The following is a 57,671-nucleotide window of genomic DNA, read 5'->3' on the forward strand; positions in this document are numbered from 1 at the left end:
AACCATTTTATCAGCTATAGCTGATAGGAGAAACAAGATTCCTAGAAAATCTCTAAATTATCAAACACCTTATCATGTTTTTCTGAGTCAGGTGAAACTGTCCAACTTAATTTGACAATTTAAGAATAAAAGTAAGGTTACCGTCGTTTTACTTATTTTATTTCTTGTTCTTATGGGCATAAAAGTATGTGTGAGTTTACAAAAAAGGACAGATATTATGGATCATCTTTTGGCCTTTGAATTCGTGTTTTTTATTTGTTTATTGATGGAATTTATTTTGACAAAAGCTTTTGAAATAAAATCTAGTCGTTTGTACGTCAGTCGCCTATCAGCACAAATTTATCTATCTGGCTTTATAGGATTTGCTATCATAAATTTTTTATTGTACAAGATAAAGCAGGAGTCTTTGATGAATACCTACCTTGTCTTAATGTTTTTGATGGCTATTGCTTCATTGTTAGACTGGACTATTGAGAAGTTGAAAAAGTAATTGTTAATAAAATTATCTTTTTATGTTAGTTTAACGAAGTTTTCCATAGGTGTAGCGTTAGCTGATTCTAAATGGTTTTATCTTATATATAATAACGTAATCATGATGATGTTTATTTTATTATTGCTAAAGAGGACAGGAAGGCTAAGTTCAGAAAAAATAATATTTGATAGCTTTAGTGCTGATCATGTATTTTACTAATTTTGTTGTTAAGCCTATTTTCCCCAGTTAATAATTTTATGAATCCTAATAGCAGCTCTTTTTTGGGTGAAAACGATTGTTTATTCAAAAGAAGTATGGAGAAAAATTATTATTACAATTAGTCTTCCATTATTTTCATATACAATCTTACTTTAAAAGATAATAAGGTGATGGCAACTTATAGGGAAATATTTATTCTTGTTGCGAATGGTAAAAAATCCGATTTTTCGAAAAAAAATTACCATTCAGGGTGAAAAAACGACTGTTCATGACATAGACGTGCACAGACCAAAATTTTGGGTATACTAAGGGTGTTGGTTGACTAACCAAATAAAACAAACAATCAAAGGAGGCATTCGCTATAAATATGACCGCTAAACTAAGATTATTTTTCGCTCTTTTCGTTACACTTTGGGGAGTTCATTTGTTATTTGATTCACCAGAATTATGGCGGAAAGTTCTAGGTGTGGTAGGAACTGGACTATTGCTATTTGGTATCTACTCTAAGGGTAGAAGAACGCTAAAAGATAAATAAGCCTATCGTAATGAAAGTAAAGTATGGTAGATTCTCTTTGAAAATTAGGAGTTTATCATAATTAAAATATTTGAACAGTTTGAAATAATGGACAACGAAGCTCTCGCTGCTGTTGAAGGTGGTCAAGTTGGACTGGGTGAATTCGCAAGAGCTACAGCAATTTGTACTGCTGCAGGGGCAGGTATTGGATCTGCATTTCCAGTCGTAGGAACTGCAGCGGGCGCTATTTTGGGAGCTCAATATTGTACCGGTGTTTGGGCTCTTGCTCGCGCTGCTCATTAATTAGAAAGGTAGGTAAAAAAATGAAACTTAATGAACATAAATTCGAAAATTTATCAGCAATAGAATTATCTAATACTTCTGGTGGTGGCAAGAGAGCTTCTGAAGCTGTTTTAGCAGGTGCTTACGGCGCAGCTCAAGGAGTGGCAGCATGTGCAAGTTCAGGTGCCTACGTACTTCCACAAACCCTCGTTGCTTGTGGGGCTGCCGGTGCTGTTTTAAATATCGCTTTTCCGCATTAATGTAGCATAAATAGGTATACTCAGGTAGTTTTAGTTGTAGAATTACTAATTGAGGATACCTTTTTACTATTTGTCTTAAAGGTATTGATATGAAATTGTCAAAACTTGATTCAAAATATTTAAGATTTATAAGACTTGGAGGAGTCCTGTTCGGTTTTAGTATTGCTAATTTTGTTTTTTATTTAGTTGATAACAAAGGTCCAGTATGGTTATGCATTGTGCTAGGAATTCTTGCCTTAGTATCATTTTCTTTAGCTTATCTCTCTTATAAAGAGTTAAATAAGCAGCCGGTTGAAGAACAACAGTTTACTCCTAAACAAACAACTATTACGGTGATAATCGTTTCCACCTTGGTTGTACTTATTGGTTTATATAAAGCTCTTACAGATACCGATGCAACTGAACGCACAGCTTTGTTTATTGCTAGTATGATATTAGTTCTGGCGATTATTTGGAATCTTTTATATTTAATTAAACTATATAAAAAAAGGTGAAAAACAAATTATTTATGAATTTTCATAAATCATTATTATTGTTCTCAGCGACAGTTTTTCATTAGTGAGAGGCATCGCTTATCTTGGTCCATATGCTTTTGGCATGGGACTCATTGGAGGCAGCTGCGCATGGTGGTTACGCTGCCTTGAGTTGTTAACTATTTTCTTAGCTAGAACTTAGTCAAGCTCTAGCTAAGATTTTTTAGGAAGTTAAAAAGAAAATTTGAAAATCCCAGTTCCACAAATAAACTGGTGTCAAAAATTTTAGGTATTGAATAAAAATTAAGGAGAGGCCTATGAAATCCTATCAACCATTATTAATATTTTCAGCTAGTATCTTGCTCTTTGCTGGGAGTGTCGTTTCTGCAGATGAAGCGACGGAAAGGTTTGCACTTTCTGAAGAAGGAGCAGAAAGAGTTGCTGTAGCAGCAGTTCGTGATCAGACAGCACAGGTGGCTGAAGCTGTGACACAGTCGGATAGTACTATAGCATCAAGCTCTGAGGCAGCGTCTGCGTCTGCTGCAGATCCTACTCAAGCGCATTCATCTGCCCCTTTAGAGGAAGCAATTCAAACGCCTGATACTCCCGAAGAATCGACTATAGTCCCACAATCTAGCCAAGAAAGGGCACCCGAGTCATCTTCGAACACTCAAGCCCCTGCCTCAGAAGCCGCTGAACCGATCTCTCTATCTGTAGAGGAATATGAGACAAATATGGCGGACTTTAACAAGGTCACCATGGCCGATGTCTACCAGATGTTTGATGACGAAGAAGGTGGTTATACCTTGTATATTGGCCGTCCCACCTGCCATTATTGCCGTGACTTCTCACCAGTTTTAAAAGAATTTAATCACTTAACTGGTGGCCAAGTGTATTACCTCAATACCGATGATCCTGACTTCACAATCGCTGCTAAAGAATTTTTGAGACAAAAAATAGGTGCCTACGCAACACCGACGATTCTTCACCTTGAAAAAGGACAAATTGTTTCTGGGCAAGTAGGAAGCGGAGGAACAGCTCAGGAGTTGTATGATAAAGTATTTCCAACAGCCAGCCCAAACATTGATCAGGTCCCTGAGCTTCAGTCACAAGAGATTTCACTTTCGGCGCTCGCAGAGCACCTCTCTGAGTCAGCAGCTCAACCGTCAGTCCCAGAACAGCCTGCGGTAGAAAATAAGGATAAACAGATGGTAAATAATGAAGGGGCAGGCCAAGAGAAACCTGCTAAAGGTGGAGTTCAACTTACAAAAGTCATCGCTAAGATTAAAGAATGGGCGAGAGGTTTCCTAGAAATCTTAAATTCTATTGATTGACAAAGCTTTTGAAACTAACACCATGGGTAATAAGAGTATTAATTTACTATTTAAAGTAAAATAAACAAAAAGTTGTCTTATAGTAATTCTACTTTTACTTTGTGGATAAACATATAAATAATTTGAAGTAACGGACGATCTAACACTTGCTACTGTTTCAGGCTTCTGCAGGTGCTGCTGGAGGATACCTAGATCCCCGCTACTTGTACTCGTTGGTGGTGAACTTTTTAGTAACAGAAGTGAGAGGAGCGAGTTATGAAGCAATTTACTCAGACTTCAGTAATGATAACATCTTTAGCAGGGTTCGCAGTAGGAATGGTTTTTGGATTGTGGGGCGAAAAAATTGGTTTTCTTTTTGGCCTAGTTTATATTCTGGCGGCCTTACTATATAAGTTTATTTCAAGAAAAAATAGACAGAATGGTTAAATCAAAAGCGCATCAAACTAAAAAGATTGAAGCTAAATGCCGTAGTGTCAACGAAATGTATTAATTTTTGATAAATTACTGAGCTAAGAGTTAAAAAATACTTGACTTCTGCTCAGATTGGTGTAAAATAATTTACAAATCAGAAAAGTACCTCTTGGCAGTTTTCAGAGAGCCTGTGGTGGTTGTGAACAGGTAGCTAATAGGAGCGAAATTGGGCTGATTATCTAGAATGGAAATAAACAATAATTTTCAGGTAGGCACTCCTTATCGTGCAGCTCCTTGTTGGAGGAGATAGAGACGGCAGAAGAAGTGTAGAGATTTTCTGCCAATTGAGGTGGCACCGCGTTATTGATATAATGCCCTCACACAGATGTTTTTTTCTGTGTGAGGTTTTTTATTACCATTTTAGCAGGTGAAGATAAAGCATAGTCTTCAGGCAGGCACTCCTTATCGTGCAGCTCCTTGTTGGAGGAGATAGAGATGGCAGAAAAAGTTTAAAGACTTTCTGCCAATTGAGGTGGCACCGTGTTATTGCTATAACGCCCTCATGCAGGATATTTTTGTCTGCGTGAGGGCGTTTTTGTATTACATGCCTTAGTCCCATTTAACAGTCTGGGCTACTAGCTGAAACATAGGTTCACCTCCTTCTCTATGACTCATTTAATTTTTCAGATATAGGTGATCGTTATGACAAATATCCAAGAACTCCGAAATCAGATTGATCAATTAGATCATCACTTATTAATCCTTTTAGCACAGCGTCAGCAGATAGTCGAGAGAATTGGGTGGCTAAAACCTGTCGGAAGCAAAAGAGCTGTCACTGCCTCTGAGCGAGTGAAGCAAGCCCTTCTAAGCAGGCAGCAGGAGGCAGAAGAATTAGGACTATCAGCAGATATTGCGCTTGCTATCTGGCAAGTTATGATTGAAGCCTTCACTGCTTTAGAGTCGCCAGTCAATAGCAACACCAATGAGATGGATAGAAAGTGAGATTAATCATGAAAAAGGTATTAAATGCTGATATTTTAACCCCAATTCTTGCTTACATGCGCGTGCAAGGTGAGCATAAGGTGATTTTGGAGTCCATTCCACGTGAAAAGGAGAATGCTCGTTTTTCAATTATTGCTTACAATCCGGTCTATAATGTTATCTACAATCACGGTCAGCTAACCTGCAATGATCAGCCGATTGCTCAAGACCCCTTTGACTACCTTCACGAGCTAACAGTGACAGGGCAAAGTAGTGATCTTCCTTTTGCTGGCGGTGCAATTGGATTTGTCGGCTATGATATGATTAGTCTCTATGAAAATATTGGGATGCTTCCTCAAGATACTATTGGAACACCGGATATGCAATTTTTTGTCTATGAATCTTACCTGATTTTCGACCATAAAAAAGAAAAGGTTTACGTCGTTGAGGATAACAACTATAGTCAACGCTCGCTTGATGAACAGCGTCTAGCCCTGACTAAGGTTATTGATGACTTACAGACAGCAGCACCCAATGAGTTTTCCCCCCAAGATTTGCAAGCTTTAAATTTTAAGAACCATATTCAAAAGGAGCATTTTGAAACAATGGTGGCTCAAGCCAAAGATTTGATTCGTCAAGGTGATATGTTCCAATGTGTGCTTAGCCAGCGTTTTTCAGCTGATTTTAGTGGTGATCCGCTTGATTACTATCGTCATTTAAGGGTGACTAGTCCTTCTAACTATCTTTACTTTTATGATTTTGGTCAGTATCAGGTGATTGGGGCCAGTCCGGAAAGTCTAGTTTCTGTTAGAAATGGCGTGGTTACAACTAATCCGATCGCTGGAACTAGGCCACGGGGGAAAAACGAACAAGAGGATATCTGTCTGGCTCAGGACTTGTCTAGTGACGCTAAGGAAACATCTGAGCACCGTATGTTAGTTGATCTGGGACGCAATGATATTGGCAAAATAGCTCAGGTAGGCAGTGTCTGTATTACCAAACTGATGGAGGTAGAGTATTTCCGCTATGTCATGCACCTAACCAGTGTTGTCAAGGGGAAGCTCCTGCCTAATTTGACAGCTATGGAGGCCCTTAAATCTACCCTACCAGCTGGTACTGTTTCAGGAGCCCCTAAGATCCGAGCCATGAAGCGAATTTACGAGCTGGAAGAAGAAAAGCGCGGCATTTACGCTGGAGCTATTGGCTATCTATCAGCAACGGGTGATATGGATTTTGCTATCGCTATCAGGACAATGATTCTTAAAGATCATAAAGCTTACGTTCAAGCTGGGGCAGGGATTGTCTATGACAGTCAACCGGAAAATGAATTTTATGAAACCATTAATAAAGCAAAGGCTATGACCAAAATAGGAGATCAGCTATGATTCTATTAATTGATAACTATGATTCCTTTACCTATAATTTAGCACAGTATCTAGGTGCATTTGCAGATATAGAAGTCGTGCGAAATGATGCTGATAGGCTGCTAGAAAAAGCAGAGCAAGCTCAAGCCTTGGTTTTTTCTCCTGGCCCCGGCTGGCCGGTAGAAGCAGGTGAGATGGAAGATATAATTAAGCGTTTTGCCGGATCTAAGCCCATGTTGGGGATCTGCTTGGGGCATCAGGCCCTAGCAGAGGCCTTTGGCGGACACTTGGGTCTTGCTAAACAGGTCATGCACGGTAAGCAAAGCGACATGGAGCTTATTGAGGACTCACCTCTTTTTACAGGTTTGAACCAAACTGTTCCCATCATGCGTTACCACTCAATTGTTATTGAAGATCTACCCAGAGATTTTGTCGTAACAGCTAAGACTAGAGATGACGATGAGATTATGGCTATACAGCATAAAAAGTGGCCAATTTACGGACTTCAATTTCACCCAGAAAGTATTGGGACACCAGACGGTTTGCGGATGATTGAAAATTTTGTCCGCTTAGTCAGCTAAGATAAATAAGGAGACAGCAATGGAATCATTAAAGCAGATATATCAAGAATTAAGCAGACAGGAAGATTTAACACAAGACGAAGTAAAAGGCCTCTTTGATGCTATTCTGCAGGATCAGCTGACTGAAAGTCAGATTGCCGCTTTTCTACTAGGACTGGCGGTTAAAGGAGAGACGGCAGATGAGATTACAGGGATTGTTCAGGCGCTTAAAGCACATGCCCTTGTACTGCCTGAGGTGTTCACAGATGCCATGTGCAATTGTGGGACAGGGGGCGATCAATCTTATAGCTTTAATATCTCAACGACGGTCTCATTCGTTTTAGCGGCAGGCGGCATTAGGGTTGCTAAGGCTGGAAATCGTTCGATTTCATCGAAATCAGGTTCAGCCGATGTGCTGGAAGCCTTAGGTATCAATATTGCCGCTAGTCCAGAGACTTTGGCAAAGGCCCTGGATCAGGTAGGGCTCGCTTTTATCTTTGCGCAAAGTATGCACCCTGCCATGCGCTTCATAGGTCCGGCTAGAAAAGCCTTGGGAATCCCAACAGTGATGAATCTTGTCGGTCCCTTGGCTAACCCACTTGACTTGGAGACACAATTGATGGGGATCTATCGTGAAGAATTACAGAAAATGGCTGTTCAAGTTATGCAAAAGCTAGGGCGTAAGCGTGCCATGGTTATAACGGGGCCTGATCACATGGATGAAGCAGCTCTCTACGGACAAAATACCTATACTTTATTGGAGAATGGCCAGATTAGTCAGGGTCAGTTCTCTTATCGAGATTTAGGAATGCCAAAAGTCGAATTAGCGGATATTCGCGGGGGTGATGCCAGAGAAAATGCTGAAATTTTGTTGAGTGTCCTTAAGGATGAAGACAGTCCTTATTTAGAAACAACAGTTCTCAATGCAGGCCTAGGTTTCTACGCCAATGGCAAAGTTGCTACTATTCAAAAGGGTATAGCCTTAGCACGCCAGCTTTTGGCTGATGGGTCAGCCTTGGCTAAATTACGTCAATTACAAGAGGTACAGGTATGAATCAGACATTTTTACCCCGCATTTTAAAGGAAAAAGAGCAAGAGGTCGCCCAGTTAGCGCTAGAAGATATAAAGCCTTTGCGCCAGACTTATTCGTTTTATGAGTTCTTACAAACTCATCAGGACAGGGTACAGATCATTGCTGAAGTAAAAAAAGCCAGTCCTAGCCTCGGAGATATCAATCCTGATGTAGATGTTCTGGCTCAGGCTAAGTCTTACGAAACAGCAGGAGCCAGCATGATATCGGTTCTGACTGATCCTCAATTTTTTAAGGGAGATATTAACTATCTGCGTCAGATTTCTAAGGCTGTCGGTATTCCGACCTTAGCCAAGGATTTCATTATTGATGAAAAACAGATTATTCGCAGTCGCAACGCTGGTGCCACTGTCATTTTGCTGATCGTGGCAGCCTTAGCAGAGGAACGCTTGAAAGAACTTTATGCTTTTGCTAATAAACTGGGACTTGAAGTGCTGGTGGAAACCCATAATGCCAAGGAGTTAGCGATTGCTCACCGTCTAGGGGCTAAAATTATCGGGGTTAACAACCGAGATTTGGTTAGCTTTAAAGTCAGTTTGGAGACAACACAAGTTTTGGCTGATCATTTTAAAACAGCTCCTGTTTATGTGTCCGAGTCAGGTTTCTTCACTGGTCAAGATGTTGAGCAGGTAGCCCCTTATGTCAATGCTGTCCTTGTTGGTACAGCCTTGATGACCTCAAATAATTTATCAGCAAAAGTAAAGGAGTTGCAAGTTGACAAAGGTTAAAATATGCGGACTGTCTACCGTAGAGGCTGTGGAGACAGCTGTGGGAGCAGGTGCGGATTTTATTGGTTTTGTTTTTGCCTCAAGCAGGCGTCAGATTAGTCTGGATAGAGCCAAACAACTAGCTCAAGTAATTCCAGATAGGGTGGGTAAAGTAGGAGTGTTTGTCAGTCCCAGCTTGACAGAATTAGAAAAGGCTATTGCGACAGTACCTCTGGATATGGTACAAATCCATGGACAGTTAGATGAGGCAATTGTGAATCAAGTTTCTCTTCCTATTATTAGAGCGCTGCCGGTTTCGGCAGAAAAAGGTAGAGCGGGAAAAACTAAAGGTAAGTGTAGGGACAGGATGCATCCTGGGTCAATTGACGATTATCAAATAAATGCGGACTTCCTTCTCTTTGATGCTCCAGTTTCTGGATCAGGGAAGACTTTTGATTGGCAGCAGTTGGATATCCATGGCATAGAGCTTCCCTACTTTATTGCTGGAGGATTGACAAGTGCGAATGTGAAGGATGCCATAGCGATTTTCCAGCCTTATGCAGTTGATGTTTCATCAGGTGTTGAAACAAATGGCATTAAGGATTTAGCAAAAATTAGACAGTTTATAGAAAGAGTGAAAGCATGACATATCAAGGACCAGATACCAAGGGATTTTTCGGAACTTATGGCGGTCAGTTTGTTCCGGAAACCCTGATGACAGCGATTATTGAGTTAGAGGAAGCTTATCGAGCTGCCCAAAAAGATCCAGCTTTCCAAGGAGAGTTGGATGCCCTTTTGAAAGATTATGTAGGTCGCGAGACTCCCCTGTATTATGCTGAGCGCCTGACTAAACACATTGGTGGCGCGAAGATTTACCTTAAACGTGAGGATTTAAATCATACAGGAGCTCATAAGATTAACAATGCCTTAGGACAAGTGCTGCTGGCAAAACGTATGGGCAAGCAAAAAATTATTGCCGAAACAGGTGCAGGTCAGCACGGAGTCGCTACAGCAACGGCTGCAGCCCTCTTTGATATGGAATGTACCATCTATATGGGAGAAGAAGATGTTAAGCGTCAGGCTTTGAATGTCTTTCGAATGGAACTTTTAGGAGCCAAGGTGCACGCTGTTACTGACGGTTCGCGTGTCCTGAAAGATGCCGTAAATGCAGCCCTTCGAGCTTGGGTTGCTAACATTGATGATACCCACTATGTTATGGGTTCGGCATTAGGGCCAGCTCCATTTCCAGAGATTGTCCGTGATTTTCAGTCGGTGATTGGTCGGGAAGCCAAGCGTCAGTACGCTGCTATCTCTGATGGCCGTTTGCCAGATGCGGTTCTTGCCTGTATTGGTGGTGGGTCAAATGCTATTGGACTTTTTCATCCTTTTGTCAATGACCAAGAAGTAGCTATGTATGGAGCAGAAGCGGCCGGTCTGGGATTAGATACGCAAAAGCATGCGGCTACCTTCGCAAAAGGTCGCCCTGGTATTTTACACGGAGCGCTTATCGATGTTCTTCAAGATGCTCACGGTCAAATTATGGAGGCCTTTTCGATCTCTGCTGGTTTAGACTATCCCGGTATTGGACCAGAGCATTCGCATTTCAAAGAGCTAGGCCGTGCCAGCTACTACGCTATCACTGATCAAGAAGCATTAGAAGCTTTCCAGCTCTTATCGCGTTTGGAAGGAATTATTCCCGCATTGGAGTCCAGCCATGCTATTGCTTTAACACAAAAGATTGCTAAAGATATGGATTCAGACCAATCTATTATCGTGTGTCTATCGGGTAGAGGTGACAAAGATGTCGTACAGGTTAAAGAGCGTTTGGAAGCACAGAAAGAAGGGGGCAGAAGATGAGTAAAACATTAACCAAGACGTTACAAACTGTTAAGGATCAAGGTAAGGGCATCTTTGTTCCTTATATCATGGCCGGTGATCATGATAAGGGGCTAGATGGTTTGTTTGAAACACTGGATTTTTTAAAAGCCAATGGGGCTTCGGCTATTGAAGTTGGGATTCCTTGGTCCGATCCGGTTGCGGATGGTCCAGTTATAGAATTAGCAGGTCAGCGTAGCTTGGCTAAGGGAACAACCCTGACAGCAGTTATTAACAAACTGCAGGAAGAAGCCACTGCAGTTCCTCTCATCATCATGACCTACCTTAACCCTGTCTACCAATATGGGATAAAAGCCTTTATTCAAGCGCTGGCGGATACATCTGTTAAAGGGCTGATTATTCCGGATTTGCCTCACGAAAATGAAAATCTGCTCAAGCCTTATCTAAAAGGAACAGATATTGCTTTAGTTCCCTTGGTCAGTCTGACTACAGGCCTAGAGCGCCAAGAACTCTTGATTGATGATGCAGAAGGTTTTATCTATGCTGTAGCAATCAATGGGGTGACTGGAAAATCTGGTTCCTACCGCAATGATTTAGACAGTCATCTGGCTCGTCTCCACCAAGCGGCTCAGATTCCTGTTTTAACTGGTTTTGGTGTATCTAGTAAAGATGATATTGTTCGCTTTAATCAGGTATCAGATGGTGTTATTGTTGGAACAAAAATCGTTAAAGGTCTGCATGAACATCAAAAGGAAGAATTGGCCGACTTTATCCGTTATGGTTCACAATTGAAAAAATAAAAGTTTTCCCACTATGGACTGACCCCCAAAAAGTTGGACAGTTAATTTATGCCAAGAAGCAAGTTTTGTATTGAGCTGAATGGCCTTCCAAAAGTTAGACAAAAGATCTACTAGATGGGGTGCAATTCACTATTATCCTTTGTCAGGAATTGATCTCGAAATAAATAAAAGCAGTGTCTAAAATTGCCTAGTCAGGGACTTAAATTTTTGAACCGTAATTTTAACTGTTGAGACCTACTCATTAAATAGGAAAAGACAAAAAATTCCAATATTTCAGAAAGTGCTTGCAATTGTTAAATTTTTCTTTATAATGTCTCTAAAGAAAGGGATTAAATTATGAAGAATGTTACACTATCATCTTGGCAATTTGCCAAAAAACACCTAGTCGAGTTATCATGCGTAACAGCCCTAGCGGCTGCCGCAACCTTTGCTGCAGATCCTGCTTCTGCAGATACCCTGTCATCGGATACCGATAAAGGGGCTGAAACAGTTGCCAATCTTAAAGAAGCAGCTCTTAGCGAAAAGGTACCGACAACTCAACCTCAAACGGAAGCCTCCAGCGCAGAGACTGCAGTGGCTCAGACCTCCCAGCCTGTAACACAGACAATATCCAGCGAAAATTTCGGCGATAGAGAAGCGGCCGAAAAAGCCAGTTCTAGTGAAGTTGCCAGTGATACCCCTTCTGCGTCTACTAGTGAAACGGCAGAACAGCAGGGAGTAGTTGTGGCTAAAACCGATACCAGTAGTCAAATAGCAACTGACGCTAATACTAAAGCAACTACCGAAAGAGATGCTTCTCCTTTGACAGCCACTAGTGAGCCTCTCCATCAAGGTTTTCACGGTGATGACCAAGGAAATTGGTATTATGTAGATGAAAAAGGCAATAATCTTACTGGTCTTCAAGTTATAGATGGTCACACTTATTATTTTGATGATAGAGGTGTCCAAGCTAAAGGTAAAGAAGTAGAACTTGATGGTAGTCTCTACTATTTTGATGAAGATAATGGTCAAAAATGGGCCGATCGTTTCCGCCAAGCTGGCAATAATGTTTGGGTATATTATGACAGTAATGGTGCACGTGTCACGGGTGCTCAAATTGTTAATCAGGCAAAGCTTTACTTTAACGATCAAGGTGAGCAAATCAAGGGTGATTTTGCAGTCGATGGTCACTATTATGATAAAAACAGCGGGGCTATGCTGACTAAGCGTTATGTAAAGCATGATGGAAACTGGTATTACGTAGATGAAAAGGGAGATAAGCTAACCGGAGCACAGACGATTGACGGTGTTAAGGTCTACTTCTTTGCGGATGGTCGGCAAGCTAAAGGAGAATTCTCCGGTTACGGCGATACCGGCCAGTACTATGATGCTGATACTGGTGCGCAAGTAACGGATGTGGCAGGGACTCCGAGGTTTATCCAAACGCGGGAAGGTTATCGTTACTATGTTAATGAGAAGGGACAAAGAGTAACAGATCTTCAGATTATTGATGGTAATATTTATTACTTTGGTTCACCAACCAGAAAGTACCACAGTGGAGCGCAAGTGCGAGGTGACCTAGCCTACGCTCTTGACTATAACGATCCGATTCCGGGCAGCAGCCATATTTATTATATGGATCCAGAAACAGGAATAGCTTGGAAAAACCGCTATGTTGAAAAGAATGGCAACACTTATTATTTCGGTACAGAGGGCTATGCCTTGACAGGCGAGCAGACCATTGACGGCTTATCTGTTTATTTCCGTCATGATGGCCGGCAAGTCAAGGGAGAGCTCGTTAAAGAAAATGGTGTAACTCGCTACTATGCACCTGACACTGGTGAACGTGTCCGCAATATGACCCTAACTATTGGCGGAGTAACCTACCATTTTGATGCGGAGGGCAATGGAACAATCGTCCCCCTTTAAGAGCAAGTCAGTTATCTATGTAGTAAAAAGCGAAACGAACTTTAAAAACAGACTTCTTCTGAAAAGAACTAGGAGAAGTCTGTTTTTACTTGTCTTATCCACAGGCATCTACTTTTATAGAACTTAGGATAAATTACTTTAATACCGAATACCGGCTTTTTTCTCTTAATTGTTTTCTTCGTGATCCCTAAATTCAGCCAAGCTCCTTTGGACTTGAGTGATGAAGGTATCGATAATAGCAGCATTTTTAGCTTTTTTTGGCCGGACGTAGCCCAGTGTATGCAAGGGGCTGTCTTTTAAAGGAATAAGCACAATCTGTTCACGCATAAAGCTATTAACGATACCAAGGCCAGAAGCGTAAGCCTCAGAAGCCCGCAGCAGATTCATGACAGTTCCGCGGTCATTGGAATAGATAATTTTTTGATAGTGGTTGATTTCTAAAGGATCCTCGTCAAAATGCATACCAGTTTTTTCCTGCTGAAAACGAATCTGTGGGTAGGTCGTCAAATCTTCCTCGCTGATGACCTCTTGGTCTGCCAGCGGATGATCCTTACCTAAAAAGATGCGTGTTTTGAAATCTCCCAGGGATGTGAACTCCAATCCCAAATCGGCTATATGGCGTGTAAGAAAACGTCGATTTTCATCATTGAGGTAGATAATGCCTAAATCACTTTCGTAGGAGGCAACACTTTCTAAAATTTGGCGAGTGGTTGTCTCAATTAATTGAAAATCCTGATAGTCATCTTCATAAACTTCCGAAACATAGGCCAATGGTTCTGACAGAAAGTCATAGTGGTGACTAGAGACGGTAAAACTTTTGAGATAATCTTTCTGGTAGCGTTCTTCCAGAAGTTTGACTTCACCTAGAATACGTTTGGCATACTTGAGAAAATCCTGTCCTTCTTCAGTTAGAACCATACCGCTATTAGTCCGCTCAAAAAGATGAATGTCCAGTTCTTTTTCAAGATTGCGAATAGCACCTGATAGATTGGGTTGCGTCATATAAAGGGCGATAGCAGCCTTGTTTAAGGATCCATGCTCAGCTACCGCGACCATGTAGCGCAGTTGCAAAAGGTTCATACACGACCTCCTCCTAAGATACTAAGTCATTAAATGATTCTAAAGATTGTTATGTTTGTCTTTTAGCAATAGACTTCAGAAGCCTCGTCTTCTAGACTGTCGGCTCTTACGAAAGGCGAACCCCTATCGTTTACAAGCAAGGCCCAGAGAGCTCAACAAGATAAGAAAATTAGTGATTACCATAAGCATTGCAGCCCAGCTAGGGCTTTTTTAATATGATAAATGCGAGCCAAACTTATATATGAAATACGGTGGCATAAGTAGTCTTCTTGTGAGTGTTCTTATTTTAGCATAAAAGTTTTGGATATAAAGAAAACTTATACTCAGTAATAATAAATATAGATTAGGCAAGAAAAAGGAATTTCGATATGATGGGAATAAATTTTTTTAATTGGTAAGGGGGAGTTGTGATGGCAGATGAATTTTATAACAAACTTCAGAAGATCCGCCGTTATATTCACGAGCATCCAGAGATTTCGGAGCATGAATTTGAGACAACAGCCTATCTAAAAAGGAAATTAGAAGAACTGGACGTTAGGGTAATTGATAGTGGATTAAAAACAGGTTTAATTGCTGAAATTGGATTCGGTCATCCTATCATTGCTCTGCGAGCTGATATAGATGCCCTTCCTATCCACGAACGAACGGGATTGGATTATGCTAGTAAGAATGACGGTGCCATGCATGCTTGTGGGCATGACTTGCACCAAACCAGTCTCCTAGGAGCAGCCGAATTACTAAAAGCTAGGGAAAAAGAGCTCAAAGGGACTCTGCGCCTCATTTTTCAGCCTGCTGAAGAAAATTTTCAAGGCGCGCATCAAGTGATAGCTGCTGGTGGTCTGGATGATGTAGCCGCTATTATTGGTTATCATAATAATCCCCACCTAAAACCAGGACAAATTGGACTGCGCCCCCAGGCTATTATGGCAGGAGTAGAACAATTTGAGGTGAGCATCACAGGCATTAGTGGTCATGCTGCCCGCCCAGATTTAGGGGTCGACACAATTTTAACGATTACAAGTATCGTAAACAATTTGCAGTCTATCATCTCTCGTACCGTATCTCCTTTTGACTCTGCAGTTCTTTCGGTTACGCATATAGATGCTGGAACAACCTGGAATGTTCTACCAGATACTGGTTTCTTTGAAGGGACTATTCGCACTTTTAGTCCTGAAATTCGAGAAAAGGTGATCGCGCGCTTTACCGCCATCGTAGAGCAAACGGCAGCGCAATTTGGTGCTCGAGCAGAGATTACATGGGGAAATTCACCAAGAGTAACCTATAACGATGAAACTTTAACACCGCTGATCTTTGAGAATTCCAAGACATTTGCGGAGGTTCTCAGCGTTCTACCTTCTACGGGAGGTGAAGATTTTGCTGCTTATCAGGAAAAAGTTCCGGGTGTCTTCGCTTTTATTGGCTCTAATGGGACAGATGGAGCTCCTGACTGGCATCATGATGATTTTTTGGTCAAGGATGAGGCCCTTCCTGTCGCGGTAAATTACTACGTAGAAAATGCTCTGTATTTGTTAGAGTATTTTGGAGGCTAATTATGGTAAATAGAATAATCCGACTCAGCCCTTCGGAATATATCAATGAGCCAGGGGCTCTGGCGCAGCTGCCTGAGATTATTGATAGATATAGTTTAAAAAATCCCCGGATCTTAACGGACACAACTGTTTACCAAGTTATAAAAGACTATCTCCCAGATAGGTTTCTGGAAATCTATCCTCTGACTTACTTTGAGGGCAATTGTACTTTTGAAGAAATTGACCGCCTTGTGGAAATTTTTCAAGAGCATGATGCTATTCTTGCTTTTGGCGGTGGACAGTTAATGGATACAGCCAAAATGGTTTCAGATCACCTGAAAATTCCAATCATAGCTTCTCAGACAGTGCCATCAAATTGTGCTGCCTTGACCACAAAGAGTATCATCTATTCACAAACCCACGAAAAAATTGATAACGTGAGGCATAATAAAAGTGTCGATGTCGTCTTACTGGATCCTGAATTGTTGGTGCGTTCACCACGTTCCTATGTACTGTCAGGGATTGGTGATACTCTAGCAAAATTTTATGAGATTCGGCGACGGTTGACAAATGATAAGGCAGATCTGTTATCAATAGAGATTGGGCGTTTTTATATTGAGCTGTGCCGGCGTGAGATGTTGAGCGTGACAGACTACCAGTCATTGACTGGAAAAGCTCTCATCAATTTTATCGACACAATTTTTCTAGTAGCTGCCTCAGTAGATGGTATTGCTGATAAAGATGGTATGAGTGTTGCTGCCCACGCTTTTCACAATGCGTATGTCAAAGTTAAACCGACCGATCGTAGTACACATGGTGAAATTGTAGCCTTGGGGAATCTTTTTCAGGTTTTACTGGAAGGCAATCGGGAATTAACTCGAGAAATTGTCACTTATTATCGCCAACTCGGTTTGCCCCTGTCCTTGGCTGATTTAGGTTTGACAGATGAGGCTGCTATCGAAGCATTGGTACCTTATCTGGCTAGGCCTGAGGATTATCGTTTTCGAACAATTTTTCCTGATGCCACAATAGGGGAGATTGCCAGTGTCATTCAGCAATTAAAGGAGGGCAGCTATGGCTATTAAAATTAGTGCTTCTCAACGAATGGCCAGTAAACAAGCTCACTATACCTCGCAGCAGCAGGAGATTATTCGAAAGTTGAAGGGCGATGGGAAAAAAGTGATCAATCTGGGTCGAGGCAATCCAGACCAAGCTACCTTTCCTGAAATTGTAAAATACATGCAGAAAGCTGTTCAAAAGCCAGAAAATCAAGGTTACCCTCCTTATGGTGGGAAATTAAGTTTAAAGGAAGCTATTATTGATTATTATAAACGAGAATATCACGTTTCCTTGACTAGCGACGAAGTGACTGTTTTTAGCGGTTCTCTAGCCAGTCTGACAGCTTTGCCGATGGCTTTAATGGATCCTCAGGATTTTGCTTTGACACCAGATCCCGCATTTTTTGCCTATGACACAGGTATTAAAATGGCCGGGGCTGATGTCTACCCCTTGCCCTTGCTAGAAGATAATAAATTCTTGCCCAAATATGGCGATATTCCTGATGATGTTTTAAAACGAAGCAAATTGATGTTTTTAAATTATCCAAACAATCCAACTGGTGCCGGAGCCCCTCTTTCTTTTTTTGAAGAGACAGTTGCTTTTGCCAAACAGTATAATATTCTTGTTGTACATGATTTTGCTTATGGCGATATTAATTTCACAGAACCTGCTCCTAGTTTTTTACAGGCCAAGGGCGCTAAAGAAATTGGTGTAGAAGTGGCATCGCTCTCCAAGACCTTTAATATGGCCGGCTGGAGGATAGGCTACGCTGTGGGGAACAAAACTATAATTGCTCTACTAGCTGATTATATAAAAAACTCTGTTGGTGGGACTTTTGGCGCAGTTCAGGATGCAGCCGAGTATGCTTTGAACCATACACAAGATCAGCGGGCCAGCTTAAGGGCTCTCTATCGGAAAAGGCAGAGATTGGCTGTGGATTTCTTAAAGCAGCACCAATTGCCTGTATACGAATCTGATGGAACCTTTTTTCTTTGGCTCAAATTACCCCAAGGGGTAGACGATCAGGAATTTGTACGAGAACTTCTGGAACAAGAGTATGTTGCCCTTATCCCTGGCAGTGTTTTTGGTCCATCGGGGAGGGGATACGTTCGTATCAGTTTAGTGACTGATAGTCAAACAATTTTAGAAGGTTTGGAAAGGGTGCTGCAAGTCTATGAAAGATTTACGACCTCACATTTATCAGCTGATTGATTGTTTAGAGAAGCCTCTGGTTTCAGATGAGTTGACGTCTAGTCTATATCAAGCGCGTCTAGCCTTGATGGATTATCTCGCCTGTTACTACAAAGGGAGCAGACACCCACATGTGAGCGCCCTGCACCGCTTTTATCAGCAGGAAGATTTTTCTTTTAAAAATTTATGGGCAGCAAGTGAGAATAGGGCTGCAAGAGAGAGCGCTGCCTTGCTCTTAGGTATGGCTGCCCACTATGATGATTTAGATGATGTCCAAGCCAATTATCGAGGACATCCCTCCAGTGTTATCTTTTCTGCCTTGTTTGCTGTCGCGGATGCCCAGAGTGACCTTGAAGATTTTTTGCTGGCTTACCTTACAGGAGTTGAAGCTGCGGGTTTAGTGGGACAGCAACTTCAACCGCAGCATGCAGAGATGGGCTGGCATTCGACAGCGACGATTGGAACTTTAGCAGCAGCACTAGCTATTGTTAAATTAAAACGCGTAAGTGGTGATGAGGCTGCGATGCTTATGTCCCTAGCCATAAATCAAACTAGTGGCTATCTCCTTCAGGAAGGTACTGATGGTAAGCCTTTAAACGCTGGCTGGGCTGCTCAACGTGCGGTCAATGCCTATCATTTGGCCAGTTCAGGCCTCACAGCTAATGTTGATATCTTTGATAGTCCCAAAGGGTGGCCGCAAATTATTGGTGGCCAGCTAGACTTCTCGCTGGTTAATCAACACTGGTTTTCGCCACCTCAGATACTTAAGCCTGGACTTTGGTTTAAGCGAACCTCATTTTGCTCGGCTGCAAATTCAGCATACGATGCTTCTCTTGAACTATATACCAAAAAAATTTCTCCGTCAGATATTATAGCCGTTGAGATTGGTTTCCCGGAAAAGGGCGATCTGGCTCTGACAAAGACAAGTCCTAAGACAGGGTTAGAAGGCAAGTTTTCTGCAGAATACATTGTTTGGCTAGGACTGACCAAGGGCGAAGCCACCGAAAATGATTTTAGCGCTAAGCCTGTGTTGCAATCTTTTAAAGACTTTTTACCCAAAATTAAGCGTCGTCATCCTCTCCCCTTGGCTCAGACTGATGAACGTCCAGCAGAAGTCACCCTTACGTTATCGACTGGCTCAAAGGTGACTGCCAAAGTTCAATTTCCTAAAGGCTCTCCTAACAATCCTTATAGTTTAGATGAATTGATGGTGAAGTGGCAAGCGATTATAGGAGAGAAGGCCCCATCTCTGTGGCAGACTTTACAGTACAGGGAGGTTATATTAGAAGATATTTTCAATTAATTGGAAAGGAAAGCAGGTTATGTCAGAAGTTTTAGTACAAGCAGGTCTGGCAGAGGTCGTCGAACTAAAAAATCTTTTTCAAAAAGCCTATGCGGATAATGAAGCGCGGGGGATTCATTTCGCAGCTGCTACAATTAATGAAGATGACTTGCAAGACCATCTGTACTCTACGCCTATCTTTGTAAAAACGGAGCCGTTGGGTAGAATTGTAGCGTCAACGGCTGTCCGATTTCCATGGTCTAAAAATCCCGGACCCTATTGTTTACCACACTTGGGCTGGATAGCGACTCTCCCTACTTATCAGAATCAGGGATTGGCCAAATCATTAGTCATGGATGTTATTGACCATTATCTTTCCCGACAACTTAGAGCACCAGCTGTTACCTTAGGTACGGCTAAAGAACATCCGTGGTTGATAGAAGCCTATGAACGTATGGGTTTCGCTTACCTAGATGAGAAACAACTGTTTTCTGATCATAAAACAGTCTACCTGATCAAGATTTTAGATAAAAGAGCCCTAAACCAAGTAAAAGATGACGCGTTAAAGCTATTGTTAACAGAAAGGAATTTAGTATGAATTTTGATTGGGAGTATTTTTTCAGCTTATTTGCAAGGCTAATCGCCTACCTGCCCATTACTTTGTTTTTAGCCATTATTGCTATGGTTTTGGCTATCCTCGTTGGGGTGGTCATGACGTGGTTGCAGTTAAGCCGCTGGGCTCTTTTACGCTATTTTGCAAAATTTTATATCTCTCTTTTTCGGGGAATGCCGACCTTGGTTGAACTTTTCCTTATTTTTTATGGACTTCCCCAGATCTTTCCTGTCTTTCAAGGGATGACTGCTTTGACGGCAGCTATTGTCGGTTTAGGACTCAAGCAGTCAGCTTATTTGTCAGAGATTTTTAGAGCGGCTGTTAGCTCGGTGGATAAGGGTCAGATTGAAGCTGGTCAAACGTTGACTATCTCCCCTTGGAAGTTATTCCTTCATGTTATCCTACCTCAGTCGGCCTTAAATGCTCTACCAGCTACTGGAAATACCTTTGCTAGTCTTATAAAGGAGACCTCATTAGCTTTTACATTAGGAATTACAGAACTGTTTGGCAATGCTAAGATGGTTGCAGGAGAGTCTTTTAAATACTTTGAAACTTATTTAGCAGCTGGTCTACTTTACTGGTTGGTGATAGTACTTTATAGTGCTTTGCAAAACCAAATCGAAGAAGAACTGGAAAAACCGTATAGGAGGACTACCGATGGCATTCATTGAATTAGAGAATCTAGCTGTTACTTTGGGAGGCAGATCTGTTCTCGAAGATATCAACCTGTCGATAGAAGCAGGCAAAGTAACAACCCTGGTAGGCCCTTCTGGTTCTGGGAAAACTACCTTGCTTAGAATTTTGAACCTGCTGCAGGAACCCTCTCAAGGACAGCTGACAGTTGGTGATACTACAGTAAAAGCTGGTAGTATTGGTAAGCGAGAAATTCATAGTATTAGGCAGTATTCTACAATGGTATTTCAGCATTTTAACCTATTCAAAAACTATAACGTCTTGGATAACGTTGCAAAACCCTTGATTCTTTCTAATAAGGCTAATCGTAAAGAAGCTGCAGCTATCGCTCAAACATCATTAGAAAGGGTTGGTCTGTCACAATTTATTGAACAGTACCCAGCTACTTTATCCGGAGGACAGCAGCAGCGGGTTGCTATCGCACGTGCCATTGCCTTTAAACCCCAAATTATTTTATTTGATGAACCAACATCATCATTGGATCCTGAGATGGTTGAAGGGGTTTTAGATGTCATTGCAGATTTGGCCAAGGAAGACATTTCCATGGTTCTAGTCACCCACGAAATGAACTTTGCCCGTAAAATTTCGGATCAGGTGGTATTTCTTGAAGATGGAAAAGTTTTAACTCAGGGCCCTGCAAAGTTACTCTTGTCATCAGACAGTACCCATGATCGTGTCCGTTCATTTGTCAATTCACTTTATCATGGATCAATGGAAAGTGCTGAGTTATAGGAAGGGGAGAGTTATGGTAAGTGTACTAGATTCAGTATTGCTGCAAGGCAATTTCTCAACGCCTGAAATGCGTGAGGTATGGAGTGATACTAATAAAATAGCTAAGCAGCTGATGGTTGAATCTGCTTTAGCCCAAGCTGAGGGCGAGCTGGATATTATTCCTCAAGAAGCAGCTCAACTGATAGCAGAGAAAGCACATGTTGAAAACTTTGACTTAGTCAAGCTTCAGAAAAAAAGTGCTGAAAAGCGCCATTCTTTGATTGCTCTTATTCAGGGATTACAAGAAAAGGTAGGAGGACAGGCTGGCGAATTCGTCCACTATGGCGTAACAACTCAGGATATTGTTGATTCGGGGACGATGCTGCAGGTCAAAGAAGCTTATGCGATAATACTCCAGCATACGCAAGAGCTTATTACTGCCTTGGCTAATTTGACTAGAGAGTATCGTGCTACCTTGATGATTGGCCGAACTCATGGTATTCATGCTATCCCCATTACATTTGGTTTTAAGTTGGCTATCTGGCTAGATGAGTTGTTGCGCAGTAAGCGGCGTTTGCGTCAATTATCTGAGAATGAGGTCTTTGTTGGCAGCATCAGTGGAGCAGTTGGGACCTATGCCTCTTTCTCTGGTCAAGGTCAAGCTGTTGAAGAACTGACACTGTCTAAGTTAGGATTAGCTGTGCCCAATATCTCTTGGCAGCCAGCGCGTGATCGTTTTTCAGAATTTGGATCTGTATTAGCGATTTACTCTGGATTACTTGGAAAAATAGGGCGTGAGCTGTTTACCATGATGAAGACTGAAGTTGATGAGGTTCATGAACCTTTCATCGCAGGAGAGGTTGGTTCTTCGACGATGCCTCAAAAGCGTAATCCTGCCCTGATTGAAGGATTAGCCAGCCTGACCCAGCCAGTATTTAAAGATTTTGACTTACTGCTGCAGTCCTTATTGATGGATGGAGAGAGGGATGCTATCCACTGGCGCAATGAGTGGGTTGCCCTGCCGGAAATCACTAATTATCTTGATGCTCAGATTGTCAATGCTACTTATATTCTGTCAGAACTTGACGTCAATTCTCAAGCCATGACAGATAATTTAAATAAGCAGGGAGCCCTGCCTTACGCTGAGCGTATCATGTTTGAGCTAGGAAAGATACTGGGCAAGCAAACTGCCCATCACTTGGTTTATGAAGCTGCCATGACTTCCATTGAGACTCATCAAGATTTTATTTCCTTACTTTATCAGCTCCCTGAGGTTCAAAAATACGTTACTAGAGAAGAACTTCTCAGCTGGGTCACTCCTGAGAATAATATTGGGGAGAGCCTAGCCAAGATAGATAAGATCCTTGCCCAATTGGCAGAGTAAAGAAAGAGGTATTTATGAAGAAAAAAACATTTTTAACACTAGCTAGTCTCATTATCCTAGTCGTTATCGCTATTGTTGGTTATCAATCTTACACTAAACAACACACCGCACATTCGGGGGACGATAAAACTCTGAGAATTGCGACAACTGGTGTCAGTTTCCCAGGTTCTTATAAGGACGGTTCAAAATTAACAGGATTTGATGTCGAGGTTGCTCGAGCAGTCGGCAAAAAAATAGGTTATAAAGTTAAATTTACAACGACTAGCTTTGATGGTTTGTTCGGTCTTCTAACTAGTGATAAGGTGGACGCCATCGCATCAAGTGTGGCCATAACAGGTGAACGTAAACAAACTTACGATTTTTCAACACCATATGCAACTTTTAAATATGGCATTGCTGTTCAAAAAGATGCTGCTTATACCAATGTTGAGGAACTTCAGGGAAAAACAATCGGTGCAACTGTCGGTTCAAATCAAATCAATGTTGTTAAGGAACATTTCAAGGATGACGTTACTATTCAAACCTTTGATGATCGGGAGGCAGTCTTACAAGGGCTGCTGAAAGGACAAGTTGATGGCTATGCCAATGCTCAAACGATTTTATCAGCTGTTATCCAGCAGAAAAATCTTGACTTAAAAGTGCTTGATGGTGATCTTGGTCAAGAAAATATCGCCTTGACCTTTGCCAAAGGAAAAAATAAGGATTTGCGCAAGAAGGTTAACGCTGCCCTAGCCGACCTTGAAAAAGATGGGACCATCGCTAGGCTATCTAAGAAATATTTCTCCGGTATCGATGCTTCTTATGGTAACCAAAAGTAATAAAAAAGAATATTGAAGTGGCTGCCTCAGCTTAAATGGGAATCAGGACATTCTGGGGCTTAGAATCAAGAGGGTGTCACACTGCTGTAAGGATTTAGGGGTTCTTTTGTCAGCTGTAGTGGGTAGAATCCCACCAGAAGCTATAGAGCCGATTTAGGTTATTAGTAGTGTGGCCTCTTTTAGTCTCAGAATTTTTTACAAAAAGGTCGAACTCTGTTTGCCTTTTTATGAATGAGGCTGGGACAGCACACACATGGTAACGTCGCCATCATGTATGTGTGCTGTCCTTTTTTCGTAATAATCTGCCTTTTTCTATGCTATAATAAGGGAAAAAGCTATTAGAGGGTGCTGCTATGTCTAAAAACAGCGTTGATATTGAAAGGTACCGTGAGCTAGCCTTGCACAAGCAAAAGGAACATCGTAGATTTTTGTCGGGTCTAAAGAAAAAGGCACCGAAAAATCTAGATAAAATTGTGCAGGACGTGCATACCGAAGTTTTTAAGGAAATTGATTGTCTGGCTTGTGCGAATTGCTGCCGTACATTGGGGCCAGACTTTACTGAAGCTGATATCCAGCGGATTGCTAAGCATTTTCACATGAAGTTACCGGCTTTTGAGGAGATGTATCTACATACGGATGAAGACGGCGATAAGGTCTTTCAGAGTATGCCTTGCCCCTTCTTAGGTGAGGATAATCTCTGTTCCATCTACGATGTGCGCCCTAAGGCCTGTGCCGCCTTTCCCCATACTGATCGTAAAAAGATTTATCAAATCAATCACTTGACTATCAAAAATACTCTCTTTTGCCCAGCGGCTTATCTCTTTGTTGAGAAGCTGAAGGAGAGAGTGTCAGTTTAATCCATACGAAAACAGCTACGCCTTACTAGACGCAGCTGTTTTGTGTATTTTGGCCTACTCTACTGAAGAAAACCATGGTGTCAGGTTGGAAATACTACTTTCTTATTTCTCCAGTATTAGGATCAATAATCCAAGTTTCCCCTTTTATTTGTCGGCCATCGTTGTCAAAAAGATAGGTTTTGCCATCAATGGTTTGAAGGCCGGTAACTCGTAAACCATTATCTTTATCGAGATAATACCAAGTTTTACCAGCATCAGGAGTAACAAAGCGCCCCTTAATTTGCTTACCAGTTTCATCAAAAGTGTAGCGCTTGCCACTGATGATTTGCTCACCAGTCAAGACATGCCCATCGTCCTTATCGAGATAGTACCAAGTTTGTCCGCCGTCAGGTGATGCGAAATCTCCTTTGACTTGGGAACCATCAGCGTTAAAGTAGTGGGTATAACCATCAATAGTTTGAAGGCCGGTAACTCGCAAACCATTATCTTTATCGAGATGATACCAAGTTTTACCAGCATCAGGAGTAACAAAGCGCCCCTTAATTTGCTTACCAGTTTCATCAAAAGTGTAGCGCTTGCCACTGATGATTTGCTCACCAGTCAAGACATGCCCATCGTCCTTATCGAGATAGTACCAAGTTTGTCCGCCGTCAGGTGATGCGAAATCTCCTTTGACTTGGGAACCATCAGCGTTAAAGTAGTGGGTGTAGCCGTCAATTTGCGCTAAGCCCCTTGCCAGCTCCCCATCAGCTTTTCTGTAAAACCAATGATTATCAGTTTCAAACCAGCCTACTTGTGGCCCTTCTTGAGTGAGAGGTTTAAGGTAAAGATTTTGGAAGGCCACGGCACCGTCCCAGAGCCCAACTCCTACATGAGCTTTATTGAAGTACTCCTTAGCATCGTCAAATTGATGCGTCATGACCACTTGACCGTCAATGCTCAGTGAGACGGCATTTTGGGTTTTAGAAATAAGAAGGTGATGATATTGATTGTCATTTAGGGCCTTGGCCAGAGGTGCCTCAGCTATCGTATCTCCTTGGAAGTAATAGAGTCTAACACTAGCCCCCTCACCGAGTTGGAAGGCGTAGGCATTAGCAGGGTCGGCCGCAGGAGAAGCGAAGAAAATATTTACCAGTCCTTTTTGATATTTAACATCGGCTTCTAAGGTGTATTCAGAATAAGGTACCTGCTCCGCTGTCATAAAGGCATCGTTGGCGCTAGAATTACTATCCAGTAATTCCTTATCATCAATTACCCATTGACCTGAAATAGCTTTAAGATTGTTGAGGTTCGTTTTGAAGTTATCTTCAAAAACAGAAATAGTAAAGGATTTAGTCAGACTCGGATTTTCTTTCGCCGTCGCTGTAACCGTTGCTGTTCCAGCCTTAATCGCTTTGGCAGTTAATTTAGAACCGTCTTGTGCGATGTTAAGTACTTCTGGATGATCCACTGTCCAAGTAACTTCTTGCCGAGCAGTTCCCGGTGCCAGCAGAGCGTTAAATGTAGTCGCTTGACCGACATTTAACCGTGTTTCTGCTTGACCAATACCTGATAATTTAAAAGGAGCATCTGTTTGAACTTTATCATTCCAGATGGATTTGAGCGGGTAAAAGGCAATATCAGCTTTGGTATCGCCGCCTTCTGCAAAGACACTGGCACCTAAGCTATTAGGAGATGGGAAAATTTGATTAGCCCCAGTGACTGTATCTCCCTTGGTAAAAACTTCAACACTTGCTCGATCAACAAAAATATGTAGGGAAATACTACCATCTGCATTGGTTGTGACTGTTTGTTTATTGATATCAGCAAACTTATCATTGATAATAACACCAGATTTTGTCCGATCAATAGAAAGTTCCTGAGTGGTCAAGTCATAAATGACAACAGTCTCTTCATCCTGCGATTGACGAAGTTTAAAGCCAAGTTTTGTAGTCGCAGCGCTAGGCCTAAAGGTCGATACAATTTCATAAGTATCCGACTGCACATTTTTGAGCAGATCGTTTTGGGATGTTACTGCAACATCCTTGTAGATAATCGCCTTGTCCGTATCACGCAGGCTTTCATAAGCTTCAATTGGTGTTTGCGTCAGGTAGTAGGTTCCGTTTTCCTTTGTCAGTCCAAGTTGAAGGTTTAGATTATAGGTACCATTGAAATCCTGGTCTACAGTCTTAGCGATTAGATTGCAGTAATCCCAAGTATTCATCCAGTTTAGCTCAGTCAGTTTGGGAATCGTTGGGTGGTCATCAGTTCCAAAGTCCTGAACATAATAAGTCATAGCAGCATAGGAATCTTTCCCAAAATTCATGATGCCATCGGAATTTTTATAGGCTTCATCAGCGACAAAAGTCCATTTACCGTCAACAGGCTTGAAATCACCAACTTTATAATAACGGCCACCGCGGGATAATACCCATTTTACAGTTCCGTCATCTGTTTGGATAGGGTAGAGATCAGGACACTCAGTGTGGAGATCAGGATAAGTAGACTCAACTGTCCAATCTCTTAAGTTATCTGAAGAGTAGATGCGAAGCGGACCGCCAGCTAGTACCATAAACCATTTGTTGTTCCAATGGAAGACTTTGGGATCGCGGAAGTCTTTCGTTTGCAGCGGATCATTGGACCAATCAGCAGCGACTTGATCAACCTTAGTCCAAGTTCGTCCTTCATCAGAACTATAAGCTAATTTGATACGTTGGCCATTACCATCAGCTGTTACTAAGGCAACTAATCCTCCTTGTCCCTCCTTAAAGAATCCAGAGGTATTGTGTTCGTCAACAACGATACAGCCAGAAAACATGGTTCCATTGGCATCAGGATAGAGAGCCATCGGTTGTTCTTCCCAATGAATTAGGTCAGTGCTGGTTGCATGAGCCCAATGCATCGGTCCCCAAACTTGATCATCATAAAACTGGTAGAAAAGGTGGTATTTCCCCTTATAGTAAACCAAACCGTTCGGATCGTTACCCCAACCGTCCTTGACAGAGTAGTGGTACTGATCTCGAAAGAGTTCATTGTAATAAACTTCCTTAGCTTGACGCCGGTGAACATTGATACGGTAGGTTAAGGTTGCCTGATTGCCAGCCTTATCAGTAACAGTACTTGTCACAGTCAAATAATTGGCCCCCACAGCGACAGGGATATCATCGCTGACTTGATACTCTTTACCTGAGCTATCTGTAATCGTGATTTGAGACTTATCGCTCTTAGGGCTAATGGCTAATTTGACAGTTGCAGCAGCGTTATCAACATATTGGATATGAATCGGTGCATTGGGTAAAAATTGTCCTTTAGCTTCTACCTGACCCTTGTCTGAGGTCACGTTAATATCGTTAATCTCAGGTGTGAAGCTCTCAGAAATAGGACTGTAGTAAGTGTTTTGGAAGATCATCTCGCCATTCCAGTTAAGCAGACCCAAGTAACCCTCTTTGATAACAGTATTTTGACCCTTGTCCTCTTTTTGAATGGTATAATCGCCAGTAGAAGCGACTAGATGTCCATTAATATAGCAGGAAATCCAATTGTTAATAGACACAACTGTTAAATGGTAAGTAGCATCTGCAGTAGGTTCGATAGAGCGCTCGTCGATTAATTGCTGATCTTGCCCCTTGTCCCAACGCCAGAACTTACTCTTTTTATTGCCGCCGTCGATATTTAAGGCATAACTATTTTGAACGTTGTTAGGATCCACACTCCTAAAGATTAAGGTTGCAGCCCCTTGGTCTTTTAAAAACCTAACATCTGTTGAGTAGACAAAGTCACTGGCTTTAACATCGGATAAATACCAGCTGTCTCCTTGACCAAGCGCATTGCTATAGAGCCCTTCGTCGCGCTCTTCCCAAGTACCATTAGCTGCTGTGAAATTGGTCAAATTTGTATGATAGCCAGTATCTTGAATGGCAGGAGTAGATGCTGGTTTTTCTACGGCAGCTTCAGCAGCTGGGTTTGTCACTTGGCTTGTCGACGGTTTGCTATTACCTTTTGTATCTTCTGCTGTCGCCTTGTCACCTTCTTGCTGACCATTGACAGATGCCTCAGAGTGAGCGAAAGAAGAGGCTGCTTGTGGAGCTTCAACAACAGTTTGTGAATCAGCAGGAGTGACTGTTTCTTCTGTTGTCGGTTGTTCCAAGTTTGCGCCATCCTTTATGGATTCATTAGACACTAGATTTACAGCACTATCCCCTGATACTACCTCATCAGCTAAAACTGGGGTGCAGAGAGCTAGACCACCTATAATGGTTACTAAAGCACAGCCGTAAACCCATTGTTTACCACGCTTATGCATGTACCAATGCTGGGGTTTTGTCTCTTGCGAATAGACTTTCTTCATAACACATCACCTCATTTTTAAATTTTACAAACAAATTATATTTTTAATGTAAGCGCTTTACAACTCACGCTAGTCATCTCTTGCAATGACAAATGTCATGTAAAAATAGGCAGAAACCTTCCACTATATCTTTTCTGCTTTTCAGAAAATATTAGAAGGAATTATCATTATCTGGTCAGTGGATCTTGATTGCATTATTCACTGAGAAAACAAAAATCCAAGAATTTATCGAGTACTGAAGATAAATCTGTTCAGAAGCTATGTTTTCCTTATTGCATGCAGGAGCAGTCCCAAGCCAATTAGCTACAAGGATTCAGTTTCTCTAGTATAAAAAGGCCCCTTTCTGTTCCTGATAAAAATCTAGGGCCAGACTTACTTCCCTTTATTATTCGCCATAGACTGACGACAGTGCCAGGAAGAAAAAAAGGATCGCAGTTGATCTACTGATAACAACAAAAGCTTTATTTTTTCTGGAATCTGCCTTGCTCAGGGATCAGGCATCATAGGGTGGATTTAAAAAATTAGGGAAGGTAATTCAAATGCTTGAAAACGTTTTCTGTAGTGCTATAATAAACCTGTAGGCGCAGGTGGTACTTACGCAGGTTCTCTTGGTTCTTAGTCGTTGAGTGCAGGCTTAATTTCCTTAAACAGGTCTTTTTGTCTCTCAATCTCGTTTGTTATCAAGAGCGAGCGCTTAGACAAGAAGTCTCTGCCGTGTCTTAAATATAAGGAGGAATAATTATGGCTTATAAGACGACTTATCCTTACACGAATGAGGTGCTGAACTCTTTTGATAATGCAACTGATGCAGATTTAGAACAAGCTCTAGCCAATGGGCATGCGCTTTACAAGGAATGGCGGGCAAAAGCTGATTTGCAAGAACGCAAGGAACAGCTGCACAAAGTGGCTGAGTTATTGCGTCGCGATCGTGACAAATATGCTGAAGTCATGACAAAAGATATGGGAAAGCTTTTTACTGAGGCGCAAGGAGAAGTAGAGCTCTGCGCAGAAATCGCTGATTATTTTGCAGATAAAGCTGAAGCTTTCTTACAGCCTAAGCCTCTTGAAAAGATCAATGGCGAAGGCTACTATATTAAGCAAGCCACGGGTGTCTTGTTGGCAGTAGAACCTTGGAATTTTCCTTTCTATCAGGTGATGAGGGTGTTTGCTCCTAATTTTATGGTAGGAAACCCCATGATCCTTAAGCATGCTTCTATTTGCCCAGCCTCTGCTCAAGCCTTTGAAGATTTAGTAGCTGAAGCGGGTGCACCAGCAGGTTCTTTTAAGAATCTGTTCCTAAGTTATGATCAGGTCTCCAAAGCTATTGCTGATCCACGTATTGTCGGCGTCTGTCTGACAGGTTCTGAACGTGGCGGTGCTTCTATTGCAGGTGAAGCGGGAGCAAATTTGAAGAAATCTTCAATGGAGCTAGGTGGCAATGATGCCTTTATCATTCTGGAAGATGCTGATTTTGATCTTCTGAAAGAAACCATTTTCTTTGCTCGTCTCTACAATGCAGGACAAGTCTGTACCTCATCCAAACGGTTTATTGTTGTTGGGGATCATTATGACAAATTTGTGGATATGGTAGTTGAAGCCTTCAAATCTGCCAAATGGGGCGATCCAATGGATCCAGAGACTACTCTGGCACCTTTGTCTTCTGCTGGAGCTAAAGAAGAGGTACTCGGTCAGATAAAATTAGCCGTTGACAATGGGGCAACTGTCGCTTACGGTAATGAAGAGATTGATCATCCTGGATACTTTGTCCAGCCAACTGTGTTAACTGATATTACCAAGGACAACCCTATTTATAATCAGGAAATCTTTGGACCTGTCGCTTCTATTTACAAGGTTGATTCAGAGGAAGAAGCTATAGCGTTGGCTAATGATTCTAGCTACGGTCTAGGTGGCACTGTCTTTAGTAAAAATCTTGACCATGCCAAAGCCGTTGCTGCTCAAATTGAGACTGGCATGAGCTTTATCAATTCTGGTTGGACCTCCCATCCAGAGCTGCCATTCGGTGGTATTAAGAATTCTGGCTATGGTCGTGAGCTCAGTGAGCTTGGTTTTGATGCCTTTGTTAATGAACATCTGGTCTTTGTGCCAAACAACTAATGAATTGGATTTGAGGCCAAGGGTTGAAAAATAAGTTGTAACTGGGATGGATTTATAATCACCCGTTGCCAATAAATAGGCCGAGTATCTAGACAGCTCCTTGGCCTTCAATTTAAAAAGAAGCTGAGTTTAAATTCAGCTTCTTTTTGGTTATTTCATAAAAAGATAAGGAAGTGTCAAGGAATAACTGTAATGATGCTATCTCTAGCGGCTTAATCACTAAGAGGAGCAGCAAATAAGCTAGGCAAGAGGATATACTTTGCTTGGTTTCTCCTAGCAATTTGCCAGGTAGGGGCCATAATTGTTCAAATGCAAAAATCGCTTCTAGTTTTTGTTATAATAAACCTATGAATGAACTGATAAAACATAAACTGGAACTGTTGCCGGACAGTCCGGGCTGCTATATTCACAAGGATAAAAACGGCACGATTATCTATGTTGGGAAGGCAAAAAATCTCAAAAACCGGGTGCGTTCCTATTTTCGTGGTAGCCACGATACTAAAACTGAGATGTTGGTATCTGAAATTGCAGATTTTGAGTATATCGTGACAGGTTCTAACACAGAAGCCTTACTCTTGGAAATCAACCTGATTCAGGAGAATATGCCCAAATATAATATTCGCCTCAAGGATGACAAATCTTATCCCTACATTAAAATTACCAATGAGCTCTATCCACGTCTTATGATCACGCGTCGGGTTCGCAAGAATGATGGGATATATTTCGGTCCCTATCCCGATTCAGGAGCGGCGACCGAGATTAAACGCTTGCTGGATCGGATTTTTCCTTTCAAGAAATGTACCAATCCAGCGAATAAGGTTTGCTTTTACTATCATTTAGGACAGTGCAATGCCCATACCATTTGCCACACTGATCAGGCTTACTGGGACGGTCTCAAAGAGGATGTCAAACATTTTCTCAACGGCAAGGATAATAAGATTGTCGATCAAATCCGCGATAAAATGCTCAAAGCTTCAGAGCTGATGGAGTTTGAGCGAGCTGCTGAGTACCGTGATCTTTTGGAAGCGATCAGTACCTTACGCACGAAGCAGCGGATTATGAATCAGGACATGATTGACCGTGATATCTTTGGCTACTACGTTGACAAAGGCTGGATGTGTGTACAGGTCTTTTTCGTCCGTCAAGGCAAGCTCATCCAACGCGACGTCAATATGTTTCCCTACTACAATGAGCCTGAAGAAGATTTCCTCACCTATGTGGGACAATTCTACCGTGAGAGCAAGCACTTTTTACCTAAGGAAGTTTTTATTCCGCAGGATATTGATGCTGACTTGGTTAAGGCAGTCGTAGGAACTAAGGTCGCTAAGCCCCAGCGTGGCGAGAAGAAGCAGCTGGTTAATCTAGCGACTAAGAATGCGCGTGTCAGCCTCCAGCAAAAGTTTGACTTACTTGAAAAAGATGTCAAGAAGACCAAGGGAGCTATTGAAAACCTTGGCGAACTGCTCAATATTCCAGCTCCCCGCCGTATTGAAGCTTTTGATAATTCCAATATCCAAGGAACCAGCCCAGTTGCTGCCATGGTTGTCTTTGTCGATGGCAAACCTAGCAAGAAGGACTACCGTAAGTTCAAAATCAAGACCGTTGTCGGGCCCGATGATTATGCCAGCATGCGTGAAGTCATCTATCGCCGTTACAGTCGGGTCATGCGCGACGGTCTAACGCCGCCAGATTTGATTGTTATTGATGGGGGACAGGGACAGGTTAATATCGCTAAAGAGGTCATCCAGAGCCGTTTGGGGCTGGATATTCCCATTGCTGGTCTGCAAAAGAACGACAAGCACCAGACCCATGAATTGCTCTTCGGTGAGCCTCTGGAAGTTGTTGATTTGCCACGGAACTCTGAGGAATTCTTTCTCCTTCAGCGCGTGCAAGATGAGGTCCACCGCTTTGCCATCACCTTTCACCGTCAGGTTCGCAGCAAGAACAGCTTCAGCTCAAAATTGGACGGCATTTCTGGTCTTGGACCGAAACGCAAGCAGCTCCTGCTCAAACATTACAAGAGCCTGACTAAGATTCAAGAAGCTGATATTGAGGATATAATCAATTGTGGTGTCCCGCGCAAGGTTGCAGAGGCAGTTAAAGCAGCGCTAAGTAAGGAAGTTGTTGAGAAAAAAAATGAAACCGAGTAGACAGCCTCGGTTTTTAGCGTAGCTAAAAATTGCCTGCCTTCCCTATTTATGATACTCTAAGTCTACTGAAACGATAGAAAGGGATTCTTATGGTAAAAGAATACGATTATATTGTCCTCGGCGGCGGTTCTGGTGGAATCGCCTCAGCAAACCGCGCAGCCATTCGCTGCGCTAAGGTTCTCTTAATCGAAGCTGCGGAAACTGGCGGAACCTGTGTCAACCGCGGCTGTGTACCCAAAAAAGTCATGTGGTACGGGGCGCAGGTAGCTGAGAGTATCCACAAATATGCTGGTGAGTATGGCTTTACTGTTGGAAATGTTGACTTTGACTTCATGACCCTTAAAAATAATCGAGAAGCCTATATCGACCGGATTCACGGCTCTTATGAGCGCGGCTTTGCCGCCAATGGTGTTGAGGTTCTCAATGCCTATGCTACCTTTATCGATGCCCACACGCTGGAAGCTAATGGTGAAACCTATACAGCACCACATGTCCTTATTGCAACTGGCGGTCATGCCCTTATTCCTGAAATTCCAGGGGCTGAGTATGGTATTACTTCCGATGGCTTTTTTGAGTTGGATGAAGTACCTAAGCGCGTGGCTATTGTGGGAGCTGGCTATATCGGTGTTGAGATTGCTGGTCTCCTTCATACCCTAGGCAGTGATGCCCATCTTTTTGTTCGCAAGGATCGGCCGCTTCGCAATTGGGACAACTACCTGACCGATGCCCTCATGGAAGAGATGACAAAAGACGGTCCAACCCTGCATAAATACTGTATACCAAAGGCAGTAGTGAAAAATGAAGATGGCTCTTTAACGCTCAGCTTTGAAAATGGTGAGGAACATACGACTGACGTCATTATTTGGGCTATTGGCCGCGTTGCAAACACTAAGGGCTACGGCCTTGAAAATACAGGCGTGGTTCTCAATGATAAAGGATTTATCCAAGCTGATGAGTATGAAAACACCAATGTTTCAGGTGTCTATGCCATCGGTGATGTCAATGGTAAGATCGAGCTAACGCCGGTTGCTATCAAGGCTGGCCGCCAACTGTCGGAGCGCCTTTTCAATGGTCAAAAGGTAGCTAAGATGGACTACACTAATGTCCCAACAGTGGTCTTTAGTCATCCAGCTATGGGCAAGGTCGGCTTGACGGAAGAACAAGCCATTAAGCAGTATGGGAAAGATCAAATCAAAGTCTATACCTCATCCTTTACTTCTATGTATACAGCCTTGGCTGACAATCGCCAAGTGGCTCGCATGAAATTAGTTGTTCAAGGTGAAGATGAAAAGGTTGTCGGCCTCCACGGTATCGGCTACGGTGTTGACGAAATGATTCAAGGCTTCGCGGTTGCGATCAAGATGGGAGCTACCAAAGCTGATCTTGATAGTACAGTTGCCATCCACCCGACAGGTGCGGAAGAATTTGTTACGATGAGATAAGGCTAATAGATCTGCATCAAACGGAGGACAAGATAAAAGACAAAAAATCCCAAATCAATTCATGATTTGGGATTTTAGCTAGTTCTTTTGATCCAAAAGATAACGGCGCACTTCTGCAATAAAGTAGAGAGAGCCTGTCACGATAAAAAGATCATCAGAATCCTTGGCCTTATCCAGCCATTCTCGAAAATCAGCAACCTTTGAGTAGATTTCAGGATAGTCTGCTAAGTCAGCTGCCTCTGGGAAAGCAAAAGTAGTGACACTGAGCTCCAGACCCTCCAGCAGCGCTAACATTTCAGAAAGATTTTTTCGCTTCAAGCCTGCAAAAAGCAGCTGTTTAGAGTAGCTTGAAAAATCTGTTTTTAAAAGGTCAATCAGGGCAGCAATTCCTTGAGGATTATGGGCTCCGTCCAGCAGAATGTTAGGTTTGATTAGTTCGCCGCGACCGGGCCAGAAAGCAGAACGTAAACCAGTCCTGATTGCATCCTCATCGATCTTAGGGAAATTTTTTTGAAGAAGGAGACTGGCCTCAATGGCCAAGGCTGCATTATTTTGCTGGTGAGACCCGAGAAGACTCAGGCTTAAATGTTGCAAACTGCCCAACGGACCTTTGAAATCAAAGCCATTGCTGGTATCTTCAATCCGAAAGTCCCGACCAGCTTGATGGAAGGGAGCTTGTAACTGCTTGGCTTCATTTTCAAAAACGATTTGAGCTTGCTGAGGGACTGGTCCAAGAATTATCGGCCGTCCAGATTTGATGGCTCCTGCCTTATGCCAGGCGATGTCTTCCAGACGATTGCCCAAAGTATCCAAATGATCATAGCCAATAGAAGTGCAGATGGTTGCTAAAGGGGTGATGATATTAGTTGAATCAAAACGCCCGCCGACACCGGCTTCGAGGATGGCCATATCAACTGGCTGTATACGCTCAAAATACAGAAAAGCAAGAACAGTGACTAATTCAAATTCTGTCAAAGTTCCCAGTTCTGTCTCAGCAAGTTTCTCTAACCAGGGGCGGACTAAATCAAAAGTTTTTACTAGATCCTGGTCGCCGATAGGCTGACCGTCAACAGCTATTCTTTCATTAAAGCGAGTGATAAAGGGCGAGGTAAAGGTTCCCGTCTTGTAGCCTGCCTGGCTAAAGACAGCTTGGAGCAGGGCAGTAGTTGAGCCTTTGCCATTAGTTCCGACAATATGAAGACTGGGAAAGCCTGTTTGGGGCCTTCCCAGCTTATCTAATATCCAACTTAATCGCCTGATATCAGGCCGGCGTCCATTAGCTTTGTGGCTGTGGATAGCCTGTAAGGTTTCTTGATAGGTTAGCATTGGTGTTATTGTTGAGGTGTTTGGCCAGCATCTCCGCCAGCTTGCCCTTGGTCAGCCGTGTTACCAGCGTCTCCACCAGTTTGCCCTTGGTCAGTCTGACCTCCTTGGTCGCTTGCAGATTCTGCCGTGCCTCCGTTTTGATCCTGTCCTTGACTTTGATCCCCTGTTTGCTGGCCATCTTGTGTTTGGCCGCTGTTAGCACCACTGGAACTTGCTTGACTATTACTATCCTCTTTTTCTTTAATAACCGTTGTTGTAGAAGTGTCAGATGATTTATCGCTATTTGAACTATTGCGGGAAATGGCAAAATAACCCAGTGCCCCCGAAATAGTTACCAGCCCTGCTGCAATGGCCACTATTTTTTGCAGTGCTGAGAAACCTTTCTTGGCACCTCGGGTAATTTTCTTAGTAGCTCTCGCCTTAGGGATAGATTTTTTGGCTTCTCGACGGATTGGAGTGTGGCTAAGTTCTGTATTTTCTTTCTTGCTGCGTTGTGAACGTGAATATTGAGACATGGCGAATTTTCTCCTTAAAAAGTTTTCTAGCTACTAGTTTACCAAAATCTGGAGAAAATTTCTTATATAAAGTAGTACATGCTTTCCTCTTTCTGTCTGAGCCTCGAATCGGTTTTCTGCCTGTCTCTTGCTTACTAAATTATGCTATAATAATGCTAATTGACTATTAAAGGAACGACTATGATTTATTTTGATAATTCAGCAACAACCCTGCCCTATCCCGAAGTTCTTCGCAGTTATCAAGAGGTGGCCACTAAGATTTTCGGTAATCCTTCCAGCCTTCATGGCCTTGGTGAGCAAGCGACCCGCTTGCTTGAGGCTTCTCGCAAGCAGATTGCTCAACTATTAGGCAAGTCAGCTGAGGAAATTTTTTTCACCTCTGGCGGGACTGAGAGCGATAACTGGGCGCTCAAAGGATTGGCTTTTGAAAAAGCCCCTTATGGTAAGCATATTATTGTTTCAGATATCGAGCACCCTGCTGTCAAGGAGTCGGCTAAGTGGTTGTCTACCCAAGGATTTGAGGTTTCTTATGCCCCTGTTGATAGCCGCGGCTTTGTAGATGTAGAACAGTTGGCTGGCCTCCTGCGACCGGATACCATCTTGGTCTCAGTCATGGCCGTTAATAACGAAATCGGATCGATTCAACCTATCCACGCTATTTCAGACATTTTAGCTGATCGGCCGACCGTCTCTTTCCATGTGGATGCTGTTCAGGCTATTGGAAAGATACCAATTGCCAGCTATCTGACTGACCGAGTTGACTTTGCTTCCTTTTCAGGACACAAGTTTCATGCCGTCCGTGGTGTCGGCTTTCTCTATAAGAAGATTGGCAAGCGTATCAATCCTCTTTTGACGGGCGGCGGTCAAGAAAAAGACCTACGATCAACTACTGAAAACTTAGCTGGCATTGCAGCTATGGCTAAGGCCTTGCGACTGACTTTAGATAAAGAGGCGGAGGCGCTTTCTCGTCTTGCCAAAATGAAGAAGATCATCTATGATGAATTAACAAATTATGACGATATTACTGTTTTCTCGGATATCAGTGATGATTTTGTGCCCAATATTTTAACCTTTGGTATCAAGGGGGTAAGGGGAGAAGTAGTGGTGCATGCTTTTGAAGAGCGTCAAATTTATATCTCCACGACCAGCGCTTGTTCCTCTAAGGCTGGTAAACCTGCTGGTACACTGATTTCGATGGGAGTACCAAGCAAGGAAGCTCAGACAGCCGTTCGAGTCAGTCTAGATGATGATAATGATATGAGTCAGGTCGAGCAATTCCTAACCATTTTCAAACAGGTTTATGCAAAGACAAAAAAGGTCCGTTAAGGATTAGTAAGAAGAAAGGGTGTCCGGCAGTTGATCGTCGGACTTTTGAAAGATTATATGCAGTATTCTGAAATTATGATTCGCTACGGTGAGCTTTCGACTAAAGGGAAAAATCGCATGCGTTTCATCAATAAACTCAAGCGCAATATTGAGGATGTCCTTGCTATCTATCCTGATGTCAAGGTAACAGCTGACCGCGACCGTGGTCACGTTTTCCTCAATGGGACTGACTACTATCCCGTTGCAGAAAGTCTCAGGCAAATTTTTGGGATCCAGGCTTTTTCGCCAGTTTATAAGTTAGAAAAGGATATGCCAACCCTGCGGAAGGCTGTTCAAGATATTATGACTGACCTCTACCATGAGGGCCTGACCTTCAAGGTTGCCAGCAAACGCAGTGATCACAAGTTTGCCTTGGACAGTCGTGAGCTCAATCAAGATCTTGGTGGAGCTGTCTTTGATGTCCTCCCTGCTATCGAGGCCCAGATGAAAAAGCCTGATATTACCCTCAAGGTAGAAATCCGTGATGAAGCGGCTTATATCTCTCACGAAGAAATCAAGGGAGCTGGGGGTCTGCCAGTTGGCACAGCTGGTAAGGGAATGCTCATGCTCTCAGGTGGTATTGATTCACCTGTAGCGGGTTATTTGTCTCTCAAGCGAGGAGTAGATATTGAAGCGGTCCATTTTGCCAGTCCTCCTTACACCAGTCCGGGCGCCCTTAAAAAAGCTCATGATTTGACACGTAAACTGACAAAGTTCGGCGGTAATATCCAGTTTATTGAAGTTCCCTTTACGGAAATTCAGGAAGAAATTAAGGAAAAAGCACCCGAAGCTTACCTCATGACCCTAACACGTCGCTTTATGATGCGAATTACCGATCGGATTCGTGAGCAACGCCATGGTTTGGTCATCATAAATGGCGAAAGTCTCGGACAGGTTGCCAGTCAAACCTTAGAGTCAATGCAGGCTATTAATGCGGTGACGACAACTCCTGTTATCCGTCCAGTGGTTACTATGGATAAGCTGGAAATTATTGACATTGCTCAGCAAATCGATACCTTTGAGATTTCTATACAGCCTTTTGAAGATTGCTGCACCATTTTTGCACCTGACCGCCCTAAAACTAATCCTAAAATCAAAAATGTTGAGCAATACGAGGCTCGCTTGGACATTGAGGGCCTCACTGAGCGTGCTGTTAAAGGCATTACGGTTTCTGAGATTACCCCAGAAGGGGAAAATGATGCTGTCGACGAACTGATCGAGGATCTGCTGTGACAAAACCAGTACAGAATAAGGTAAAGCGTCTATCTGAAGTTTCTCTTGCGTCCGATTCCAAATATCTTCAAATAGTTAAGGAGCTCTATGAATCTGCCTTCCCAGAGTGGGAACGTCTGCCACTTTCTTGGCTGATAAACTGCCTTATGGGCGGATATGCTGACTTTACAGCTTATTTTGACGGGGGTAACTTTTGCGGCTTTACTTACAGTCTGAAGTCGGACAAGGTCTATTATCTCTTATTCTTAGCTGTTCCGAAAGACCTGCGCTCAAAAGGTTATGGCAGTACTATCCTTAAGGCAGTAGCCCAAAAGGCTGGAGACTGCCCCTGTATCCTAGTGATTGAGCCTTTGGATACGAGCGCAGGCAATTACTCTCAGCGCCTGCGCCGCCTCGCCTTTTATCAAGCCAACGACTACCACTTGATCCCTTATTATTATTACGAAGACAGCCAGCAGTATCAAGTTATGGCTAGCCGTTCCAGTGTGCTCATTGAAGATTTTGTTGAGCTAGCTAAGCAGATTGAAGCAGCTAGGATTAAGGTCAGAGTGGAAACTATTGATCATTAAAAAAGATAACCAACCTTTCTTAGGCATGGCTACAAGCACTGTCATTGGGAAGGTTGGTTGTTTTTATCAGTCCTTCAAAAATCATATTAACGACCTCTTTTTATGGAAGCGTAATCATGATATAATGATGGGCAAGGAGGACCAAAATGAAAAAGAATTCAATCCCGAAGGCCAGCCTAATCTGTCTGACCCTGATTTTAGCCATTTTAGCTTTTGGAGCTCTTCACGATGTTATCAAGATGCAGGGGAAGTCCAAGGCCTCCTCTGTTCAAACTGCTCGTGTGGTTGCTAATGGTGATATTTTGATCCATGATATTCTCTATATGAGTGCCCGGCAGACAGATGGCTCTTATGATTTTGCCCCTTACTTTCAGTATGTCAAAGACTGGATCTCCGATGCGGATCTAGCACTAGGAGACTACGAGGGAACAATTAGCGCTGACCACCCCTTAGCTGGCTATCCCCTATTTAATGCTCCAAAAAGTATAGCTGATACTATGAAAGAAACAGGCTATGACGTTGTCGATTTAGCACACAATCATATCTTAGATTCTAATTTGGATGGCGCACTTGAAACAGCTCGAACCTTCAATGATTTAGGAATAGATACTATCGGCATTTATCAGAAAAATCGTCGCAAAGAGCCCTTTCTTATAAAAAAGGTTAATGGGATTAAAATAGCTATTTTGGGCTATTCTTACGGTTATAATGGCATGGAAGCCAATGTCAGCAAAAGTGATTATCAAAAGCACTTATCTGATCTTGACAAAAAGCAAATCAAGTCGGAACTAAAGGAAGCGGAGAAAGAGGCAGATGTCACTATTGTAATGCCGCAGATGGGAGTGGAGTATCAGCGGACTCCGACCGATGAACAAAGGAGTCTATATCATAAGATGGTTGAGTGGGGAGCAGATGTGATTTTCGGAGGACATCCCCATGTGGCAGAGCCATCAGAAGTGGTAACAAAAGATCATCAAAAAAAATTTATTATTTATTCCATGGGAAACTTTATTTCTAACCAATGTCAAGAAACGGTAGATGATATTTGGACTGAGCGAGGCCTATTGATGGATGTCACGTTCGAGAAAAAGGATAAGACGACCACGATTAAAACAGTCAAGGCCCATCCAACCATGGTTTGGCGGCAGGACACTGGTCAGACTGTCGATGAAGGCTACCAAAAGTATGCTTACAAAACTCTAGTTTTGGAAGATTTTATTAAAGGTGGGAAGTACCGAAAAGACCTTGATGATAGCATGAAAGAAAAGGTTGATGTAGCTTATCAAGAGATGAATGAACTCGTTGATTTGCATTGGAAGTGAGCTAATCACCTAAATGAGATGTTAGCAAAAACTTATTCGGGTGAAAGCTTCAAACATAAAAAATACTTTAATCTTGAAAAATCATTTCTGATGTGCTAAACTAAGAACGTTGACTATATGCACATCCTGTGCAACCGCTCGATCACTGTTTTCAAGTAGTTTCGTACTCACGGTGTTAGGCGAGTCTTCACATGAGGGAATTTCCTTCACAACAAAATCTTATAGGAGGTGCATAATGAGCACATACGCAATCATCAAAACTGGTGGAAAACAAGTTAAAGTTGAAGTCGGTCAAGCAATTTACGTTGAAAAACTTGACGCTGAAACAGGAGCAGAAGTAACTTTCAATCAAGTCGTTCTTGTTGGTGGTGATTCTACTAAGGTCGGTAGCCCACTTGTTGATGGCGCTACAGTTGTGGGTACCGTTGAAAAACAAGGTAAGCAAAAGAAAGTTGTTACCTTCAAGTACAAACCTAAAAAAGGTAGCCACCGCAAACAAGGTCACCGTCAACCTTATACTAAAGTTGTCATTAACGCTATCAACGCTTAAATGTTTTGCCTATCATGATTAAAGCAACTTTTACAAGAGACGCTGATGGCTGGTCAGAAATGAAAATTTCAGGTCATGCTGGCAGTGGTGAGTATGGCTTTGATGTGATCTGTGCTTCGGTTTCTATGCTGACGCTCAACTTTGTTAATTCAGTTGAAGAGCTGACCGGTATGGAACTAGAATTGGAATTAGCAGATAGCGGAGGCTTCTTGCGTGTGATTAAGCCGCAGGAGATGACTCCTAATCAAGATCAGGTTTGGCAGACACTCTTCGCTTCGGTTGTTATCGGCTTAGAAAATCTGGCTGAAAATTCTTCCGAATATGTGGCCAAACCCGCAATTCAATAAGTTTTCAACGAAAGGATATTATTATGCTTAAACTTAATCTTTCTAACTTGCAATACTTCGCCCACAAAAAGGGTGGAGGTTCTACATCAAACGGACGTGACTCAGAAAGCAAGCGCCTTGGTGCGAAAGCTGCTGATGGTCAAACGGTAACAGGTGGTTCAATTCTTTACCGTCAACGCGGAACTCATATCTACCCTGGTGCCAATGTAGGCCGTGGTGGAGACGATACTCTCTTTGCTAAAGTTGAAGGTGTTGTTCGTTTCGAACGCAAAGGACGCGATAAGAGACAAGTATCTGTTTACCCAATCGCAAAATAATTAATTTATTTACTCAAGACAGGCTCAATTAGGCCTGTCTTTTCTTTGCAATTTTTTACTGATACTAATACTAAAAAAGTTTTAATGACTTTGTAATAACAAGCGGAGCAGTAACTGCCCTCGAAAAACGATCTAATAGTCGCTTAAGCGGTCATAATGAAAGTAAAATAGTAGGGAAATCATTTAATGATTTATAGTAATATGGTGTTAAAAAAGAAAGCGATAACAAAAATTAATTTTTCAGAAAATTATCCTATTTTTTTGAAAAAATAAAACTAAAGCTATTATATCAATAAAAAAATTCTCATAAAAATTATAAATAACTAGAAATAATTTGTAAAAAATGTTAAAATAACTTGACGCTTGAAATTTTTTAATCTTTAAAAATTTTAGGTGCGCGATTTATTTTCAAATTAGGAGGACTCCATACATGGAGAAGAATGTACATTACAAGATGCATAAGGTTAAAAAGAGATGGGTAACTGTCTCTGTAGCCTCTGCCACAATGCTAGTCTCAGCTTTAGGTGCTTCAAGTGTCAGCGCCGATGAGACAACTGAAGAAACAGCTAATCAGGCTGTTGTTGCTAGCGATCAGGTTAATGCTGCGCAAGATGCTCAAGCCCAAGACCTGCCTGCTACAGCAACATCTGAACAGCCTCAAGCTGTTGCTGCCGATGAGGCCGCTGCTAATCAAGCGGAACAAGCAAATGAAGCTGAAACTCCTGCCAGTGCTGAAACGGTTCAATGGGATGTCGCAGCCAATGCGAATCCTGAAGTATCAGCTGATGCCCTTGCTGAATCAAAAGCAGTAGCGGCCCAAGAACAAGCTAATGCAGTTCCTGAAGCCTTAACTTCTTTGTCTAATGTTAAACAGGTGGACGGCAAATATTATTATTACGATGAAGATGGCAATGTTAAAAAGAACTTTGCTGTTAGCGTCGGTGACACCATCCTTTATTTTGATGAAAATGGTGCTTACAAAGATACATCGAAAAGCACTGCTGGAAATACCTCTGAACTCAATCGTGCGGAAACTGCTTTTACTAGCAACAACCGTGCCTACAGTACAGCAGCTGAAAACTTTGAAGCTATTGATAACTACCTGACAGCTGATTCTTGGTACCGTCCAAAATCAATCCTCAAAAATGGTCAAACTTGGACAGAATCAACTAAGGACGATTTTCGCCCGCTCTTGATGGCATGGTGGCCTGACACAGAAACTAAACGCAACTATGTCAACTACATGAACAATGTTCTGGGAATTGATAAGGCTTATTCAAATACTGCAAGTCAGGCACAGTTAGCAAGTGCAGCTGAGCTTATACAAGTGCGTATTGAACAAAAAATTACTTCAGAACAAAATACTAAGTGGCTTCGTGAAGCTATTTCTGCCTTTGTCAAGACTCAATCTCAGTGGAATGGCGAAAGTGAAAAGCCTTACGATGATCACTTGCAAAATGGTGCTCTTCGTTTTGATAATGAAAGCACTTTAACACCAGATACCCAGTCGAGCTACCGTCTGCTTAATCGCACACCAAGTTCGCAAACTGGTCAGTTAAGTTCTAAATATAAATACAATCCTAATGACCCACTCGGTGGCTATGAGTACCTCCTTGCTAATGATGTGGATAACTCAAACCCAGTTGTACAGGCAGAGCAGCTTAACTGGCTTCATTATCTGCTTAATTTTGGTAGCATCTATGCGAACGATCCAGATGCCAACTTTGATTCCATCCGTGTTGACGCAGTAGATAACGTTGACGCAGACTTATTGCAAATTTCTAGCGATTACCTTAAATCAGCTTATAAGATTCACCAAAATAATAAGAATGCCAACGATCACGTCTCTATCGTAGAAGCATGGAGTGATAACGATACACCATATCTTCATGATGAGGGCGACAACCTCATGAATATGGATAATAAGTTCCGCTTGTCAATGCTTTGGTCATTGGCTAAACCAACTAATATCCGTTCAGGTTTGAATCCATTGATCCACAACAGTGTTGTTGATCGTGAACTTGATGAACGCGAAGTTGAAGAAATTCCAAGCTACAGCTTTGCTCGTGCCCACGATAGTGAAGTACAGGACTTGATTCGCGATATCATCAAAGCTGAAATTAATCCAGATTCATTCGGATACTCATTTACGCAAGAAGAAATTGATAAAGCCTTCAAGATCTACAACGAAGACTTGAAGAAAACTGATAAGAAATATACGCATTACAATGTGCCTCTTTCTTACACCTTGCTCCTAACAAACAAGGGCTCAATCCCTCGTGTATACTATGGAGATATGTTTACTGATGATGGCCAATACATGGCTAACAAAACGGTGAACTACAATGCGATTGAATCCCTCCTGAAAGCACGTATGAAGTACGTTTCAGGTGGACAACGCATGCAAAACTACAACATTGGAAGTGGTGAAATCCTTACCTCTGTACGTTTTGGTAAAGGTGCTTTGAAAGCAACAGACAAGGGAGATGCTACAACCCGTACCTCTGGTGTTGGTGTTGTTATGGGGAACCAACCTGGATTTAAGTTGAATAAAGGTCAAGTTGTTGCCCTTAATATGGGAGCTGCCCATGCTAACCAAGAGTACCGTGCTCTCATGGTTTCAACTAAGGACGGCGTTGCGACATATGCTACCGATGCTGATGCTGCTAAAGCTGGCTTGACTCGCCGTACAGATGAGAATGGCTACTTGTACTTCCTAGAAGACGATCTTGTTGGTGTTGCTAACCCTCAAGTCTCTGGCTTCCTTCAAGTCTGGGTGCCAGTCGGAGCACCAGCTAACCAGGATATCCGTGTAGCAGCTACTGAAACAGCAAACACTGATGGTAAATCACTTCACCAAGATGCTGCTATGGATTCACGCGTTATGTTTGAAGGTTTCTCAAACTTCCAAGCTTTTGCAACTAAGGAAGAAGAGTACACTAACGTTGTCATCGCTAACAATGTTGACAAATTCGTATCATGGGGTATTACTGACTTTGAAATGGCTCCTCAGTATGTGTCATCTACAGACGGTCAGTTCCTTGATTCGGTTATCCAAAATGGTTATGCCTTCACTGATCGCTATGATCTTGGTATGTCAAAAGCCAATAAGTATGGTACAGCAGAACACCTAGTTAAAGCCATCAAGGCGCTGCATGCTAAGGGCCTCAAGGTAATGGCAGACTGGGTTCCAGACCAACTGTACACCTTCCCTAAACAGGAAGTCGTTTCTGTAACACGTACAGATAAATTTGGTCGTCCAACTGCCGGTAGCTCTATTAAGAATACACTCTATGTTACTGATACCAAAGGTAGCGGAGATGATTACCAAGCTAAATACGGTGGTGCTTTCTTGGATGAATTGCAAGCCAAATATCCTGAAATCTTTGAGAGAAAACAAATCTCAACAGGTGAGGCAATCGACCCATCAACTAAAATTACGCAATGGTCTGCTAAATACCTTAACGGAAGCAATATCCTTGGACGCGGTTCAGACTATGTTCTCAGTGATCAAGTTACCGACCGTTACTTCAATGTAGACAAAGATAAGCTCTTCTTGCCGAATGCTCTCCTTGGGAAATCAGTTGCTGCTGGTATCCGTTACGATGGTAAAGGTTATATCTATAACTCAAGTACAACTGGTGAGCAAGTCAAAGGCAGCTTTATCAACGAAGGCGGTAACCTCTATTACTTCGGTAAAGATGGTTATATGGTCTATGGTGCGCAAAACATCAACGGCGGTAACTATTTCTTCCTTGAAAATGGTGTTGCCCTGCGTAACAGTACTTACACTGATGCTGAAGGAAATACATATTATTTCGGCAATGATGGTAAACGCTATGAAAATGGCTACCAACAATTCGGTAATGGATGGCGTTACTTTAAGAATGGCGTGATGGCTATCGGATTGACAACTGTTGATGGCAACATTCAGTACTTTGAGAAGGATGGTATGCAAGTCAAGGGGCAAATCATCGTTGCTCGCGATGGTAAAGTTCGCTATTTCGATGAACATAGTGGTAATGCCCTGATGAATACTTTCATTTCAGATAAGTCAGGCCACTGGTACTATCTTGGCAAAGATGGTGCTGCTGTAACAGGTGCTCAAACTATTGGTAAACAACACCTCTATTTTGAAGCTAATGGTCAGCAAGTTAAAGGTGATTTTGTCACTGGTAATGATGGCAAACTCCGCTTCTATGATGCTGACAGCGGAGATATGTGGGTCAATACTTTTGTCGCAGATAAATCAGGTCACTGGTATTATCTTGGAAGTGATGGTACAGCTGTAACAGGTGCTCATACTATTAATGGTCAGCATCTCTATTTCAAGGAAAATGGCCAACAAGTTAAGGGTGGCTTTGCAACCGATAAGAACGGTAAAACTCACTATTATGATGCTAACAGCGGCGAAGCATGGACAAATCGATTTGCTTCTGACAATGCTGGTAACTGGTACTACCTTGGAAGTGATGGTGCTGCTGTAACAGGTGCACAAACGATCAATGGTCAACGTCTCTATTTCAAAGAAAATGGTCAACAAGTTAAAGGTGACGTAGCCAGAGGCCGTGATGGTCATTATCGTTTCTACGATGCTGACTCTGGTGAACAAGTGTATAATCGTACTGTTAGAGCCGCAAATGGTCGCTGGTACTATGTTGATTACAGAGGTATTGCTTACCGCCTTTAATCGTCACTGTGCAGACTTGTACAAAAACTTATAATAGTTTTATACAGACAAAAAAGTCCTTCCTATTTAGGGAAAGGACTTTTTTAAGTAGGTTAGGCTACTGTGCTTATCAATAATCAGTTATACAATTAGTTAGCCGGTTACTTCATGAGCAATACCTTCGCTGTCAAAATCGTAGTATTTACCATTGATTTCAACATGGGTACGGTCATGCCAAGCATCACCTGTTTCAGGGTCAAAGTAGCGCAGGCCTTGATCTGTATTAACCATTTCGCCCTTGACTTGTTCATGAGTATTAGGTCTAAAGAAGAGGGTTTGCCCATTGACAGTTACAAGTCCAGAAGCAGCAGAGCCATCTTCAGTAAGGTAGTACCAAACTCTTTGTGGGACACCATAGATTGGAGCAGCGGACGTCTTTCTATAGTGGGTGTAGCCAACAAAACGGTTGGTCCACATCTCACCAGTATCTTGATCGAAGTAGTAGAGTTTGCCATCGGTAGTTACGACTTCGCCTTTTGCCTGACGACCAGATGAATCAAAGTAAAGCTTTTGCCCATTAACAGTTTTCCAACCCTTGGCAAGAGCTCCGTTTTCATCTACATAATACCAATTGTTGCTGCCGGGGGTGTAGAAGGTTTTTGGTGTAAACTCGACACGTGAAATAACTCCGGTATTAAGATCGGTCATCACGGGTTTTCCATTGGTATCCTCAGCCATTCCTTTTATTTGACTACCGTATTCATTGAAATAATAGTTTTTCCCTTCAATAGTCTGATAACCGGTAACAGCTACCCCATCTTCTCCAAGATAAAGCCAAGCATCAAAATCTGACGTAATATGTCTAAGATACCAATGCTTAGTCAAAAGAGCACCACTATCACGGTCAAAGTAATAAGTTTTATTTCCTTCAGTGATTGAGGATGTGACTTTTTGACCATTTCGGTAATAATAAGTTTGCCCTGTGTTTCGATCTTTAACCCAGCCGTCTTGTGTCTGGTTGGCTGTTGCACGACCAGCTTCCGTCACAATAACGTGACTGTCTTGAATCGTCGTAGTCGCCTGTGCTGAATCAGCGGCAGCCTTATTATCTTGATCGCTGTTAGTCTCTGTTTGTTCTTTATCGGCAGAAATATCACTAGCACCTTTGCTATTAGTAGCAGAAGTGTTTTCTTCTGACAAATGACCTTCTGGTAACTCTACTGTTGGGAAGTCCTTTGGTACCTGAGTTACGACTGGTGTTTCAGTGTTTTCAGTAGTCGCTGATTTTTCGGCTGGCGCAGCTTGTGCATCTTGAGAATGGTTAACAGGAACCAACTCCTGTTCTTTGGCTTGTTCTGTCGATGGTGCTTCTGGAGTTGATTCACTTGTCTGCACAGCAGTATTAACCGATTCTTCTGTCTGAGATTGAGCAGTATCAGCTTTAGTTGCAATAGCATCTGAAGCTGCTTGTGGAATAACTTGAGCTGATTCATCTGCCTGAACCTGTCCACTTTGAGCTAATAGGGCGATTGAAGCAGCTGTAACAGTACCAGCAATGGTAACCCAATGTTTCTTAACTTTATGTAATTTATAAGTTGTCTTTCGTTGCATAATTAAACCTCCTTATACAGTAATATTGTAAGACGCCAATATTGTACCATATCAAATAAAGCTTGATGCCATAGACTTTGAAACGATTACAACTTGTAATCTGGTTGATAAAAAGCTAACTTTTCTGCAAGAATGTTCATTATCAAGAAAACTAATTGAACTTTAATAATACTATGTGAAAACGCCACTAAAAGTTCATTGAAAATTTAAGGACAAAAGAGTAGAATAGAGCTAAGTGGTTATAGCAGATAGGTTACGTAATTCCGGTGATAGATAGGAGGACTTAATGACAGAATCAGCTCGAAAATTAGCTGTTATGCCACAAGATACTCGTGTAATGGCATTCTTTCTGGGATCGGTAGGAGGCTGTTTGGATGTCTTTTCGCATATGGAATTTGGTACTCTAATTGCAACGCAGACGGGTAACATTATTTTGCTGATTGCAAATTGGGGTCAGGGGAGGCCTGAAAAGACAATTGCGAGTATCCTTTCTCTAACTTTCTTCACACTTGGCTTCTTGCTAGGTATCTTGCTTAAAGAACATGCCAAAAATGCTTATTGGCGCAGTTTTGGCGTTCTCCCTCTGCTGTTTAGCAGTCTTCTATACCCCCTCTTTCCTGTTGATAAATTGGTGTGGATTTCCTTATTGGCAGCAAGTACAGGGATAATGATTTTGACCTTTAGAGGAACGAAAATTGAGCATCATGCTTATGTAATTATGATGACATCTGGGAATTACCATAAAATGATTGCTGCTTGGTTTGATTTTTTGCGGAATAAGGGAGAACAAGAAATAATTAGGCGCCAAGCGATTAATTATAGTATCGTGGTAGGAAGCTTTGTTGGCGGTGCTGTCATAACAGGTTTACTGACACATATATTTCATATCTACGCTATTTGGTGTGTTACTGTCGTACTCTTGGCTATTGTTGTAGTTTATACAACTTTGGTTAAGGCTTACCAATTGGAGAAGGATAATATCTAGCCTGCAGTAAGATGATTTTCTCATATGCAACAGATCGGAGGGGACCCTAGGTTCCCTCTTTTTTGCTTGCTCTAGGAATCAATTTTCTAAACGAGAAAAGTAGCATGGAAGAAAAACTATATTGTAAACTTCTCAATGCCGACAAACACTAGATAGCCATTGCGCCCCCTCAACTGCACTAGCAATATTTGGAAGCAAGATCAGCTGTTAAGACGGTCTAAGCCATAGAAGCAGCGACAGCTAGGTTAGTTAAAATTGTTCCAATAGGGACGCTTGCTGCCTAGCTTACAGACGCTAGTTCCTTGTTTAGGAAAGTGTCTAATATTTTTGAAAGAAGCATTGAACAGGGACAGAACTCGCTTTTATATTTTTAGGTTCGTGAAAAAACAGTCCGCTGGACAGAACTCGCTTTTATATTTTTAGGCTCGTGAAAAAACAGTCCGCTGGACTGTTTTTTTCTGCTATAATAAAGGGAGTGATATTAGAAGGAAGATATTATGAATATTCAACAATTGCGCTATGTTGTTGCTATTGCCAACAGTGGAACATTTCGTGAAGCTGCCTCTAAACTTTTCGTTAGTCAGCCCAGTCTATCCGTGGCTGTTAAAGATTTGGAATCTGAGTTAGGCTTTCAGATTTTTACACGAACGACAACTGGAGCTGTTCTTACTAGCCGAGGGCTGTCCTTTTACGAACGAGCCCTTGATGTTGTTCGCAGTTTTGATTCATTTGAAAAACAATACACGAAACCTGATAATAGTAATCCGCAATTCTCTATTGCTAGTCAACACTATGATTTTTTGCCACCTCTAATCACTACGTTTTCTGAACGGTACCCAGATTATAAGGATTTTCGAATTTTTGAGTCTACTACCGTGCAGATCTTGGATGAGGTGGCTCAGGGACACAGTGATATTGGCATCATTTACATGAATCGTCAAAACAGCAAAGGCATTCAGCAAAAAATGGATAAGCTAGGTTTGGAGTTAGTCGATTTAATTCCATTTCAGACTCATATTTATCTGCGTAAGAATCATCCTTTGGCTAAGAAAGAGCGATTGACAATGACAGATTTGGTAGATTTGCCGACAGTGCGCTTTACCCAAGAGAAGGATGAATATCCTTATTACTCTGAAAATTTTATTGATACAACAGAGAGCTCCCTGATGTTTAACGTAACTGACCGCGCTACCCTAAATGGTATACTTGAGCGAACAGATGCGTATGCGACTGGATCAGGCTTTCTCGACAGCCGCAGTGTTAATGGCATTACTGTGATACCGCTGGAAGACGATTTAGATAATAAAATGGTCTACGTCAAGCGTGTTGATAAGGTCTTATCAGCTTGTGCCCTCAAATTTATTAATGTTATGTTTGAGTATTTTGAAACCTTTAAACCCTAAGGAGTCTCTAGTGTTGAAACGAAGGATTTTGGTTCCCTTAAGTATGATTAGCTTAATCATTTTCGATCAGGTGAGTAAATGGTGGATTGTTGGTCATCTCAGTCAAGGAGAGAGGCACCCTTTTTTATCGCCTATTTTTAGTTTGGTCTATGTCCGCAATTATGGGGCAGCTTTTTCTATTTTGCAGAATCAGCAGTGGCTTTTTGCTTTGATTACGATTCTTGTTATCGGTGGGGCAGGTTATTATTTGTACCGTCATTTTTATGATTCTCTTTGGCTGGTATCCGCCTTGGTTTTCATTATTGCTGGCGGTCTTGCTAATTTTATTGATCGCTTGCGTTTAGGCTATGTTGTTGATATGATTCATTTAGATTTTATTGATTTTGCTGTTTTTAATCTAGCGGATTCCTGCCTCAGCCTAGGCGTGTTCTTGCTAATGATTGCAGTTTGGAAGGAAGAAAAAGATGGAAGTGATCGTTAAAGAAGCGGAGGGCTTGCGTCTGGATAAGGCACTGGCAGAAATGACAGCTTTATCGCGCAGCCAAGCCAGTGAGGTGATTAAAAACGGCTTTGTTACTGTTAATGGTTGCCCACAAAAGGCCAAATATGCCGTCAAACGAGGTGACATCATCAGCTATGAAGAACCACAGGCAGTTGAGCTTACTTATGAGGCTGAGGAACTGCCACTTGATATTGTTTATGAAGATAACGATGTCGCTGTTGTCAATAAGCCGCAAGGTATGGTTGTTCATCCATCTGTCGGTCACACCTCTGGGACTTTAGTCAATGCTCTTCTCTACCACATCAAAGATTTATCCACTATTAATGGCGTGGTGAGACCTGGCATTGTTCATCGTATTGATAAAGATACGTCAGGCTTACTGATGATTGCTAAAAACGATCAGGCTCATCAGGCTTTGGCAGATGAACTCAAAGATAAGAAGTCTTTGAGAAAGTATCTGGCTATTGTTCATGGCAATCTGCCTAATGATCGCGGAGTGATCGAGGCTCCTATTGGACGTTCAGACAAGGATCGTAAGAAGCAGGCTGTGACAGCCAAGGGAAAGCCAGCTGTGACGCATTTCCAAGTTATGGAGCGTTTTGGTGACTACAGCTTGGTCGAATTGCGCCTAGAGACTGGGCGAACACACCAGATACGGGTTCACATGGCCTACATTGGTCATCCTGTAGCTGGTGATCCTCTCTATGCTCCCCGTAAAACGCTTAAGGGGGAGGGACAGTTCTTGCATGCTGAGACAATCGGTTTTACCCATCCGACGACAGGAGAGCTTCTTAAGTTTTCTATTCAACCCCCGCAGCTTTTCCAAGAGACCTTAGAAGCCTTGCAGCAGGGGCGTTTGCGATAGGGCGTGTTACCTAATATCTATTACAGGAGTGACAATGGACCAAAAATCTATGGTGCCTTTGCCATCCCTCAGGTGTAGAGGACAAACCGTCACTTTCAAAAGTTTAGTTTTACCAATTTAACTTCAAAAACTAGGCGCTAATTAGACAGTAAAAGACTTACGGTTAATTCTTGCCTTAGCTGATAGTTTTTGCTATAATGAGCCCAATGAATAAAATCCTTTAAAACTGTCCAGAGAGGCAGGTAAGGAGACATGCTCAGAAAAAATGATAGGGTAGACTATACCTATATCTCTTATTTTGTGTCATCTCCTTGCAAGGGCAGGGAGATTTTTTGTTCAAAAAATATATACAAGGAAGGATTTCTTATGAAAACAAAAGAAGTCGTTGATGACGTCACCATGAAACGGGCAATCACCCGTATCACCTATGAGATTATCGAGCGCAATAAACATTTAGATAATCTTGTTTTGGCTGGAATCAAGACCAGAGGAGTCTATATCGCTCGTCGGATTCAAGACCGTCTCAAACAGATTGAAGCTATTGATGTTCCAACTGGAGAGTTGGATATCAGACCCTTCCGCGATGACATTAAAGCAAGTCAGGATACAACGAGTATGCCGGTTGATGTAACCGGTCGAGATGTTATTCTTGTTGATGATGTTCTCTATACTGGCCGTACTATTCGAGCAGCCATCGATAATCTTGTCAGTCTTGGACGCCCAGCTCGTGTTAGTTTAGCCGTTTTGGTTGATCGCGGCCATCGTGAACTGCCTATTCGTGCAGACTATGTTGGCAAAAATATCCCAACGAGTTCTGAAGAAGCGATTACTGTCGAGATGGTTGAGGTAGACGGTAGCGACCGGGTTACTATCAGTGAGTCTAATTAACTCTCTGGACTGCCTAATGGAATTAGTAAGGAAGTCGTAAATGGAAGAAATTAAATACGATATTGGTGACAGACCGAAGACCGGACTCTTGCTGGGCTTATCTTTTCAGCATCTCTTTGCTATGTTTGGCTCAACGGTGCTGGTTCCTATTCTGGTTGGTATTGACCCTGCTATTGCCCTTTTTTCTAGCGGCTTAGGAACCTTAGCACATCTGTCTGTTACCAAGTATAAGATCCCTGCTTATATGGGGTCAAGCTTTGCTTATATTGCAACCATGCAGACCCTTCTCAAAACAGACGGTATGCCCGCTGTAGCTCAAGGCGCTATTTCTGGCGGTTTGGTCTACCTTTTGGTAGCAATACTGGTCAGATTTGTTGGAAAAAACTGGATTGATAAGGTTCTGCCGCCTATCGTTGTCGGACCGATTATCATGGTGATCGGCCTTAGCTTAGCGACGTCAGCCGTCAACGATGCGATGACCATTGATGGGCATTACAGTCTTACTAGTTTGGCTATTTCAATGGTCACCTTATTTGCCGTTATCACCTTTAGTATCTATGGTAAAGGGATTGTTGCTGTTATTCCTATTCTATTAGGGTTGGTTGTCGGTTACTTCTTTGCGCTGGGCTTAGGAGTTATAAGCGGACAAACAATTATTGATTTTTCAGGAGTAGCCCAGGCCTCATGGTTAGATATTCCAGATTTTCACATTCTTTTGAGCAATGGTCAGTTTAGGTTGTATCCCAGCGCCATCCTAACCATGGCTCCGATTGCTTTTGTTACCATGACGGAACACTTCGGTCATGTCATGGTCTTAAACAGTTTGACAGGCCGTGATTTCTTTAAGGATCCTGGTTTAGATCGCACTTTGACTGGTGATGGTCTAGCTCAGATTATAGCTGGCCTGTTTGGAGCTCCCCCTGTAACCTCCTATGGGGAAAATATTGGGGTTATGGCTCTCAATAAAATCTTTTCGGTTTATGTTATTGCTGGTGCGGCCGTGATTGCGGTTATTATGAGTTTTGTTGGAAAAGTCTCAGCCTTGCTCCAATCTATTCCGCCTGCCGTACTTGGTGGTGTGTCTATCTCCCTGTTTGGAGTCATTGCTTCAAGCGGTTTAAAAATTTTGGTAGAAAATCAAGTAGACTTTGATAAGAAAAAGAACCTCTTCATTGCTAGTGTCATCTTGATTTCAGGGATTGGTGGACTTATGCTGCAAGTAGCTGGTTTGCAGATTACCAGCGTCGCCTTCTCAACTCTTTTAGGGATTATTCTCTATCAAATTCTTCCAGAAAAGGATTGAAGCTTATGGTAGTAACAAATGGTATGGTTTCTCTCAAACATTTGGTATCAATGGAAATCTTATCCAATGAAGAAGTTATGGGGTTAATTAGACGAGGGATAGCCTTCAAGCAAGGAGAAGCGGTATTTAAATTGGATCGTCAGTATTTTGCAGCTAATCTCTTTTTTGAAAGCTCTACCCGGACTCATAAATCATTTGAAGTAGCAGAGAAGAAGCTAGGATTAGACGTTATCGATTTTGATGCTAAAACGAGCTCAGTCAACAAGGGGGAGACCCTTTATGATACTATTCTTACCATGTCTGCTCTAGGAGTTGATATCTGTGTGGTACGTCATTCTCAGGATGATTACTACAAAGAATTGATCGACAGTCGAACTATCCAGACCTCGATCGTTAACGGTGGGGATGGCTCTGGACAACACCCTAGTCAAAGCTTATTGGATCTTATGACGATTTATCAGGAGTTTGGGACTTTTGAAAATTTAAAAATTGCCATTGCCGGAGATCTGACTCATTCTCGGGTTGCTAAATCCAATATGCAAGTGTTGAAGCGCTTGGGAGCTCAGCTCTATTTCTGTGGGCCTAAAGAGTGGTACTCTCGTGAATTTGATGTTTATGGGAAGTATGATGCTATTGATAATATTATCGATAATGTTGATGTTATGATGTTGCTTAGAGTCCAGCATGAACGTCATGATGGCTCAGAAAGTTTTTCTAAAGAGGAATACCACCGCCTTTATGGTCTGACACAGGAGCGCTATGATCAATTGAAAAATACGGCTATTATCATGCATCCAGCACCGGTCAATCGCGATGTGGAAATTAAAGACGATTTGGTAGAAGCACCTAAATCTCGGATTGTAGCTCAAATGCAAAATGGGGTTTTTGTCCGTATGGCTATTGTTGAGGCCATTCTAAATGGTAAAGTGTAGCAACTAGCTGGGCAAAAAGAGTTTAATTCTTAGGATTGAAGTGAGTGTCTCTTTCGCTTTATCACGCTTACTTCATCTAGATATAGTAAAGAAAGGAAGCAAAAGGGTAGTAGGCTCTCTTTGAATGGCGAAGCAAGACTAGCTTTCCGATGAGCCGAGTAGCCTTTGGGTATCTAACCTATGACAAAAAGATTGTTAATTTTAGAAGACGGTACTATATTTGAAGGTCAGGCCTTTGGTGCTGGCGGTGATGTCACTGGAGAAATCGTCTTTAACACAGGTATGACTGGTTATCAGGAATCCATCACTGATCAATCCTATAATGGTCAAATCTTGACCTTTACTTATCCCCTTGTAGGGAATTATGGCATCAATCGTGATGACTATGAGTCTATCACACCGACCTGCAAGGGCGTTGTCGTAGCTGAGAATGCCCGTTTGGCTAGCAATTGGCGCAATCAAATGTCACTGGATGAATTTTTGAAATCCAAGAACATTCCTGGTATTTCCGGCATTGATACCCGTGCTTTGACTAAGATTATACGGCAGCATGGAACCATGAAAGCAACCTTGGCCAATGATGGAGATAGTATTGAGCACCTGCAAGATCAGCTGCGAGCAACAGTCCTGCCTACTAATAACATTGAGCAAGTATCCACCAAGGCTGCTTATCCCGCTCCTGGTGTTGGCAAAAATATCGTTTTGGTCGATTTTGGCCTCAAGCACTCTATCCTGCGCGAATTTTCCAAGCGCAATTGTAATGTGACGGTTGTACCTTATAGCACAACGGCTGATGAGATCCTTCATCTTAACCCAGATGGTGTCATGCTGTCCAATGGTCCCGGTAATCCAACAGATGTACCAGAAGCTCTTGATATGATTCGTGGTATACAGGGAAAAATTCCGATTTTTGGAATTTGTATGGGCCATCAACTCTTCAGTCTAGCTAACGGTGCCAGCACCTACAAAATGAAATTTGGGCATCGCGGATTCAATCATGCGGTACGTGAAATTGCGACTGGGCGGATTGATTTTACCAGCCAGAATCACGGCTATGCGGTTGATCGCGAGACCCTCCCCGACAGTCTGATTGTAACGCATGAAGAGATTAATGATAAGTCTGTTGAAGGGGTTCGCCATCGCTACTACCCAGCATTTTCAGTTCAGTATCATCCGGATGCAGCTCCGGGTCCTCATGATGCCAGCTATCTATTTGATGAATTCCTTGAGCTGATTGATGCTTTTAAGCTAGAACAAGCACGAGGGTAACATTTTTCTCTGGACCATAATAGTTAATTGAATTGAGGATAAGGAACTTTAGCAAAATAGAGATTTTTTTAGAACCTACGGATCTTCGTCAAATCTCCTATTTTGTTTGTCCTCTTTGCAGGTCCAGAACTTATTTGAACAGGCTCTAATTGTTGTGTGAAAAGGATGAATCTTACTTAGATATTGTCGTCTGAATCACGTTAGCTATTTTTTACTTCGCAATTGACGAGCCTTGGTATCATGCTTTATTGGAGCACGTTGAATAGAAAGGAGAAGGGGCTCTAATTCCGTATTTGGTTCAACTGAATACGGCCCTGCAGATCTTGCAAAAAGGATAGACCACTCCCTAGACCTAGTGTCGTGGATTCGGTTTCTTTTTGCTATATCTGTTTTATGCCCTTAATATCTTATAAATGCCAAAACGTACTGACATTGGAAAAATTATGGTGATTGGATCTGGACCGATTATTATCGGGCAGGCTGCGGAATTTGACTATGCAGGGACTCAGGCCTGTTTAGCTTTGCGAGAGGAAGGTTACGAAGTTGTCCTTGTCAATTCCAATCCGGCGACCATCATGACCGATAAAGAAATCGCCGACAAGGTCTATATTGAACCTATCACGACCGAATTTGTGACCCGCATTTTGCGCAAGGAAAGGCCAGACGCCCTATTGCCAACTCTTGGTGGCCAGACCGGGCTCAATATGGCTATGGAACTGTCTAAAGCGGGAATCTTAGATGAATTAGGTGTTGAGCTCTTGGGAACTAAGCTTTCAGCTATTGATCAGGCTGAAGACCGTGACCTCTTCAAGCAGCTCATGGAAGATTTGGAGCAACCGATTCCTGAATCACAGATTGTTAATACTGTTCAGGAGGCCTTAGATTTTGCTGCCGAGATAGGCTACCCTGTTATTGTCCGCCCCGCCTTCACTCTGGGGGGGACCGGTGGCGGTATGTGTAGTAATGAGGAGGAATTACGTGAAATTGCCGAAAATGGCCTGAAGCTCTCGCCTGTTACGCAATGCTTGATTGAGAGATCCATCGCTGGTTTCAAGGAAATTGAATACGAAGTTATGAGGGATAGTGCTGATAATGCCCTTGTAGTATGTAACATGGAAAATTTTGATCCTGTTGGTATCCACACAGGGGATTCCATTGTTTTTGCACCAACTCAGACCTTGTCCGATATTGAAAATCAGATGCTGCGGGATGCCAGTCTAAAAATCATTCGTGCCCTT

Annotated in this window: 49 protein-coding genes, 1 pseudogene and 2 other annotated features (1 of these 52 running past the window's edge); of the genes and pseudogenes, 45 read left to right on the plus strand and 5 right to left on the minus strand. The window is 42.3% G+C overall.

Going from position 1 to position 57,671, the window contains the following annotated elements; translation table 11 throughout:
* The 15 genes and pseudogenes from AC4HAL_RS04305 to AC4HAL_RS04375 form a co-directional block, all read left to right on the plus strand.
* Positions 1-115 (plus strand): annotated as a pseudogene (locus AC4HAL_RS04305) (IS30 family transposase); the annotation flags it as partial.
* 1,177 nt (positions 116-1,292) lie between these two features.
* A complete protein-coding gene (locus tag AC4HAL_RS04310) occupies positions 1,293-1,508 on the plus strand; it encodes a Blp family class II bacteriocin (RefSeq protein WP_491093203.1) in 216 nt (71 codons plus the stop codon).
* A 20-nt stretch (positions 1,509-1,528) separates the two neighbouring features.
* On the plus strand, positions 1,529-1,747 hold the full coding sequence (locus AC4HAL_RS04315; RefSeq protein ID WP_491093141.1) for a bacteriocin: 219 nt from the start codon (positions 1,529-1,531) through the stop codon (positions 1,745-1,747).
* 89 nt (positions 1,748-1,836) lie between these two features.
* Positions 1,837-2,241, plus strand: coding sequence for a hypothetical protein (locus tag AC4HAL_RS04320; RefSeq protein WP_491093142.1), 405 nt, complete (start codon positions 1,837-1,839; stop codon positions 2,239-2,241).
* 296 nt (positions 2,242-2,537) lie between these two features.
* Positions 2,538-3,554 carry a DUF6568 family protein gene (locus AC4HAL_RS04325; protein ID WP_491093143.1) on the plus strand — a complete coding sequence of 339 codons (1,017 nt, stop codon included), beginning with the start codon at positions 2,538-2,540 and terminating at the stop codon, positions 3,552-3,554.
* A gap of 255 nt (positions 3,555-3,809) precedes the next feature.
* Positions 3,810-3,980, plus strand: coding sequence for a hypothetical protein (locus AC4HAL_RS04330; protein WP_491093144.1), 171 nt, complete (start codon positions 3,810-3,812; stop codon positions 3,978-3,980).
* A gap of 125 nt (positions 3,981-4,105) precedes the next feature.
* Positions 4,106-4,347 (plus strand) — a binding site (T-box leader).
* 320 nt (positions 4,348-4,667) lie between these two features.
* Entirely contained in the window at positions 4,668-4,967 is a 300-nt protein-coding gene (locus tag AC4HAL_RS04335) for a chorismate mutase (protein ID WP_491093145.1), read from the plus strand.
* An 8-nt stretch (positions 4,968-4,975) separates the two neighbouring features.
* A complete protein-coding gene (trpE, locus tag AC4HAL_RS04340) occupies positions 4,976-6,331 on the plus strand; it encodes an anthranilate synthase component I (RefSeq protein WP_491093146.1) in 1,356 nt (451 codons plus the stop codon).
* Positions 6,328-6,891 (plus strand): aminodeoxychorismate/anthranilate synthase component II, encoded by a 564-nt coding sequence (locus AC4HAL_RS04345; RefSeq protein ID WP_491093147.1) that lies wholly within the window; start codon positions 6,328-6,330, stop codon positions 6,889-6,891. The genes trpE and AC4HAL_RS04345 overlap by 4 nt, the downstream gene beginning before the upstream one ends.
* Before the next feature lie 19 nt (positions 6,892-6,910).
* Positions 6,911-7,924 (plus strand): anthranilate phosphoribosyltransferase, encoded by a 1,014-nt coding sequence (gene trpD, locus AC4HAL_RS04350; protein WP_491093148.1) that lies wholly within the window; start codon positions 6,911-6,913, stop codon positions 7,922-7,924.
* Entirely contained in the window at positions 7,921-8,688 is a 768-nt protein-coding gene (gene trpC / locus AC4HAL_RS04355; protein ID WP_491093149.1) for an indole-3-glycerol phosphate synthase TrpC, read from the plus strand. The genes trpD and trpC overlap by 4 nt, the downstream gene beginning before the upstream one ends.
* Positions 8,675-9,313, plus strand: coding sequence for a phosphoribosylanthranilate isomerase (locus AC4HAL_RS04360; protein ID WP_491093150.1), 639 nt, complete (start codon positions 8,675-8,677; stop codon positions 9,311-9,313). Before trpC ends, AC4HAL_RS04360 begins: the two co-directional genes overlap by 14 nt.
* On the plus strand, positions 9,310-10,524 hold the full coding sequence (gene trpB / locus AC4HAL_RS04365) for a tryptophan synthase subunit beta (RefSeq protein ID WP_491093151.1): 1,215 nt from the start codon (positions 9,310-9,312) through the stop codon (positions 10,522-10,524). Before AC4HAL_RS04360 ends, trpB begins: the two co-directional genes overlap by 4 nt.
* Positions 10,521-11,303, plus strand: a complete 783-nt coding sequence (gene trpA / locus AC4HAL_RS04370; protein ID WP_491093152.1) for a tryptophan synthase subunit alpha — start codon at positions 10,521-10,523, stop codon at positions 11,301-11,303. The genes trpB and trpA overlap by 4 nt, the downstream gene beginning before the upstream one ends.
* Before the next feature lie 336 nt (positions 11,304-11,639).
* The gene (locus AC4HAL_RS04375; RefSeq protein WP_491093153.1) at positions 11,640-13,211 is read left to right on the plus strand and encodes a hypothetical protein; all 1,572 of its coding nucleotides are present in this window, start codon (positions 11,640-11,642) and stop codon (positions 13,209-13,211) included.
* 165 nt (positions 13,212-13,376) lie between these two features.
* Here the strand turns inward: AC4HAL_RS04375 and AC4HAL_RS04380 are convergent, their stop codons facing one another.
* Positions 13,377-14,291, minus strand: coding sequence for a LysR family transcriptional regulator (locus AC4HAL_RS04380; RefSeq protein ID WP_491093154.1), 915 nt, complete (start codon positions 14,289-14,291; stop codon positions 13,377-13,379).
* A 410-nt stretch (positions 14,292-14,701) separates the two neighbouring features.
* Between AC4HAL_RS04380 and AC4HAL_RS04385 the strand changes: the two genes are divergently transcribed.
* From AC4HAL_RS04385 to AC4HAL_RS04430, 10 genes are all read left to right on the plus strand, one after another.
* Positions 14,702-15,841 (plus strand): amidohydrolase, encoded by a 1,140-nt coding sequence (locus tag AC4HAL_RS04385; protein WP_491093155.1) that lies wholly within the window; start codon positions 14,702-14,704, stop codon positions 15,839-15,841.
* A 2-nt stretch (positions 15,842-15,843) separates the two neighbouring features.
* On the plus strand, positions 15,844-16,905 hold the full coding sequence (locus AC4HAL_RS04390; RefSeq protein ID WP_491093156.1) for an iron-containing alcohol dehydrogenase family protein: 1,062 nt from the start codon (positions 15,844-15,846) through the stop codon (positions 16,903-16,905).
* Positions 16,895-18,091: an aminotransferase class I/II-fold pyridoxal phosphate-dependent enzyme gene (locus tag AC4HAL_RS04395; protein ID WP_491093157.1), complete on the plus strand. Its 1,197-nt coding sequence runs from the start codon at positions 16,895-16,897 to the stop codon at positions 18,089-18,091. Before AC4HAL_RS04390 ends, AC4HAL_RS04395 begins: the two co-directional genes overlap by 11 nt.
* Positions 18,054-19,373 (plus strand): MmgE/PrpD family protein, encoded by a 1,320-nt coding sequence (locus tag AC4HAL_RS04400; RefSeq protein WP_491093158.1) that lies wholly within the window; start codon positions 18,054-18,056, stop codon positions 19,371-19,373. Before AC4HAL_RS04395 ends, AC4HAL_RS04400 begins: the two co-directional genes overlap by 38 nt.
* Positions 19,374-19,392: 19 nt before the next feature.
* A complete protein-coding gene (locus tag AC4HAL_RS04405) occupies positions 19,393-19,950 on the plus strand; it encodes a GNAT family N-acetyltransferase (protein ID WP_491093159.1) in 558 nt (185 codons plus the stop codon).
* A complete protein-coding gene (locus tag AC4HAL_RS04410) occupies positions 19,947-20,636 on the plus strand; it encodes an amino acid ABC transporter permease (protein ID WP_491093160.1) in 690 nt (229 codons plus the stop codon). The genes AC4HAL_RS04405 and AC4HAL_RS04410 overlap by 4 nt, the downstream gene beginning before the upstream one ends.
* The gene (locus AC4HAL_RS04415; RefSeq protein WP_491093161.1) at positions 20,623-21,390 is read left to right on the plus strand and encodes an amino acid ABC transporter ATP-binding protein; all 768 of its coding nucleotides are present in this window, start codon (positions 20,623-20,625) and stop codon (positions 21,388-21,390) included. The genes AC4HAL_RS04410 and AC4HAL_RS04415 overlap by 14 nt, the downstream gene beginning before the upstream one ends.
* Before the next feature lie 13 nt (positions 21,391-21,403).
* Positions 21,404-22,753, plus strand: a complete 1,350-nt coding sequence (gene purB, locus AC4HAL_RS04420; RefSeq protein WP_491093162.1) for an adenylosuccinate lyase — start codon at positions 21,404-21,406, stop codon at positions 22,751-22,753.
* 14 nt (positions 22,754-22,767) lie between these two features.
* Entirely contained in the window at positions 22,768-23,571 is an 804-nt protein-coding gene (locus AC4HAL_RS04425) for a transporter substrate-binding domain-containing protein (RefSeq protein WP_491093163.1), read from the plus strand.
* A gap of 353 nt (positions 23,572-23,924) precedes the next feature.
* Positions 23,925-24,428, plus strand: a complete 504-nt coding sequence (locus AC4HAL_RS04430; protein WP_491093164.1) for a YkgJ family cysteine cluster protein — start codon at positions 23,925-23,927, stop codon at positions 24,426-24,428.
* 94 nt (positions 24,429-24,522) lie between these two features.
* On the opposite strand, the gene AC4HAL_RS04435 is transcribed toward AC4HAL_RS04430, so the two are convergent.
* Positions 24,523-28,755: a GH32 C-terminal domain-containing protein gene (locus AC4HAL_RS04435; RefSeq protein ID WP_491093165.1), complete on the minus strand. Its 4,233-nt coding sequence runs from the start codon at positions 28,753-28,755 to the stop codon at positions 24,523-24,525.
* Positions 28,756-29,496: 741 nt separating this feature from the next.
* Between AC4HAL_RS04435 and AC4HAL_RS04440 the strand changes: the two genes are divergently transcribed.
* The 3 genes from AC4HAL_RS04440 (at position 29,497) to gorA (ending at position 34,462) form a co-directional block, all read left to right on the plus strand.
* The gene (locus AC4HAL_RS04440) at positions 29,497-30,870 is read left to right on the plus strand and encodes an NAD-dependent succinate-semialdehyde dehydrogenase (protein ID WP_491093166.1); all 1,374 of its coding nucleotides are present in this window, start codon (positions 29,497-29,499) and stop codon (positions 30,868-30,870) included.
* A 347-nt stretch (positions 30,871-31,217) separates the two neighbouring features.
* Positions 31,218-33,020, plus strand: coding sequence for an excinuclease ABC subunit UvrC (uvrC, locus tag AC4HAL_RS04445; protein WP_491093167.1), 1,803 nt, complete (start codon positions 31,218-31,220; stop codon positions 33,018-33,020).
* Positions 33,021-33,109: 89 nt separating this feature from the next.
* Positions 33,110-34,462, plus strand: coding sequence for a glutathione-disulfide reductase (gene gorA / locus AC4HAL_RS04450; RefSeq protein WP_491093168.1), 1,353 nt, complete (start codon positions 33,110-33,112; stop codon positions 34,460-34,462).
* A gap of 78 nt (positions 34,463-34,540) precedes the next feature.
* Here gorA and AC4HAL_RS04455 read toward each other — a convergent pair whose 3' ends face one another.
* Positions 34,541-35,788, minus strand: coding sequence for a bifunctional folylpolyglutamate synthase/dihydrofolate synthase (locus AC4HAL_RS04455; protein ID WP_491093169.1), 1,248 nt, complete (start codon positions 35,786-35,788; stop codon positions 34,541-34,543).
* A 5-nt stretch (positions 35,789-35,793) separates the two neighbouring features.
* Positions 35,794-36,303, minus strand: a complete 510-nt coding sequence (locus AC4HAL_RS04460) for a hypothetical protein (protein WP_491093170.1) — start codon at positions 36,301-36,303, stop codon at positions 35,794-35,796.
* Positions 36,304-36,483: 180 nt separating this feature from the next.
* Here AC4HAL_RS04460 and AC4HAL_RS04465 point away from each other — a divergent pair, with 180 nt between their 5' ends.
* From AC4HAL_RS04465 to AC4HAL_RS04500, 8 genes are all read left to right on the plus strand, one after another.
* Entirely contained in the window at positions 36,484-37,629 is a 1,146-nt protein-coding gene (locus AC4HAL_RS04465; protein ID WP_447452321.1) for a cysteine desulfurase family protein, read from the plus strand.
* Between the two features lie 57 nt (positions 37,630-37,686).
* Positions 37,687-38,901 carry a tRNA uracil 4-sulfurtransferase ThiI gene (thiI, locus tag AC4HAL_RS04470; protein WP_491093171.1) on the plus strand — a complete coding sequence of 405 codons (1,215 nt, stop codon included), beginning with the start codon at positions 37,687-37,689 and terminating at the stop codon, positions 38,899-38,901.
* Positions 38,898-39,470 (plus strand): GNAT family N-acetyltransferase, encoded by a 573-nt coding sequence (locus tag AC4HAL_RS04475; RefSeq protein WP_491093172.1) that lies wholly within the window; start codon positions 38,898-38,900, stop codon positions 39,468-39,470. The genes thiI and AC4HAL_RS04475 overlap by 4 nt, the downstream gene beginning before the upstream one ends.
* A 146-nt stretch (positions 39,471-39,616) precedes the next feature.
* Positions 39,617-40,792 carry a CapA family protein gene (locus AC4HAL_RS04480; protein WP_491093173.1) on the plus strand — a complete coding sequence of 392 codons (1,176 nt, stop codon included), beginning with the start codon at positions 39,617-39,619 and terminating at the stop codon, positions 40,790-40,792.
* A gap of 122 nt (positions 40,793-40,914) precedes the next feature.
* Positions 40,915-40,989, plus strand: a sequence feature (ribosomal protein L21 leader region).
* 38 nt (positions 40,990-41,027) lie between these two features.
* Positions 41,028-41,342, plus strand: a complete 315-nt coding sequence (gene rplU / locus AC4HAL_RS04485; RefSeq protein WP_491093174.1) for a 50S ribosomal protein L21 — start codon at positions 41,028-41,030, stop codon at positions 41,340-41,342.
* A 14-nt stretch (positions 41,343-41,356) separates the two neighbouring features.
* Positions 41,357-41,689 carry a ribosomal-processing cysteine protease Prp gene (locus AC4HAL_RS04490; protein WP_491093175.1) on the plus strand — a complete coding sequence of 111 codons (333 nt, stop codon included), beginning with the start codon at positions 41,357-41,359 and terminating at the stop codon, positions 41,687-41,689.
* Positions 41,690-41,712: 23 nt separating this feature from the next.
* The gene (rpmA, locus tag AC4HAL_RS04495; protein ID WP_447452327.1) at positions 41,713-42,006 is read left to right on the plus strand and encodes a 50S ribosomal protein L27; all 294 of its coding nucleotides are present in this window, start codon (positions 41,713-41,715) and stop codon (positions 42,004-42,006) included.
* Positions 42,007-42,436: 430 nt separating this feature from the next.
* Positions 42,437-46,696, plus strand: a complete 4,260-nt coding sequence (locus AC4HAL_RS04500) for a glycoside hydrolase family 70 protein (RefSeq protein WP_491093176.1) — start codon at positions 42,437-42,439, stop codon at positions 46,694-46,696.
* A gap of 132 nt (positions 46,697-46,828) precedes the next feature.
* On the opposite strand, the gene AC4HAL_RS04505 is transcribed toward AC4HAL_RS04500, so the two are convergent.
* A complete protein-coding gene (locus tag AC4HAL_RS04505; protein WP_491093177.1) occupies positions 46,829-48,286 on the minus strand; it encodes an N-acetylmuramoyl-L-alanine amidase family protein in 1,458 nt (485 codons plus the stop codon).
* 286 nt (positions 48,287-48,572) lie between these two features.
* On the opposite strand from AC4HAL_RS04505, the gene AC4HAL_RS04510 reads away from it, so the two are divergent.
* From AC4HAL_RS04510 to carB, 9 genes are all read left to right on the plus strand, one after another.
* On the plus strand, positions 48,573-49,271 hold the full coding sequence (locus tag AC4HAL_RS04510; RefSeq protein WP_491093178.1) for a YoaK family protein: 699 nt from the start codon (positions 48,573-48,575) through the stop codon (positions 49,269-49,271).
* 497 nt (positions 49,272-49,768) lie between these two features.
* Positions 49,769-50,674: a LysR family transcriptional regulator gene (locus AC4HAL_RS04515; RefSeq protein ID WP_491093179.1), complete on the plus strand. Its 906-nt coding sequence runs from the start codon at positions 49,769-49,771 to the stop codon at positions 50,672-50,674.
* A gap of 13 nt (positions 50,675-50,687) precedes the next feature.
* Positions 50,688-51,155 (plus strand): signal peptidase II, encoded by a 468-nt coding sequence (lspA, locus tag AC4HAL_RS04520; RefSeq protein WP_447452332.1) that lies wholly within the window; start codon positions 50,688-50,690, stop codon positions 51,153-51,155.
* Complete coding sequence (locus tag AC4HAL_RS04525; RefSeq protein ID WP_491093180.1) at positions 51,139-52,041, plus strand: RluA family pseudouridine synthase; 903 nt, start codon at positions 51,139-51,141, stop codon at positions 52,039-52,041. Before lspA ends, AC4HAL_RS04525 begins: the two co-directional genes overlap by 17 nt.
* A gap of 366 nt (positions 52,042-52,407) precedes the next feature.
* Positions 52,408-52,929 carry a bifunctional pyr operon transcriptional regulator/uracil phosphoribosyltransferase PyrR gene (gene pyrR, locus AC4HAL_RS04530; RefSeq protein ID WP_491093181.1) on the plus strand — a complete coding sequence of 174 codons (522 nt, stop codon included), beginning with the start codon at positions 52,408-52,410 and terminating at the stop codon, positions 52,927-52,929.
* A gap of 40 nt (positions 52,930-52,969) precedes the next feature.
* A complete protein-coding gene (locus tag AC4HAL_RS04535; RefSeq protein ID WP_491093182.1) occupies positions 52,970-54,232 on the plus strand; it encodes a uracil-xanthine permease family protein in 1,263 nt (420 codons plus the stop codon).
* Positions 54,233-54,237: 5 nt separating this feature from the next.
* Positions 54,238-55,164, plus strand: coding sequence for an aspartate carbamoyltransferase catalytic subunit (locus tag AC4HAL_RS04540; RefSeq protein WP_491093183.1), 927 nt, complete (start codon positions 54,238-54,240; stop codon positions 55,162-55,164).
* A 180-nt stretch (positions 55,165-55,344) separates the two neighbouring features.
* The gene (locus tag AC4HAL_RS04545) at positions 55,345-56,433 is read left to right on the plus strand and encodes a carbamoyl phosphate synthase small subunit (RefSeq protein WP_447452337.1); all 1,089 of its coding nucleotides are present in this window, start codon (positions 55,345-55,347) and stop codon (positions 56,431-56,433) included.
* Between the two features lie 413 nt (positions 56,434-56,846).
* A protein-coding gene (gene carB / locus AC4HAL_RS04550; RefSeq protein WP_491093184.1) for a carbamoyl-phosphate synthase large subunit crosses the window boundary here: on the plus strand, positions 56,847-57,671 show its beginning. The gene runs 2,355 nt beyond the window's last position; 825 of the gene's 3,180 nt are visible here — the first part of the coding sequence; it begins with the start codon at positions 56,847-56,849; the stop codon falls past the right edge of the window.

Source organism: Streptococcus sp. ELY_125 (assembly GCF_058314535.1).

Bases quoted from the DNA above. Each gene is read 5' to 3' on its own strand.
- AC4HAL_RS04315 (WP_491093141.1), top strand. From the start codon at position 1,529: ATGAAACTTAATGAACATAAATTCGAAAATTTATCAGCAATAGAATTA.
- AC4HAL_RS04320 (WP_491093142.1), top strand. From the start codon at position 1,837: ATGAAATTGTCAAAACTTGATTCAAAATATTTAAGATTTATAAGACTT.
- AC4HAL_RS04325 (WP_491093143.1), top strand. From the start codon at position 2,538: ATGAAATCCTATCAACCATTATTAATATTTTCAGCTAGTATCTTGCTC.
- AC4HAL_RS04330 (WP_491093144.1), top strand. From the start codon at position 3,810: ATGAAGCAATTTACTCAGACTTCAGTAATGATAACATCTTTAGCAGGG.
- AC4HAL_RS04335 (WP_491093145.1), top strand. From the start codon at position 4,668: ATGACAAATATCCAAGAACTCCGAAATCAGATTGATCAATTAGATCAT.
- trpE (WP_491093146.1), top strand. From the start codon at position 4,976: ATGAAAAAGGTATTAAATGCTGATATTTTAACCCCAATTCTTGCTTAC.
- AC4HAL_RS04345 (WP_491093147.1), top strand. From the start codon at position 6,328: ATGATTCTATTAATTGATAACTATGATTCCTTTACCTATAATTTAGCA.
- trpD (WP_491093148.1), top strand. From the start codon at position 6,911: ATGGAATCATTAAAGCAGATATATCAAGAATTAAGCAGACAGGAAGAT.
- trpC (WP_491093149.1), top strand. From the start codon at position 7,921: ATGAATCAGACATTTTTACCCCGCATTTTAAAGGAAAAAGAGCAAGAG.
- trpB (WP_491093151.1), top strand. From the start codon at position 9,310: ATGACATATCAAGGACCAGATACCAAGGGATTTTTCGGAACTTATGGC.
- trpA (WP_491093152.1), top strand. From the start codon at position 10,521: ATGAGTAAAACATTAACCAAGACGTTACAAACTGTTAAGGATCAAGGT.
- AC4HAL_RS04375 (WP_491093153.1), top strand. From the start codon at position 11,640: ATGAAGAATGTTACACTATCATCTTGGCAATTTGCCAAAAAACACCTA.
- AC4HAL_RS04380 (WP_491093154.1), bottom strand. From the start codon at position 14,291: ATGAACCTTTTGCAACTGCGCTACATGGTCGCGGTAGCTGAGCATGGA.
- AC4HAL_RS04385 (WP_491093155.1), top strand. From the start codon at position 14,702: ATGGCAGATGAATTTTATAACAAACTTCAGAAGATCCGCCGTTATATT.
- AC4HAL_RS04390 (WP_491093156.1), top strand. From the start codon at position 15,844: ATGGTAAATAGAATAATCCGACTCAGCCCTTCGGAATATATCAATGAG.
- AC4HAL_RS04395 (WP_491093157.1), top strand. From the start codon at position 16,895: ATGGCTATTAAAATTAGTGCTTCTCAACGAATGGCCAGTAAACAAGCT.
- AC4HAL_RS04400 (WP_491093158.1), top strand. From the start codon at position 18,054: ATGAAAGATTTACGACCTCACATTTATCAGCTGATTGATTGTTTAGAG.
- AC4HAL_RS04405 (WP_491093159.1), top strand. From the start codon at position 19,393: ATGTCAGAAGTTTTAGTACAAGCAGGTCTGGCAGAGGTCGTCGAACTA.
- AC4HAL_RS04410 (WP_491093160.1), top strand. From the start codon at position 19,947: ATGAATTTTGATTGGGAGTATTTTTTCAGCTTATTTGCAAGGCTAATC.
- AC4HAL_RS04415 (WP_491093161.1), top strand. From the start codon at position 20,623: ATGGCATTCATTGAATTAGAGAATCTAGCTGTTACTTTGGGAGGCAGA.
- purB (WP_491093162.1), top strand. From the start codon at position 21,404: ATGGTAAGTGTACTAGATTCAGTATTGCTGCAAGGCAATTTCTCAACG.
- AC4HAL_RS04425 (WP_491093163.1), top strand. From the start codon at position 22,768: ATGAAGAAAAAAACATTTTTAACACTAGCTAGTCTCATTATCCTAGTC.
- AC4HAL_RS04430 (WP_491093164.1), top strand. From the start codon at position 23,925: ATGTCTAAAAACAGCGTTGATATTGAAAGGTACCGTGAGCTAGCCTTG.
- AC4HAL_RS04435 (WP_491093165.1), bottom strand. From the start codon at position 28,755: ATGAAGAAAGTCTATTCGCAAGAGACAAAACCCCAGCATTGGTACATG.
- AC4HAL_RS04440 (WP_491093166.1), top strand. From the start codon at position 29,497: ATGGCTTATAAGACGACTTATCCTTACACGAATGAGGTGCTGAACTCT.
- uvrC (WP_491093167.1), top strand. From the start codon at position 31,218: ATGAATGAACTGATAAAACATAAACTGGAACTGTTGCCGGACAGTCCG.
- gorA (WP_491093168.1), top strand. From the start codon at position 33,110: ATGGTAAAAGAATACGATTATATTGTCCTCGGCGGCGGTTCTGGTGGA.
- AC4HAL_RS04455 (WP_491093169.1), bottom strand. From the start codon at position 35,788: ATGCTAACCTATCAAGAAACCTTACAGGCTATCCACAGCCACAAAGCT.
- AC4HAL_RS04460 (WP_491093170.1), bottom strand. From the start codon at position 36,303: ATGTCTCAATATTCACGTTCACAACGCAGCAAGAAAGAAAATACAGAA.
- AC4HAL_RS04465 (WP_447452321.1), top strand. From the start codon at position 36,484: ATGATTTATTTTGATAATTCAGCAACAACCCTGCCCTATCCCGAAGTT.
- thiI (WP_491093171.1), top strand. From the start codon at position 37,687: ATGCAGTATTCTGAAATTATGATTCGCTACGGTGAGCTTTCGACTAAA.
- AC4HAL_RS04480 (WP_491093173.1), top strand. From the start codon at position 39,617: ATGAAAAAGAATTCAATCCCGAAGGCCAGCCTAATCTGTCTGACCCTG.
- rplU (WP_491093174.1), top strand. From the start codon at position 41,028: ATGAGCACATACGCAATCATCAAAACTGGTGGAAAACAAGTTAAAGTT.
- AC4HAL_RS04490 (WP_491093175.1), top strand. From the start codon at position 41,357: ATGATTAAAGCAACTTTTACAAGAGACGCTGATGGCTGGTCAGAAATG.
- rpmA (WP_447452327.1), top strand. From the start codon at position 41,713: ATGCTTAAACTTAATCTTTCTAACTTGCAATACTTCGCCCACAAAAAG.
- AC4HAL_RS04500 (WP_491093176.1), top strand. From the start codon at position 42,437: ATGGAGAAGAATGTACATTACAAGATGCATAAGGTTAAAAAGAGATGG.
- AC4HAL_RS04505 (WP_491093177.1), bottom strand. From the start codon at position 48,286: ATGCAACGAAAGACAACTTATAAATTACATAAAGTTAAGAAACATTGG.
- AC4HAL_RS04510 (WP_491093178.1), top strand. From the start codon at position 48,573: ATGACAGAATCAGCTCGAAAATTAGCTGTTATGCCACAAGATACTCGT.
- AC4HAL_RS04515 (WP_491093179.1), top strand. From the start codon at position 49,769: ATGAATATTCAACAATTGCGCTATGTTGTTGCTATTGCCAACAGTGGA.
- AC4HAL_RS04525 (WP_491093180.1), top strand. From the start codon at position 51,139: ATGGAAGTGATCGTTAAAGAAGCGGAGGGCTTGCGTCTGGATAAGGCA.
- pyrR (WP_491093181.1), top strand. From the start codon at position 52,408: ATGAAAACAAAAGAAGTCGTTGATGACGTCACCATGAAACGGGCAATC.
- AC4HAL_RS04535 (WP_491093182.1), top strand. From the start codon at position 52,970: ATGGAAGAAATTAAATACGATATTGGTGACAGACCGAAGACCGGACTC.
- AC4HAL_RS04540 (WP_491093183.1), top strand. From the start codon at position 54,238: ATGGTAGTAACAAATGGTATGGTTTCTCTCAAACATTTGGTATCAATG.
- AC4HAL_RS04545 (WP_447452337.1), top strand. From the start codon at position 55,345: ATGACAAAAAGATTGTTAATTTTAGAAGACGGTACTATATTTGAAGGT.